Origin of the sequence: Hymenobacter puniceus (genome assembly GCF_014333525.1) — a bacterium.
GTDB lineage: Bacteria > Bacteroidota > Bacteroidia > Cytophagales > Hymenobacteraceae > Hymenobacter.
In genome coordinates, this window is the sequence record NZ_JACSCX010000001.1 from 921,242 (window position 1) to 978,912 (window position 57,671).

Below are 57,671 nucleotides of genomic sequence, written 5' to 3' on the forward strand. Positions count from 1 at the left end.
TACACATTCAGGTTATCGAGGGCGCCGAGCAGGCTGCTGCGGGTGAGCTGCACCTCATCGAATGCCCGGTTAGTGGGAAAACTCACCTGGTAGTTGCCGTCGGGCAAGACCGTTACCTGCAGCAAATCCAGGCCCGTAACGGTTTCCTGCGGCTCTCCATTCAGGAAGGTAGTAACCCGCAGGCTGCCCAGTGCCTGCAGGTCAGCCAAGCCCTGGCGGCCGACCACAAATCCGGCGTAGAAACCCCGGGGTGCGGCGTTTTCCAGCTTCACACGCAACGTATTGGGGCAGCTGACACTTGCCACGGTATTGAAAGTAGCAAAGTTAGCCAGGTCATTATCAGCGGCCCGCTCCGGGTTGGCTACGTTGGAATTGACGCACACCGTCACCCCATTGTCTACTACCTGGGTGCTGTAGGCGGTACCAGAGGCCGGATTGGGAAAGCGCGAAACTACGCCCCGAGCCGTTTCCACAACATTGGCATCTATGCCGTACGCATAATACACGTTCACCCTATAAGCCACGCCGAGCAATGCGCCCACTTCAATTTCCACCTGGTTGAACGGCTCCTTGGCAATAAATTCTATCCGGCCAGGCGTAGTGGTACCCAGAATGGCCCCAGCCAGCGACGTGACATCTTTCGACTCTTTAGGGGTAACTGTATTGCCCACTTTCAGATATGTCCGGATACGGATTGTGCCAACAGCCGAGACGCCGGTACTGCTCCCGATAACCAGGCCAGCCCGGTAGTTACGCGGCACTACGCCATTCAGACCCAACCGCAACGACACCGGAAACAGGCTGCCTGCCGCAGTTGGCGGCCGCATTGTGGCAAAATTGCCGTTCAGGTCGGTGTCAGCCGCCGACTCACTGTTATCTACGTCGCCGCTGCACACCGTAGCAACCGGAAATACGGTAATGCAGGTGCGTAACGCCTCAGCTTCCCCCGTGGTGGAATAATACGCCGGGCCGGCAGCCCAACCAACCGAAATGGTGGTTAGCCAGCCGATGGCTAATGCAATGACTCGAAAGTAGATATGGCGTGCCATGGTAGTAGGTCAGGTGCAGACAGAGCGAAATGCCCTGTCCAGTTTGCCTTGCTACAATCCAATTGCCACACTATACTGATACTTTATTATAACTGACAATCAGCAAGTTAAATAAATTAGTTTTTTTATATATTATCCCATTAATAGATTCCAATTCCCAATTAGGGAATAAATGGTAAAGCCCGTTTTTCCCTGCTATACTCGCACCTTACCTGCTCTTTTTCATCTCCGCCCTAGCTATCGAAAACACACAACCATTTCACAGAACTACATCTGGCCTACGCACTATGCTGCGCGAGCTAGTGTAAGCTGTGTCCTGATTGGCTTCGCTACAGTCGGTTAAGCATTTCTGCTATACATGCCTGCTTCCTCCACCATCCATATTTTCATTGTCGAAGACAACGCCTGGTACGGCGAACTGCTTGAATATAAACTGGGTCAAAACCCGGATTACCAGATTCAGCGCTTTGTTACGGCTCAGGCCTGCCTCGACCATCTGGGCGAAAAGCCAGATCTGATTACGCTCGACTACAACCTGCCCGACGGGAAAGGCGACGATGTGCTGCGCCAAATCAAGGAGCGACTGCCAGAGGTGGCCGTTATCATTATTTCCGGGCAGGAAGACGTTCGCACTGCCATCGGCCTGCTTCGGCAGGGAGCTTACGACTACTTGGTGAAAGACGAGGAAACAGCCGACCGGCTGTGGAATTCCGTTGGCAACGTACGCAAACAGATTCAGTTGCGCCGCGAAAACGAACGGCTGCGTGAGCAAATCGGCATTAAGTACGATCCGACCCGTGCCATATTGGGAAGCAGTCCTCAAATGCGCCAGTTGAATACGCTAATCGACAAAGCAGCCCGCACCAATATTACTGTTTCGGTAAGCGGTGAAACCGGCACTGGTAAAGAATTGGTAGCCAAGGCCATTCACTACCTATCGCCGCGGCGCGAGCATGCGTTTGTAGCCGTCAACCTAGCAGCTATTCCGCGCGAGTTATTGGAAAGTGAGTTGTTCGGGCATGAGAAAGGCGCCTTTACGGGGGCCGTCAGTCGCCGCATCGGCCGTTTCGAGGAAGCCAACCGTGGCACGTTGTTCCTGGACGAAATAGCAGAGATGCCGCTCGAACTACAAGCCAAGTTGCTGCGGGTGCTGCAGGAGCGCGAAGTATCCCGGGTGGGAGGTGGTGCGCCCATTGCGTTTGATGCCCGCCTGATGGTGGCCACCCACCGCGACCTGGCGACCGAAGTGCAGCAGGGCAACTTCCGCGAAGACCTCTATTACCGGCTGCTGGGGCTTCCCATTCTGCTGCCTCCCCTGCGCGAGCGGGGCCAGGACGTGCTGCTGCTGGCGGATTCTTTTCTGAATGAGTTTTGCCAGCAAAATAAAATGGCCTCCTGCCGGCTGTCGGAGGAAGCCCGCAACCTGCTGCTGCGCTACCCGTTTCCGGGCAACGTGCGCGAATTGAAGGCAGTGGTGGAACTGGCGGCCGTGCTGGCCGAGCACGAGGTGATTCAGCCTCAGGACCTGTCGTTGCGGGCCCAAAACGGAGCCAGCAGCGGCTTATCGTCGGCCAACGAATCATTGCGGACGCAGGTGGCCACCATTGTGCAGCGTTACCTGGATGCCCACCAAGGCAATATTCTGCAGGTGGCCGCCAAACTGCAAATCGGGAAGTCTACCATTTATCGTATGGCTCAAAACAACGAGGTGCGGTTGCGGTAGTACCTAGCCGAGCAAATGCGCTTGCACCCCGCTGTGCTTCATTTTGCAGGCGTGTACCATGACATCAGGTTCCATATCCATCCGCCAGTTGCAGCGTCGGCTGCAACTCACGCAACGCGCGCTGCAAACCCAGCAGCTGGAAATGCATCAGCTGCGCGAGGAACTGGCCAGGCAGAACACGGCCGCTGCCAACCAGGTAGCGGCCCTGCTTCAGACCATGAATACGGGCCTGCTGGTAGCCGACCGCAACCGCCGCATCACGCTGCTCAACCAGAACTACTGCGACTTACTGGAACTGCCACACCCGGCCACCCACTACCTGGGCTACTCAATGGAGGACCTGTGGACCGTGGCCGGGCAACGAGTGCTTAACGCCGGACCACTGGTAGCCGACACGATAGCCGCCATGCGCGGCCACGAGCGCAGCACCTTGCTGATGGAGCTGAAAAACGGCCGCATTCTACAGCAGGAATATCTGCCGGTAGTGAGTGCCGGCGCCACGCAGCTGTATTTGCTGAGCTACGAAGATGTGACGCAACAGCAGCAAGTGCAGAAGCGCGTGCGGGAACTGTCGCGCCTGGCCGAGCAAAGCCCCTCTCCCATCATCTGCTTCGGCCTGAATGGGGAGGCACTGTACGCTAACTCCGCCGCCGGCCACGTGTTGCTGGCGCTCAACCAGCCAGAGTGGCAGCAGGACCAAAGATTCCTGCAACACCAGATAACGGAGTCGCTGCAGGAAGGCACCACCCGCGTGATAGAGCGCCGTCTCGACAGCCGCTTCTATCACTGGACCATTGTGCCGCTGCCAGCCGAGCAGGCGGCCAATGTTTACCTGACGGACATCACTGCCCGCCGGCAGGCGGAGTCAGAATTGCGCCATAGCCAGCTGTTCACGGCCCGCATCAACGACACCATCCCGGCGATTGTGTATCTGTATGATATCCAGTCTCACAAAATAGTGTATCTCAACCGGCAGATAGAGCACATGCTGGGCTACACGGAGCAGGATATTCAGTCGTTTGGGCCCAATCTGCTACAGCAACTCTTCGATCAGCGAAGCCTGCAGAATGCCAGCCAAAAGAAAGGCACCATCACCAACCTAACCGACCAGCAACTCAGCACCGGCGAGTACCGCGTCCGGCACCGCGACGGTAGCTGGCGCTGGATCTGGATGCGCAGCCGGGTTTTTCTGCGCGACGCCCAAGGCCGCGTGCAACAAGTGCTGGGTAGTGCCGAAGATATTACCGAGCGCAAAACCACGGAACAGGCCCTGCACCAAAGCCAGCTGCTGATGGAGCGTGTAGCGTACACTGCCCCCAACCTGATTTACATCTACGACCTGCAGGAAAGCCGCAACATCTACTGCAACCGCGCAGCCGAGCATATTCTGGGCTACACCGGAGACGAAATTCAGGCGCTGGGCAGCCAGGTACTGCAGCATCTGATGCCCCCGTCGCAGCTGAAGCTGGTACAGGAGCACTACGCCCAAGTGGCACAGCTGGCCGATGGCCAGATGCTCACGCTGGAGTATTACCTCCACCACCGCAATGGCTCTATCCGCTGGATGCGCGTGACGGATACACCTTTTGAGCGCAACGCTGAAGGAAAAGTACTGCAGCTGGTGGGCATTGGGGAAGACATTACGCGCTGGAAAGTGGCCGACGAGCAGCGCCGTACCGCCAACCGCCGCCTGGCCGAGCAAAACCGGCTGTTTCGGCAGGTGATTGACACTGCCCCACACCTTATCTACCTCAAAGACCGGCTGGGCAACTATCTGCTGGCCAACCAGGCAGTGGCTGACCTCTACGGCATGACGCCGCAGCAGATTGTAGGCGCGCAGCCCGAAAATCTGCCCAATATGCCAGCCGACGGCCAGCGCTACCGCCAGCAGGACGAAGAGCTGTTGCGCACCGGCCAGGATATAGTGCTAGAGGAAAGCTTTACCAAGTCCGATGGGGAGGTGCTGTGGTTCTACAGCATCAAGCGCCCCTTCGTGCTGGCCGATGGCAGCATGCAGGTGTTGGGCATCGATACCAACATTACCGAGCTTAAGCGCACACAGCTGGATTTGCACGCTGCCAAAGAAGCCGCCGAGCAAAACGCACAAGCCAAGCAGGACTTTCTGGCCAACATGAGCCACGAAATCCGGACACCGCTGAACGGCATTCTGGGTATTGCCGGGCTGCTGGCCAAAACGCCCCTCGACGACCAGCAAAGCCAGTTTCTGCGCCACATCCGCTACTCGGCTGACCACTTGCTGGTCGTCATCAACGATGTGCTGGCCATGGCGGAACTGGGAGCCGGCAAGATCCGGCCCGAGAGAATTGCCTTTGACGTGCGCGACGTAATGACGACCAGCCAGGAGCTGCTACTGCCACGGGCCCAGGAAAAGGGCATCACGCTGGAACTGGCCCTGCCGCCGGCCTCAGTGCCTACCACCGTCCTCGGCGACCCTCACCGCCTGCGCCAAGTGCTGCTCAACCTGATTTCCAACGCCGTTAAGTTCACGGCGCACGGGCAGGTGCTGGTGTCGTGTCAGCCACTGAGCCTGACGCCGGAACAGACTACGCTGCAGTTTCAGGTAGCAGATACGGGCACAGGTATTCCGGCGCATCAGCTGCAGCAAATGTTCGAGCCCTTCATGCAGGCCTCGTCCAGCACGGCCCGCGAATACGGCGGCTCCGGGCTGGGACTGAGTATTTCGCGAGGCCTGGTAGAACTTATGGGCGGCACGCTCAGCGCCGAAAGCCGCTTGCACGAAGGCAGCACTTTTTCCTTTACGCTCACCTTTAGCTGCGCACCGGCAATAGCTAAAGGTAAGCCTCTGCCGGCTCCTAACTATCGGCGGCTGGGTGCCCGCCGGGTGTTGCTGGCCGAAGACAACGCCATCAATCAGTTTCTGGTGGAAGCCCTGCTGGGCGCCTGGGGCTGGACGGTAGATACGGCCGGCACCGGGCCCGAGGCACTCCTGCTTTTCAACCAGCACCGCTATGATGTAGTGCTGATGGATATTCAGATGCCGGGGATGGATGGCGTCGAGGCTACCCGGCGGCTCCGCCAGCATCCTGACCCTGAGCGCGCCGCCACGCCCATACTGGCGTTAACGGCCCATGCATTGCGGGGCGAGGCCGAGCGGTTTAAGCAGGCAGGCTTTTCCGGCTACCTGTCGAAGCCATTTCTGGAAGAGGAGCTATTCCAGGCCATTGCCGCAGTCTTGCGCCAGCGTCCGGCCGAGGTTGCTTCGCTGGCCGCAGCTGAGCCCGAGCCCAAACCTATTACCTCCCCTCTCTACAGCCTGAGCGGCATCCGACGGCTGGCCCACGGCAACGAAGAGTTTGTTCGACGGCTGGCCCAGCTTTTCATTCAGACCACGCCGCCCGCCGTGCGCGAACTAGAGCAGCACCTGGCCACTGCCGACTACGACCAGCTGGGGGCCGCCGCTCACCAACTCAAAAGCTCCCTCGATGGCCTTCAGATCCGGAGCCTGCATGGCCCTATCCGGCGCCTCGAAGCCTGCCGCAAAGAGCCTATCGATCCGCAGGAAGCCAAACAACTGGTAGACCTTGTATGCACGGTAACCGAACAGGTAATGGACAGCCTGCGCTTGGATTTTCCCGGCTTATGAGCCAGTAACCTTGGCTGCTTGCTGCGACCTGCGCAGCTGCTGGACAGTACATTTACTTGCTCTACTTACTGCTTTTGCTTCTGCATGACAACCATTACGCTTGATACGCTCATTATCGGGGCCGGCCAGGCGGGCCTGGCAGCCGCGTACTATCTGCAGCAGCACAACGTATCATTCGCGCTGCTCGAAGAGCGTGCTGCCGTTGGCAATATCTGGTCGACGCGCTTTGACAGACTGCGGCTGTTTTCACCGCAGTGGGCCAGTGGGCTGCCCGGGCGCCCCTGGCCGGGGCCAGCATTGCACTATCCGACCAAGGATGAGGCAGCTGCTTATCTGCACGACTATGCCGCTCACTTTGGCTTTACAGTGTACCTCGGCCAAAAAGCCACTTCCCTGACCCCCGCTCCGGCCGGAACCGGCTATGTGGTGCGCACGGCCACCGGGCAAACCTACCAGACGCAGCGTGTCATTGTGAGCACCGGGGCCTACTCTGCCCCGCGCATTCCAGCTTTTGCCGGGAAGCTGCCGGAAAGCGTGCAGCAGCTCCACAGCAGCCAGTACCACAATCCAACCCAGCTAACAAACCCAGGCCCCGTAGCGGTGGTAGGCAGCGGCAACTCCGCACTGCAGATTGCCGCCGACCTGGCGGGCAGCGGCCGGCCCGTTTATACCGCCTTCGACGACCAGACCCCGGCTTTTCCCAACAACCAGGCCACTTGGGCGCTGCTGAAAGGCACCGGCTTGCTGCGCGTATCGCGCTACAACTTCGCGGGCCGCGCCATGATGAGCCGCCCCGAGCCAGTGGTGCTGGGTGACCTGCAGCACCTGCGCCGTTTTCCGAATGCACAATTTATTGGCCGTGCCACCGAGGCCAGCACTGAGGGCACTCTGCAGGGCCGCCGCGCTACCACTCCCCCGCTGGCCGCTGTAGTGTGGGCCACCGGTTTCGGTCCTGATTTTGGCTGGATCAAGCTACCCATTTTTGAGGCCGACGGCACTCCCCGACACCATTATGGCCTTACATCGGCCCCAGGGGTGGCCTTTTTGGGTTTGCCCTGGCTGAACAGCCGCAGTTCGGCCCTGATGGGCGGCGCCGGCCCCGATGCCCGCCACGTGGTAGGGCGCCTGCTGGCTACCTTGCCGGAAGCGTAGCCAGTAGGGTGCCTAAAGGCTATTTTCCGGTGCCAGCCAGCCGAGTGCAATTCTTTTAGTGAATGCCCAAATTATACTGCAACTACTGAGGTGCTTTCCTAGTTGTATGGTCAGTTCCCGACGCCAACACAGGGTATCCTGCTGAACGCAAAGTGCCGGGTTTTCTTTCGCTGTTTCTAACGTACTGTAGCATGTCACTTCTGATTTTTCTAGGCGTATCGGTTGCCACGGCTCTGTTCGCCCTCGATACTTTCAACCAACTGAAGTCTTCGCTGAAGCCAATTCCCGTTCGCGCCCGAAACCGTCGTTAATCGACTCGTTTTTCGCTTAAACGAAAAGCCCCGTCTGAAACCAGATGGGGCTTTTCTTATGGGGTTATCAGTGGCGATACGCCAGCTGCAGTTCAGCGGATAACGAGCTTCCGCATTTCGCTGGCGTTGTCGCCTTCAAGCTTCACGTAGTAGAGGCCGTTGGCGAACTTGCTCAGATCGAGGGTTTTGGTGAACCGGTCGTTGAGTTCAGTGATGGTTTCGCGGTAGATAACTGACCCGATGACGTTGAGCACCCGCAATTCCAGCTTGCGGCCCTCAAAACCATTAATGGCAATGTGCACGATGCCGGTGCTGGGGTTCGGGTAAATCAGCAGGCTGCGCTCTTCCGCAGGCCGCGCAGGACGGGCCGAAGGGCGCCCGACGGCCTGACTCTGCAGAGAGCCACAGGCCAATAGGATGAATAATAGACAATAGCGTAGGCGTTGCATCATAGTGGGCTGTAAGACAGGAAGAAGAGCGCGGGCAGAATACCTGATGAAACGTTCGGCGCTTAATTAGGTTTGCAAAGATATTGCGCTATTTCCGAATAGATAGACAAAATATAATTTCTCTTCGACCAACTGCCCTTTTCACTGTTCTTTTTCAGCTCCTTATCAGACAAATCAAGTTGGACGTTCTCATTATCGGCGGCGGATTGGGTGGGTTGGTGGCAGCACTGGACCTGCGGGCGCGCGGCTACGCCGTAACGGTGGTGGAGCGGCAGCAGTATCCGTTTCATCGGGTGTGCGGCGAGTACATTTCCAACGAGGTGCTGCCGTATCTGCGGCGCCTGGATGCCGACCCGGCGGTGTTGCAGCCGGCCCAGCTCACGCACTTCGCGCTTAGTTCGCCGGCTGGCCGCACGTTGTCGGTGCCGCTGGACTTGGGCGGGTTTGGCGTGAGCCGCTACACGCTCGATCTGCACCTGTGCCAGCTGGCGGAAGCTCGCGGCGTGACAGTGCTGCAGAAAGCCACTGTGGCGGCCGTGGCTTTCCATCCGGCCACCGACAGCCATACGGTTACACTGGCCAATGGACAGGAGTTGGCTACGCGCGCAGTGCTGGGCGCTTTCGGCAAGCGCAGCACTTTCGACCGGCAGTTGCAGCGGCCGTTTTTCCGGCAACGCTCGCCCTACATCGGCGTCAAGCACCACCTGCGCCTGCCCCACTACCCCACCGACCTGATTGCGCTGCACAACTTTGCTGATGGCTACGCGGGCATTTCGGCAGTGGAAGACGGCCGGCTGTGCTTCTGCTACCTCACCACGCGCCAGAACCTGAAAACCCAAGGCACCATTGCGCAGCTGGAAGCCAACGTACTGGGACGCAACCCGCACCTGCGGCGCATTCTTACGGAGGCCGAGTACCTGTATGCGCAGCCTGAGGTCATCAACGAAATTTCCTTTGCGCCCAAATCCTGCGTGGAAGACCACATGCTGCTGTGCGGGGATGCCGCGGGCCTGATTACGCCGCTTTGTGGCAACGGCATGGCCATGGCCATGCACGGCGCGCAGCTGGCCAGCGCCCACCTCCACGACTTTCTGCAAGGCCATACCACCCGCGCCACCCTGGAAACCCGCTACCGCCACGACTGGCAGCGCCACTTTGGGCAGCGGCTGCAAGTGGGGCGGCTGGTGCAGGGCCTGTTCGGGCAGCCGGTGCTCAGCGAGGCCGTAGTGGGCAGCCTGCGCTACTTGCCGGCCGCCGTGCGCGCCCTGATGCGCCGCACCCACGGGCAGCCATTCTAAGTTGTTCTTTCTTTAATCCGTATTCGTTTTTGCCAGCGCCATAGCGCTGCGTATAGTATTTCCGCTTTCCGCTCCCTGCCGCTTCCACACGCTACCTAATTTCGTATACTGCAGTCAATGACCAGCTATTTGAGTGCCATCGGCACTGCCAATCCGCCCCACCGCCTCCTACAAGCCCAGATCGGGGATTTCATGGCTCGTGCCCTGCAGTTCGATGATGCTGAAACCCGCAAGCTCCGTGCCCTCTACCGGGTGTCAGGTATCGGCCACCGCTACACCGTACTGCCCGATTACGGCCGCGCCAACGGCGACTTCACCTTCTTCCCGAACACGCCCGACTTGGAGCCGTTTCCGTCGGTGGGGGCGCGCATGCAGGTATACCGGCAGGAGGCGCTGCCGCTGGCCGCCGCCGCCGCCGAAAACTGCCTGCAGCAGGCCCCCGAAATAGCCACCCACACCATCACGCACCTGATTTCGGTGAGTTGCACGGGCATGTACGCGCCGGGCCTGGATATTGAGTTGGTAAACCGGCTGGGGCTGCGGCCCGATATTCAGCGTACCTGCGTGAATTTCATGGGCTGCTACGCGGCCTTCAACGCCCTGAAGCTGGCCGACGCCATCTGCCGGGCCGACGCCGGGGCCCGCGTGCTGGTGGTGTGCACCGAGCTGTGCACCATTCATTTCCAGAAGCACCACGAGGAAGACCACCTGATTTCCAACGCCCTGTTCGGCGACGGCGCGGCGGCGGCGCTGGTAGTGGGCCAGCCCTCCGGCAACCGCCCGCATCTGGCGCTGGAGGCCTTCCACTGCGGCCTGGAGCCCAACGGCCACGCCGATATGGCCTGGCACGTCAACGACTTCGGGTTTGAAATGACGCTGTCGTCGTACGTGCCCAAGCTCATTCAGCGCGGCATCCGCAAGCTCACCGACGATTTGCTGCGCAACCTGCCCGTGCAGCTTACCGATATCCGCCACTTCGCCATACATCCGGGCGGGCGGCGCATCCTCGAAACGATTGAGCAGGAATTGGGCCTCAGCAAGGAAGATAACGCGCCGGCCTACCACGTACTGCGCGAGTACGGCAATATGTCGTCGGTGACGGTGCTGTTTGTGCTGCGCGAGCTGCTAAGTGGCTTCACTACCGCCGACAGCGGCGCGCCGGTTCTGAGCTTTGCCTTCGGGCCCGGCCTCACGCTGGAAGCCATGCTGCTGCGGGTGGTGTAGCTGTGGGCTGATATGTTGGCGGCGTGGTGGCAGGAACGTCATTCCGAGCCTGTGAGGAATCTCGCGTGCTGACGTTGCCAAGTTACCTGTCCTGCTGAGCTTGTCGAAGCATCTCTACCACAGTGGTAATCTCAACGAAGCGGGAGAAATGCTTCGACAAGCTCAGCAGGACAGGTAACTAACTCTATTTACCCGCTATTCCACTATCCCACCAAACTTCTATGCCTGACTTCTCGCGCCGCGCTACTGAGGAGGAGCTGATGGACGACCTATCGTTGGCTTCTGACGCATTGCGGCGCAACCTCGACGAGCTGGAAACCATCAACACCTGGCTGGGGGGCTACGCGCCGGTACTGCACGCGCTGGAGCAGCTACGCCCGCAGCTACCACCAGGCCGCCCGCTGCGCCTCGCCGACCTGGGCAGTGGCGGCGGCGACACCCTGCGCCACATTGCCCGCTGGGCCCGCCGCCGCCAGATTCCGATGGAGCTGGTAGGCATCGATGCCAACCCGTTTATGCTGCGCTACGCCGCCGACAAGGCGCAGGACTACCCGGAAATCAGCTTTCAGCAGCACGATATCTTCTCCGAGCAGTTCCGCCAGCAGCCCTTCGACGTGCTGACGTGCAGCTTGTTCTGCCACCACTTCCCTAATGAAACGCTAGCTGAAATGCTGGCGAGCTGGCAGCAGCAGGCCAGTCTGGCCGTTATCATCAACGACCTGCACCGCCACCCGCTGGCCTACTACAGCATCAAGTGGCTCACGCGCCTTTTTCGGGGGTCTTATCTAGTACAGAATGATGCGCCGCTATCCGTGGCCCGCGCCTTCACCCGCCCCGACTGGGAGCAGCTGTTGCAACAGGCCAGCATCCGGCAGTACCGGCTGCGCTGGCGCTGGGCTTTCCGCTGGCAGCTGGTTTTGCTGGGTTGAGTGTTGAGTGCCGATTGTTGATTGCTTGTTGTTGATGTGCGGATGGGAAATAATTTCCCTGTTCTAACCTATTGGCAGCCCCTAACTATCAACCCTTAGCAACCAGCATCCCCCCCTAACCCCACAAATCGGCGGCTACGCGGAAGGTGTTGGCGTGTGCCTCCACAATGTCGATGATGCTCGGGGAGTAGCCGCCGCCCATGCACACTACCACCGGTAGGCCGTGGCGGTGGCAAAGGCGTAGCACAAATTCGTCGCGGAGGCGGCAGCCGGGGCGGCTCAGAGCTAAGTGGCCCAGCTTGTCCGTTGCCAGCACATCTACACCACTCAGGTAGAACACGAAATCGGGTTGCTGCTCGTCGAGCAGGCGCGGCAGTGTGTCGTGCAGCAGCGCCAGATACGTAGCGTCGTCGGTGCCGTCGGGCAGAGGCAGATCCAAATCCGACTGCTCTTTGCGGTGCGGGTAGTTGCGGGCGCCGTGCATGCTGAAGGTGAACACGCGCGGCTCGTGCTGGAAGATGGCGGCCGTGCCGTTGCCTTGGTGTACATCAAGGTCTACAATCAGCACCTTGCGCACGTTAAATTCCGGGTTAGCTAGTAGATAATGCGCAGCTGTGGTCTGATCGTTAAGCAGGCAAAACCCCTCGCCCCGGTCCCGGAACGCGTGGTGAGTGCCGCCCGCAATGTTGAGCGCCACGCCGCTTTGCAGGGCCCGGCGCGCACATTCCAGCGTGCCGCCCAGAATGGTTACTTCGCGCTCAAACAGCTGCGGGCTCCACGGAAAGCCAGTGGCGCGCTCCTCGTGGCGCGTGAGCTGGCCGGCGCGCAGGCGCTGGTAGTACTCAGGGTCATGAGTGCGCAGGATGTCAATTTCCGGCGGCGGCTGGGGCGCGAAGAACGCACTTTCCGGCACCGTGCCTTCACGTAGCAGCTGTTCGGGCAGCAGCTCGTACTTGAGCATCGGGAAGCGGTGGTTTTCCGGCAGCGGATGTGCGTACAGCGGGGCCCAGGCAATGGAAAGCATAGAGCAGGGAAATAGAAGAACGTCATGCAGAGCGGAGCGAAGCATCTCGCGTGCTGACGTTGTGATAGTAACTCGACATCAGCACACGAGATGCTTCGCTCCGCTCTGCATGACGTTCTTTTCACCTCAACCCACAAACGAAAAAACCGCCTGCGGGGCGGTTATTTCGGATTCGGGGAAGGAATGCGTGGGGCGTACTGGGCTCGAACCAGTGACCCCTACCTTGTCGAGGTAATGCTCTGAACCAACTGAGCTAACGCCCCGCAGTCCTTCTGGCGGCGGCCGGAAAGCGCCAAAGATAGCAGCCGTTTGGGCACATGCTACTTCGCAGGGCATAAAAATTTATGGCTTTGGGGCAAGCGTTGCGTAACCTTCCCTGCTCCCGCAAGTATAGCGGCTGTAGAAAGTGCTGGCAGATGCCTGCTACCCATCCCTTGGATTTCATTTTTCTCTCCCTCATGAAGAAAATAACCGTACTCCTCGCACTGTGCTTCGCTTCGTTCACGGCAGTTCAGGCCCAGCAGACGCCCGGCGGCTCGCAGTCGTCTACCAACTACGCGCCCGGCACCAGCGACTCGCGCAACAACGGTTTTGGCGTGAAAGCCGGCTTCAACCTATCTGACCTGCGCGGTGGCGACAAAGGCGCCTACAAGCAGCTGGAAAGCCTTAAGTCGTACCATGCCGGGGTGTATGCCCAGTTTGGCCTCAACGACAAAGTGTCGATTCAGCCTGAGTTCCTGTTCACCCGCAAAGGATTTGATGCCGAGCAATTCGCTATTTCCGGTTCCAATGTAGGCCAGGCCAATGGCCAGGTGCGCGAAACCCGCCTCGACTACCTACAGGTGCCGGTGCTGTTTGTATATAATGTTCTCGACAACGTCAGCCTGCATGTGGGCCCACAGGCGTCGTTGCTGGTGCAAGCGAAGTATGCCGGCGAAGAGCGCCAGATTTCCAGCGTGGGCCTCAACAGCCTGGAGTACGGCGTGGTAGGCGGCGTTGAAGCCCGCGTAGGCCCGGCCCGCGTGGGTGCCCGCTACGACCTCGGCTTGTCGGATATCTACAACGACCCCAAAGACGCTGGCGCTGATGCATACGACAACGTGAAAAACGGCGTTTTCCAGGTGTACCTGGGCATCGGCATCAACAACTAAGCAACCGATTTTCGGTTCTACCCTTGAAAAGGAAGCCTCAGGCTTCCTTTTTTTGTGTTGACTTTGCTGCTACTGTATGGTTTCTAACAGCCTTTTAGTTACCCCCAGCACTCTGGATGCCCTCAACCACGCCCGCGAGCTACTGGCGGAGCGCGGTATGGGCGTGCTGGGCGCATGGGCACTGCTGAACCTGCTGGTGAGCGGCTACCATGTGCTGCACGCCGACCCGCGTACCGAAGCCCGCTATGTTCATCTGATGAACGTGGGCTGGGCTTTTGTGAATACGGCTCTGGCCGTGTGGGGCCTGCTCCGTGCTAACCCCAACCACATAGCCGGCCTGCCCCTCGCCGACAGCCTGGCGGCGCAGTTTACATTCGAGAAGATTCTGCTGTTCAATGCGGGCCTTGATGTGGCGTATATCTGCTGCGGCAGCTGGCTGCGCGCTCGTGCCGCCACCACCACTCCGCCTGAAAAGCTACTAGGCTATGGCCGCTCGTTGTGGCTGCAAGGAGGCTTCTTGTTGCTGTTCGACCTCGGATTCTACCTGATTTATCACCGCTACGCTGATGAGTTGCTGGCACTGGTTTCGTAGCCGGAAGGCTGGCAGCATAAAAAACGCCCCGCTGACCACTAAGGTCAGTGGGGCGTTTTTGCCAATAGCAGCGCAGAGCTGCCGAGGACTTATTGCTTGCCTGCTAAAGCTTCTTTGATCTTCTCATTGAAGTTGGGCAGATCCTGCGGGTTGCGGCTGGTGATGAGGTTGCCATCGACAACTACGGTTTCATCTACCCAGGTGGCACCGGCATTCTTGATGTCGGTTTTGAGGCTGGGCCAGCTGGTGAGCTTTTTGCCGCGCACCACGTCGGCCTCAATCAGCGTCCAGGGGCCGTGGCAGATAGCAGCTACGGGCTTGCCGGAGCGCACAAACTCGCCAATGAAGCTGATAACGGCCGGTTCGGTGCGCAGGACATCGGGGTTCATCTGGCCGCCGGGCAGCACCAGCGCGTCGTAGTCGGCCACTTTCACGTCGCCGATTACCTTATCGACGTTCACTTTGTCGCCCCAGTCTTTCTCGTCCCAGCCTTTGATCGAGCCACTTTTCAGCGAAATGACGTGCGTTTCGGCGCCTTCGTCTTCTAGGTATTTCTTCGGCTTCTCCAGTTCAGACTGCTCGAAACCGTCGGTAGCCACGATGGCAATGGTTTTTCCTTTCAGGCTGTCGCCGCCAAATATAGACATGGGTAGTAGTGTAAGTGGTTGAGGGAAGAGAACAGAAAAGGCCGGTTGCGCTGCGCAACCGGCCTTTTTATTAACGGCGGACAAGAGCCGGGGTTGGTATAAGATCCGGCCCTATTCTTCGCGGCGCAGCTGTTTGAACTGCTTGCGTACCGTCTTCACCCGCTCGTCAAATCCGTCGGGGTCGTAGTCCACGTGCTCCACATCCAGCTCTCCCAGCATATCCATTAGGGCCGCCGAGTGCTCGGAGCGGGTACCGGCCCGCGCCGACACAAAAGCCATTTCCGACCACAGCAGCGCCTTGAGGCGCTGGCCATCCTCACTGAGCATCTGCATTTCCACTACCAAATCGGAATTATCAAAATGGATGAGCTGCGTGCGGATGCGCACCACCTCGCCGTGGGTGGCGGGCCGCAGGTAGCTGATGTGGTGCTTGGTAATCACCCAGGCTGCATTCTGCTCCCGCGACAGTTCGCCCAGGTTCAGCGCGTAGTGCTGGATGGTGTGCTCCTCGCGGGCGTTCAGAAAGTAGTCGAGGTAGCGGGCATTGTTGAGGTGGCCCAGCATGTCGCAGTCCTGAAAATGAATACGGTGCGTGGTTTCGGGCGTTTGGACGAGGGGCATGAAAACGAAGACTGATTAGGAAGGCAACAGAAAGCTGTCGGCCACTACGTAGTGCGGCTGGGGCTTGCGGGCGTCGGTAGGGCTGTCGAACACAATCAGAATATGCTGATCGTCGAGCAGGGCCATACCTTCCGCCTTGTCTTGGCCGGAAGTTGGGCCAAAGCCGTGCGGAATGTCATAGAGCCGCTGCAGCTTGTCGGCCCCAATGAGGCTGTCCTGCTCTGTGCGTAGGGCATCAGGCCAGCAATATACTGCAATGGTACCGTCGAGGTCCATAGTGGGGCCAGCCAGCAGCAGCAGGTCGGAGCCACGCTGGCGCAGCTCGCGCAACCCCATGCCGCTCAAATCCAGGAAGTGCTTTTTGTAGTACTTCTCGGTGGCACCCGGCACAATATTTAGGCGCAATCGGCCGTGCTTGTCTTCGCGCGGCAGCACTTCCAGCACCACCGCCCAACCACGCAGCACGGGCCCGCGCAAGCCAATAAACAGCCGTCCGTCGGGCGCTACCGCCAGCCCTTCGATATCGAAGCCGTTGTCTTTGCCCGGAATATTCATGAAGGCCTTCAGGTGCACGTCCTGCGTCAGCAAATCCAGCAGGTCGTTGGACTCGTCGGTGCCACGGAGCTGGGCTGCCCGGAGCGTTTTGGTAGGATCAGTAGGGTGTGGGGCCTCTTTGTGCAGCTCGTAGTCGCCGGATTTGGGGTTGAGCAGCAGCGGTATACGGGCCAGCAGGTAACGGCTGGGCTCCTCTTCTACCTTCGCCAGCTTGGCAATCTGCTTGGCGGTGTCGGTGTCAGTGGGGTCAGGCTTCTTGCGTTTCAGGCTGTGCGAGCCAATAATCCAAAGGTAATGGTCGCACTCACCCAGGCCCTCAATATCTATTTCTACGTTGGCTTCCTCGTTGGTGAGGTCCAGCAGATCGGCCAGCTCGTAGCGGCAATGCTCCCCAAACTCGTGCGGGCCAGTCAGGCGCAGGCGCTCAATGCTGGTACGCTCGTCGCAGCTGAGCCAGAGGTTGTCGCCGGTGCGCAGTACGGTCGAGAGGCCATCGCGCACGTGTTTGCCGGCCTCGTTGAGGCTGATTTTCGGATTGAAGTGAAGCTGGTAGGGCTGGCGGCGCATAGCAAAGGCAGGTAAGTATGGAACCGTGCCAACGCGCCCGCCGCCGGAAGGTTTTGAGTTCGGCTACTAGTTGGCTTTGCGCGTCTGGCGCTGGGCCTGCATCTGGCGCTGCTTAGCCTTCAGCTGCTGGTACTGCGTGGGCGTAAGCACTTGCTGCAACTCCTTATCAGACGTAGTGATAATGCGCTTCTGCTCAGCCAGCAGGGCCGGGCGGTTGTTGGCAAACTGCTTTTGCGCGGCATTGGCCTGCTCGGCCACATCCGACAGAATAGCCCGCACCTTCTGGCGCTGATCTGGAGTCAGATTCAGCTCCTCGGTCATAATGTCGGTCATGTCGCGGGCAGCGCGGGGCGCTACTACGGGTGCCGCCGGCGGGGCCGCAGATACCGATTTGGCTTCAGGAATGGCGTTGTTGCGGCGCGCGCAGCTTACCGACAGCGTGGTCAGCAGCAATAGGGCGCAAGAGAGTTGGGAGAGGCGCATAAAGTAGAAGCAGAGAAAGGCGTGTGCCCCGCATACGCGAAAACCCGGATTCATGGTTAGGTCGGCGCCCCGCTACTGGCTCCGGCCAGCCGCTTACACCGCCGCCAGCCGCGGGGCGGCAGGCACGGCCGCCTTCATCTGCTGAGCCGTGTAGTGAGCCAGCGCCATTACGGTCAGCATCGGGTTGACGCCGCTGCAAGCCGGAAAAGCCGAGGCATCGGCCACAAACAGGTTTTTCACTTCGTACAACTCGCCGGTGGGGCTGGTGGGGTGCGTGGCCGGGTCACCGCCCATGCGGCAGGTGCTCATCTGGTGGGCGCTGTAGAGTCCAAATTGATTGGGCTTCCAGCTTAGGTGCGTGAGCTGTTCCAGCACTTCGGGGTTTTGCAGCTGGCCGTTTTTCACTTGCAGCGTAGGCAGCGTGCCGTGCGGCAGCAGCACCGTGTGGGCGCCGGCCGCAGCATGAATCTCGGCGGCGGCTCGCACGCCGGTCAGCATGTTGGCGCGGTCGTGCTCCGAGAGAGTGTAGTCGATGAGCGCCTGCCCGTGCTTGTCGATGCTGACGCGGCCGCCGTCCCGGTCGCGGGTGAGCACAATGAATGAGCCCAGATGGCTAGCCTGCTGCATGAGTTGCTTGTGCTGGCGGCCGTTCAGCCAGGGCAGCACCATGCTCATCAAGCCCACGTGGGCGGGCGGCGTTTCCAGCTTGGCGCCGTAGTTGGTGCCGTTGAGCATCGTGAAGCAGTCATTCACCACCGACATACTGGGCCCGAACCACGGCTGCATCGGCTTGTCATACAGCCCCGACACCACCACCGTGGGATGCAGATTGAGGTGGCGCCCGATGTGCGGATGCTGCAGGCCACTGCGCAGCAGCAGCGCCGGCGTCTGGATGGCGCCGCCTGCCACCACCACCCGCCGGGCCCGCACCGTCACGCGCACCGGGCGGCCGTCGGCGGTGGTGTGTACGGCCTCAGCCCCGGTGGCGCGGCCCTCGGTTATCGTCACGCGCTCCACCCGCGTGTCGGCCAGCAGGCGCGCGCCGTGCTCGAAAGCCTGCAGCAGATAGGTGTTGAGTGTGCCCTGCTTGACGCCGTGCGCATCACCGAGCGTGGTGTAGCCCAGGGCCTGAAAATGCGCGTCGGAATCGGTAAGGCCTTTTTCGTTGCGCGGAATCAGCTTCACCTCCTGCCCCAGCTTAGTAGAGCCGTCCCAGAGGGCTTGGTTTTGGCCGTTGTGGCGCGTGTAGTCGATGTTTACACTCAGGGCACGGCTTATAGCATCCAGGCTTTTCTTGAACTCCAACGAAGCTACGTGCGGCAGCTGATGCTCGCGCGCCCACTCCTGCAGCACGTAGTCGGGGGTGCGGAACGAGCCGGCCCAGTTGACGGTGGTGCCGCCGCCCAGGCAGGAGCCGGCCAGAATACCAATGCTACCATCCTGGGTGCTGAGCGCGCCTTTAGCATCATAGAGCTTGCCCAGCATGTCCACTTCGCGCTGCGTGAAGTCGCAGCCGTGGCAGTAGGGGCCTTTGTCGAGTACCAGCACATCGTGGCCGGCGGCAGCCAGCTCGCCGGCTACCACGCCGCCACCCGCGCCGCTGCCAATCACCAGCACGTCGCAGTCGTAGGTTACGTCCTGGGTCGGCTGCAGCGTCCGGATGGGCTTGGTGGTTTCCACAGGCAGGTCGGCAGGCAGTGGGCCGGAGTAGCCGATACTGTCCCACACCGGGTTGCGGCCGCCGGCTTCGGCGCCGCCATAAAACAGAATCAGCAGCAGCTTGCGCAGCGCGTGGAAGCCTTTGCGCAGCTGCGGCACGTTGCTCTGGGCCCAGCTTTGCAGCATTTTTTCGCGCTGAGCGGGCTGCAGGTGCACAAACGGCCGCAGCGGCCCAAACCAGGTCAGCCCCAGCGTCGGAGAATCAAGCAAGCCCAGCAGCTTAAGAAACTCCTGGCGCGCGGCGGCGGGCTGCTCCTCTAGTATCTCCCCAATCTGGCTGACGTCGACGCCCTCGGAGCCGCTTCGCTGCCAGAACGCCGCATGTTCGGCGGGCCCATCAATGGCAGGAATGAATGTATCGGCAAGGGCGCGCAGGGTGGCACGCTGGGCTTCGGTGAACTGCATGGCACTGAGAACGTCAGGGTAGAAATCCGGCAGGCGGTAGGCGGCCCGCCGGGTTCCAAAAGTTCGCACTTTTTCCGCAGAACTACTCGGCTTGCATACGAAATTTACGCTGGGGTGATGAAGGAATGAGGTGATAGAGTGACGACGTAAAGCCGAACGTCATTCCGAGCCTGCGAGGAATCTCGTGTGCTGACGTTGCCATGCTTTTAGCCGTTGTTTCTTCAAGAACGACGTTGAACCGAATAGCATCATCATTGCTGACATTGTATGTTCGGCGCGGTTCTGGTCGTTCAACGACGAGACGCGAATATGCATCTCTACACCGTTCACATCATTGTGACATCAGCACGCGAGATTCCTCGCTCCGCTCGGAATGACGTTCATTATCATTCCATCATTCCATCACTTCATCATTCCATCACCCAAAAATCACAGCCAGCGCAGTAGCAAACCCACCATGCGCTTCACTTTGGGCGTGTAGGGCGGGTAGAACTGCTTGATGCCAGTGAGGCCAATACGCTGTTTGAGTACCGATTTTTCGTTGCTGAAGGCCAAGAAGCCAGCATGGCCGTGGGCGCGGCCCAGGCCGCTGTTGCCGGCGCCGCCAAACGGCAGCTCGGGGTGCGCTAGGTGCAGCACTGTTTCGTTGACAGCCGCGCCGCCGGCCGGGATGTTGCCCAGCAGGTAGCGCTGGTTTGCTCTGCTTTGGGTGAAGATGTACAGCGCCAACGGCCGGGGCCGGGAGTTCACCTCATCGGTGGCTTCGGCCAGAGTGCGGAACGTGCGCACGGGCAGCAGAGGCCCGAAAATTTCTTCCTGCATGATGCGGCTATCAGCGGCCACGTTCTGCAGCACGGTGGGCTCGATGAAGCGCTGTGCGGCATCTACGTGGCCGCCCAAGGCCAGCGTGGCGCCGTGCAACTGGGCATCTTCCAGCAAACCGGCCACCCGCTCGAAGTGGTGCTGGTTGACGATGCGGGCAAACGAGTCGGAGCCAACGACACCTTGGTCGGCAGCATCGTAGAAGCGGCGCACCACGGCCCCGATTTCCTGCAGCAGCGGCTGCTGCACGCTTTCGTGCACCAGTAGGTAGTCGGGCGCCACGCAGGTCTGGCCGGCGTTGATGCCTTTGCCCCACACAATTTTCTCGGCCGCGTCGCGCAGGTTGGCAGTTTCGTCCACGATGGCCGGGCTCTTGCCGCCCAGCTCCAGCGTCACGCTGGTGAGGTGCTCGGCGGCGGCGCGCATCACCACCTTGCCCACCTGCGGGCTGCCCGTGAAAAAGATATGGTCGAAAGGCAGGCCCAGCAGCTCGGTGGCTATGTTTTTGTCGCCTTCCACCACCGTCACCTCGGCCGGGTCGAACAGCTCGCGGGCCATACGGCTCAGCAGCGCCGCCACGGTAGGCGTCATCTCCGACGGCTTGATAATGACGCAGTTGCCAGCGGCCAGCGCCGAAATCAGCGGATCTATGGCCAGGTAAAACGGGTAGTTCCAGGGCGAAATAATGAGGCAGACACCTTTGGGCTCGATCTGCACCCAGCCGCGCGCGCCCAGCAGCGCCAGCGGGGTTTCGGCGGGGCGGGGCGCCATCCACTGCCGGAGGTGGCGCAGCGTGTGCTTGATTTCGGTTTGGGAAGGCCAGATTTCCGAGACGTCGGTTTCGGTGGTGGGCTTGCGGAAATCGGCGTAAAGCGCCTGCTGAATGGCGGCGCGGTTTTCGGTGATCCAATGGCCCAGCTTGCGCAGCCGAATGGTGCGCGCCGCGGCATCTTCGCGGCGTAAAGCGCCACTACGGATCTGCTGCTGCGCAAACAAATCACCGAGGGCAACGGGAGCAACAGATTCGGGGGCAGCGGGCATAATAGTGAAAAACGGAACTGATAGGACGTAGAACTGATACGCACAACTAAACGCTGCGACCAGCTGAATTGCCTTCGGGGCGGGCCAGCACCATCAGCCGAAGTGCCAATAAAAAATTATGGCAAGGTTTTCGGCGGGAGCAGTGAGTGTGTAAGCAAGCAACAAAAATCTATTTATCAAGTCATTATATATGAAAAAGCCTGACGATTAGCCGATTAGTTTGCCTTAATTTTGCCGATCCAATCTGCTACCTCTCTGAAAACATGCTTGATCTTCAACCGCTTGCTGCAGTGGTCACCACTCGCCGCCAGCGCAATGCGGCGGCAGCCCCCAGGCTATTAGATGCATTGCCTCCTCAGCGCCGCGGCCGTCGGCGGCGGGCAGAGCCCGCCATGGCCAGCGCCACCAGTGGCACCTTCCAGCCTCACATGACGCCGCTGGAGGAGCCTCTGAAGAAGCTGCAGCAGCTGTTGGAGTTGCTGAACACTCATTTCCTACGCTACGATGAGCTGGAGCTGAGTTGCCCTTTGCAACCCGGAGGCTGGTCGCGCCGGCAGCTACTGGGGCACCTGCTGGATTCAGCCATCAACAACCATCAGCGCTTCGTGCTTTGCCAGCTTGCGCCTGAGCCCAGCCGCATTATACCCTACCAGCAAGACGGCTGGGTGACCTGCGGAGCCTATCAGACTGCTCCTGCCGCTGAACTGCTGCAGCTCTGGACCTTGCATAATCGGCAGCTGGTGCGCATGCTCAGCCAGCTTACGCCTGCTGCCCTGGAGCACCGCTGCGAATATGAAAACGGCTACACTGTTACGCTGGGCTGGATAGTTGAGGATTATGTAGTGCATATGGAGCATCACATCCGGCAGATTATCGGCTAAGAACGAAGGGGTTTTGAAGGTGGGGGCACTATCCGGAGTGGTGTGCCGTTAGGGGAGCTTGTTCATTGCTTTTTCTGAATGTTAGTTCCGTTTTTGCGCCCGTGGCGCTACGTACGCCGGTTGGTTTTGCCAGCGGTTTTGACTTTGATTTTTGGTAATCAGGCGGCCGCTGGCCCACCGGCCCGGCCCCGGCCCGCCGCCTTGCACCTACAGGTGCGGCGCGTGGCGCCCAATGTGTTCGTGCACACGTCTTATCACCGCTACGCCGGTAAAACCGAGTTGGCGGCGTCCAATGGCCTGATCGTCAGCACCAAGAAAGGCGCACTGCTCATTGATACGGCCTGGGACCCGGAGCAGACACTGGAATTGCTGCAGTGGATATCCGACAGCCTGCACCAGCGCGTGCGGCTGGTGGTGGTGTCGCAGGCGCAAGGGGCGCGGCTGGCAGGGCTGGCGGTGCTGCGCGCCAACCATATTAAGGTGTACAGCACGCCGCTCACGGCCCGGCTGGCGGCCCGGCTGCCCTTCGGGGCACCGACGCCGGCCATTCAGCCCTATACCGTAATCCGGGCCGGGCGGACGCGGCTGGAGCTGTTCTTCCCTGGCCCCGGCTACAGCCCCGACAATCTGGTAGCGTGGCTGCCCAAGCAGCGCGTGCTGTTCGGTGGCGACCTGCTGCAGGAAGCTGCCGCGCAAAGCCTGAACAGTACCGCCGACACCAATCTGAAGCAGTGGACCACTACGCTGCGCAAGCTGCAAACCCGCTACCCACGCGCTGAAGTGCTGGTGCCCGGACAAGGCCAGTGGGGCAGCCCCGAACTGCTCAGCCACACCCTGAAATTGCTGCGCAACGCGCCCCGCAAGCCCCAAACGGCACTCAATGCCCGGTAGAACGGCACGGCCGGAACGATAAAATTGGCGGGCTGAAAACGAAAAAAGCTGAGACCGAACGGTCTCAGCTTTTTTAACGTCCGTCGACGAAATCGGCGAACGGGCCAGCGGCAAAATTCCCACCCAATGCCGCTGGATGCTGGTGGCAGACAGCGCCGGCGCACCATCTGCCTACTGACTTGCGCCAGCTGTTTTCTATCAGAAAGGGACTGGAAAGCTGCTTTTCAACCCTCCACTGTCCACTTTGTGTTGCTGGTGAAAGCAGGCCGTTGCTGGGTGAAAAAACCAATTGAAACCGGTGTTCGGCAGCAGGCCTGAATCGTGACACAATTTCGGCAGTTAATCAGGGGGTTACTACGTCGTAGTTAGCCGATGCAGGTGCTGTATTGACTTAATGTATTAATTTCGCCAGAAGTATCAGCCAGTAAAGCATTACTCCGTCATGAAGCTGCAGTTTGAGCCTATCCACCCGACCGCCGACAGCTCGTTTACGCTGCTGCACTACACCCAGGTGCAGAGTGCCGGCCTGCTCTGGCACTACCACCCCGAGTACGAGCTAGTGTACATTCCGGAAGGCAGCGGCCGGCGCCATATCGGGCAGCACATTTCGCGCTTCGAGGAAGGCGAGTTGGTACTCATCGGGCCCGACCTGCCGCACCTCACGTTCAGCTACGGACTGCCGGCCGGCACGCCGTTCGAGGAAATTGTGGTGCAGCTCCGCTCCGATTTCCTGGGGCCGGAGTTCTGGCAGCACCCCGAGCTGGCCGACATCCGGCATTTGCTGGCCCGCTCGCACGAAGGCCTTTCGTTTGGGGGTATGACCCGCGCGGCAGCCGGCGACCTGCTGCGCGAGTTGCTGCACGCGCCGCCTTTCGCGCGCCTGCTACTGCTGCTGCAGGTGCTGCAGCGCCTGGCCCAGGCCGCACCCGACGACTACACGCCGCTGCACGCCGGCGCTGGCAGCCAGGCGTTGAGCGGCAAGGAACAGCAGCGCCTGAGCCGGGTGTACCAATTTGTGGAGCAGCACTATTTCCGGGCCACGCTGTCGGTGCAGCAGGTGGCGGAGGTAGCGCATTTGTCGGTGCCGGCGTTTTGCCGCTACTTCAAGAAGATGACGCGCCTCACGCTCACCGAGTTTCTGCAGGAATACCGCGTCGGGCAGGCCTGCCGCAGCCTCATGGATGAGGAGCTGTCAGTGACGGAGGTGTGCTACGCCAGTGGCTTCAACAACCTGTCGCACTTCAACAAAACCTTCCGGCGCTACACCGGCTACAGTCCCACCGAATACCGCAAGCAGCGCGCAGCAGCGTAAGCGCGCACCGGAGCGAGGCGACGATCTGAAGAACGTCATTCCTCGCAAGCTCGGAATGACGTTCTTCTGGCTTCGTTCTGATGGTACTGTTCTACCAGCACTGTTCTAGTTAGCGCCGTTCTGCTGGCTGTGCCGGAACGTGCGCTGCCGGGCGGTTGTATGGCAAATGATGCCTGCTTTTTCTTTCCTGACTACGCCCCGTTTTTTACCGGCAATATGCTGGCTGCTGCCGCTGCTGGGTTTGCTGCTGGGCGCCGTTCCGGCTGGGGTTCCTAAGCCAATTCTGCTGCTGCCGGCACCGCTCGGTCTGGCGCCCACCACCTTCACCATTGCCGAGGTGCGCGACGACCGGGCCGACCGCCAGGCGGTGGCCTGGCTGCTGCCGGTGCCCACTGGCGCCGCCACCACAGCCGTTCCGGTCGCTACTGATTTGCAGGGCGGCGCTGCGGAGGCACTGCGTCAGTTTGCCTGGAAAAGCCTGCCGCGCACCGCCGGACTACGGCCCGTTGTTGTCCGGATAAAGGAGCTGCGGGTGCAGGAAACGGCCGCGCCGGGCGGGCAGGTGGAAGGCCGGATCAGTGTCCGGCTGGCGTTTGAGTGGCTGCGTCCCGACGGCCCACCTCTGCTGCTCACAGAGTACAGTGGTGGGGCCCGCTACGGCCGGACGCTGGCCAGCCAGGCCGTGGTGGAGCCTACGTTGCGCCAAACCCTGGCCGATGCGCTACGCTACTTCAATAGCTGGATGACCCAGGCCGCCGACCACGACGTGCGCCTTGCCACGGCCGTGCATCCCACTTTCCGCCAGGACGTGCGCCAGACCGAGCCCGACACGCTGTTCTACGACCCCGCCCGGCCCCTGCGCTGGGATGATTTCACGGGCCGGCCGCGGCCGGGCAACTACGCGGCCACCGTGTTTCCGGGGTTTGCGTATCGGGGGCAGCCACGAGTGGTGCGCGGGGTGGTGCAGTTGGGCATTACGCTGCAGGTGTTTGTGGTGCGCAGCAGTTCCTGGGTGGGGCCCGGCCAGAAGACGCCGTTCAACCTCAACCACGAGCAGCGCCACTTCGATATTGTGCGGCTGGTGGCCGAGCGGTTCCGGCGCAAAGCCACCACCGACAGCCTAACAGTAGAAGATTACAACAGCATATTGCAGCTGCAGTACCTGAAATCATTCACTGAAATGAACCGCCTGCAGGACCAGTATGACCTGGAAACCCACCACGGCCAGGACGCTGCCACTCAGGACCGCTGGAACCAGCGCATCGACGCAGAGCTGCGCAGCTACGGCATCATTCGTTGAGCTGGTGCATACAGTGGAAAGCCTTTAGCGTGTAGCACGCCAAAGGCTTTTCGGATAGGGCAGTAATATATCAATGTAGACACTGGAATACGGACACGATAATCGGCTATAGCGGCGTGGCAGCCGTATTTTGGCGCACAAACGGCGGCGCGTCGTAGGATCTGCTAAGCTGTGTGGCGCTGTAAGAATTATTACTGCCTACCGCCTGGCCCACCAGGCGCAGGGGGCGCTGCAGGTTCTGAGCCCCCTGCTGGCGGGTATTGAAATAGCACACCGGGCTGGGCCTTCAACTTGCTGTTCAAGCGCGGGTAGCCCTTAGCCTATTTCAACACAGAAGCCCCCGCACCAACCTGGTGCGGGGGCTTCTGTGTGTTAAGAAACGCTGAAAGCTAGTCTTTCACTTTCACCTTGCCATCGTCGGCGTCGCGCTTCACTTTTGTGCCATTGGAATACTCGGTTTTCCGGTCGCCATCCTTGTCCACCTTCACCGTGGTACCATTGGAGTACACGATTTTGGTTTCGCCGTTGGCTTTCTTATCGTATTTCACGATGCTGGGGCCGCTGCGGCGGGCCGGAGCTACGCGGGCCGGGGCAGCACTTTCGTTGGGCGTTTCGATGCTATACGGCGTACCGGCGTAGTACGTGTCGCGGTTCGACGAGTACGTGTTGTACTGGTTGGGGTCCGTGACGATGGTGCGCACCTCACGGTCCGTGTCGTCGTTCACCTGGCGGATGGCAGCGTAGCGGCCGGTGGTGTCGGCAGAATAGCTGGTTTCGATGTCGTTGAGGCGGCGGCCGCGGGTGTAGTAGGTTTTCTCGATGCGCGTCACGATTACCGTATCCGTCAGCTTGAGGTCGGCAGCAATTTGGTCGGCGAGACGGTCGGCATCAGTGCGGTAAGCGGTGGTGTCCGTGTTCGTGCCGGCACCTTCATTCACTACTACAGCCGTATCGGCTGAAGGCGTGGTAGCGGCATCAACGGCGGCAGGCTTGTCCTGGGAGCAGGAAGCGGCCAGCAACGTAGCCGCGGCCGATACAAAAAGCAGGGTCTTGTGCATAAAAGGAAAATCAATGGAAACAACATATAGCCCGCTGGCTATAATGGAGCCTGTTACGGCTGCGGTTGCGGCCAGGTTGCCACCAGCCGGTTCGACACCGGCACCACAAAAAAACCATCATGGCCAGGCAACGCCCGGCAACACTGCGGCATCTGGCTTCCTGCACGCTGTGGTTATCTTCCATTTCCCTCTTATTCTTTTTTGCTCATGCGCACTTCTTCCATTCTCCGTTCCGCGGCCGTAGTCGCCGTTTTCAGTGTTGTTTTTGTAGCGGGCGCCCAGGCCCAGCAAATGCGGTCCGTGGGCTCATTCAGCAAGCTACGGGCCAGTGGCGCCTGCGACGTGGTGCTGGTGCAGGGGGCTACCACGCAAGTGAAAGTGCAGACCGAAAGTGACTTGGAGAAATACATTGTGACGGAAGTACAGAACGGCACGCTACAGATCTACCGCGACAAAAACGCCCCCAGCCAGCTGTTCAACAGCAAGAAAGTAACGGTGTATGTGACTTGCCCGCGCCTGACCGGCATTGAAACCAGTGGCGCCTCCGATATCAAGAGCACTTCCACGTTCACGGCCGACAACTTCACTATCCAGGCCAGCGGCGCTTCCGACGTGACCTTGCGCCTCGACACCAAGACGCTGACTGTGCGCGCTTCCGGCGCCTCCGATATCAAGCTGGCCGGCCGCGCCGAGCGCCAGCAGGTGCAGGTAAGCGGCAGTAGCGACTACCACGCCGCCGAGCTGCAAAGCCGCACCGCCGACGTGCAGGCCTCCGGCGCTTCCGATGCCTACGTGTTCGTAGAGGAAAGCCTGACCTCGCGCGCTTCCGGCGCCAGCGACGTGCGCAACAAAGGCAAAGCCCGCGTGACGCGCTAAACCCGCTGCGTCGTTAGTGACTAGTCGTAACTGGCTAAAAGAACGTCATTCCGAGCTTGCCGAGGAATCTCGCGTGCTGACGTTGCAACGGTAATCAGACGTCAGCACGCGAGATTCCTCGGCAAGCTCGGAATGACGTTCTGATAGAAAGCAGAAGTCACGCCTATGCCCAGTCTGGCTTGCCTCAAACCCGATCCAACTATTGCTTATCGGTGGGCGCGGCCACCAGACTGTTGAGGTACACTTCCAGCATGGTGTAGCCGTTGGGGGCGGTTTTAGCGCGGTCGGCGGGGTTGGTGGCGCTGAGGCCGTGGGCTTTTTCCCAAGCGTCGGGCATGCCGTCGTGGTCGGTATCGGGCGGAGCAGGCGTACTGCGCAGCTCCGGCCACGCCCGCTCCGACACGCTGTAAGGCGTGCCATGCGGGTAGCCGCCCTGCACGTCAATCAGGCGGCCCGTGCGCGTCACCACGTCGCGGATGATGCGCGCATCGAGCGTGTCGCGGCGCGGGCGAATGGCGCCTACGCTCTGCAGCACGACCCGGTAGGCGTCCGGTGCCGCCTGCGTAGCTACTGGGCCCAGGTCGAAGGGCTGCGCGGCCTGGGCCAGCACGGTATCGGCGGCGGTACCGCCGTTCATCGTCACGCCTAGCCAGTTGTGGCGGGTCACGTCGGCGCTGGCATCCACGTAGTTGCCGCTGAGGTAGAATCTGCCGTAGGGCAGCGGGTTTTTGCCTTCCGTGATTTTGTAGGGGTTCAGCACCCGGGCCTTTACTTTGGGGTTGGTGGAGGGGCCGTATTTGTAGTAGTTGCCCACGATGTTGTAGTTGCCGCCCTCGCCGGCGTACACGTTGTTTTCGCCCCAGTTGTAGAGCACGTTGTTGCGGAAATCCACGTTTTCGTAGCCGGCCGGGTGCGTGTAGCGGCTGCCGTTGAAGCGCGGCGTGCGGTTGTTGCAGTGCGCAAACAGGTTGTGGTGCATGGTGGCGTGCTGCCCGCCCCAGATGCCCCCAAACCCGTGCCGCTCGAAGTCCTTGTCGCCGGTTTCGAAGTGGTAGGAGTAATTCAGCGGCTCACTGATCAGGTTCCATTGCAGCGTCGTGCTGTCGCCTTCGTACACCGACAGCACCTCGTCGGTGCTCCAGCTCATCGAGCAGTGGTCGACTATCAAACGGTTGTTGCGCAGCCCGCCGAAGGCATCGTCGCCGCCGCCGCCGTTTACCTGGCCCTGGTTCTGGTGCCGGTCGCCCATGCGGAAGCGCACAAACCGCACGATGACGTTATGGGCCTTCACGCTCACCGGGTAGTCGGCCAGACAGATTCCGTCGCCGGGCGCTGTCTGGCCCGCCGCGGTGGTGTTGGGCTGGCTGATGGTGAGCGGCGCCTGCAGATGAATGGTGCCCGACACCCGAAACACCACCGTCCGGGCCGGAGCCGGCTTGCTGAGGGCGTAGCGCAAACTGCCGGGCTGGTTGTCGTCGAGCAGGTTGGTGACTTCGAATACGGTGGTCGGTACGGCTGCCGTGCCCCGCCCGCCGCTAGTGAAGCGCCCGGCGCCTTCGGCCCCCGGAAACGCCAACTGCTGCGCCACGGCCGGCGTGGCAGCTAGACCTACAAGCAGCAGGGGCAGCAAGCCAGAGCGGCGGCGAGCAACAGGAACACAGTTGAAAGGTGGAAGGTGGGGCATCGGGTGGGGCAGAATAGAGGCTTCCCCCAACCTACCCCAAATGAAGCGGCAACATTGCACGCCCATAGGCATTTCTTTGCGCAAACGATGCCGGCAACGTTGCCACCGGACACCACCTCAGGCAGCCTTTGCTGCGAATATGCCGGCAGGGCCTTTCGTAGCTTCGTGCCGCCGATGCTCCGGGCTGCTGCCTGCCTGGTTAGCGTATGCCGGCCAGCCTGGTCTCAGCTGGCTGCTTCCTGTTTTTGCTGTTGCATGAATCACCGCCATTTCCTGTTGCATAAGCCGTTCGGCTACCTTAGTCAGTTTCGTAGCGAAGACGCCCGCGAGGCCCGCAAAAAGAAATTTCTGGGGGCGCTGCACGACTTTCCCGAAGGCACCATGTCTATCGGCCGCCTCGACGAGCACAGCGAAGGCCTGTTGTTGCTCACTACCGACGGCCGCGTAAGTGAGCGGGTGCGCCGCAAAGACGTAGAGAAGGAATACTACGCCCAGGTGGATGGCCTCATCACCGACGAAGCCGTGGCGCTATTGCAGCAGGGCGTAGAAATCAGTATTCCCGAAGGCAACTACCTGACGCTGCCCTGCGCCGCCTTCCGCCTGGAGCACGCCCCCGACCTGCCGCCCCGCATCCGCAAAATCCGCGACGACCGGCACGGCCCCACCAGTTGGGTCAGCATCACCGTGACGGAAGGCAAAAACCGCCAGGTGCGCAAAATGACGGCCGCCGTCGGCTTCCCCACGCTACGGCTGGTGCGGGTGCGCATCGGCAGCATTGTGCTGGGCAGCCTGCAGCCCGGCGAAGTGCAGGAAGTGCCTGAGTTGCTGTAGTAATCCGGTTTCACTCGTGTCTTTGGATACTAGGCATTCACCACACGCCCCCCGTTGGGGTGCAGCGTCTGGCCCGAAAAGTAGGAACCGTCTTCAGATGCCAGAAACACATAGGCTGGCGCCACTTCCGATGGCTGCCCGGCGCGGCCCATAGGCGTGTCGCGGCCGAACACGGCTACTTTGAGCGCGCCCGCCGACGAAGGAATGAACGGCGTCCAGATGGGGCCCGGCGCTACGGAGTTTACGCGGATGCCTTTAGAAGCCAGCTGCAGCGCCAGCGCCCTGGTAAAGGACGTAATGGCCCCTTTCGTGGACGTGTAGTCGATCAGTTGCTCATTGCCGGCAAAGGCATTCACCGACGAGGTGTTGATGATGGAGTCGCCTTCTTTGAGGTGCTCCAGCGCGGCCCGCGTGATGCGGAAAAACGACTTAATGTTCAGCTCGAAGATAGAGTCCAGCTCTTCATCCTTGATTTCGGTGAGCGAGTCGTGCCAGTTCTGCTCGGCGGCGTTGTTGACCAGAATGTTGAGGCCACCCAGCTCCTGCACGGTGCGGCGCACCACTTCCTCGCAGAAGGCAGGCTGCTTCAGGTCGCCGGAGAGCAGCACGCAGCGGCGGCCTTCAGCTTCCACCAAGCGCAGCACTTCCTCGGCGTCTTCCTGCTCGCGGGGCGTGTATACGATGGCGACGTGGGCACCTTCGCGGGCAAAGTGCACGGCCACCGCCCGCCCGATACCAGAGTCGCCGCCCGTAATCAGGGCTACTTTGTCGCGCAGCTTGTTGGCACCCTGGTATCCTTCGCGGATGTATTCGGGCTGGGGCGTCATTTTGGATTCCAGGCCCGGTTGCTCGCTTTGGTGCTGGGGCGGAAAGAGGGATGGTTTATCGGACATCAGAATGGCTTTTTCACATGAATAATGAGCTTATCCTAACGGCTGCAAAGAAGCGCAGTTGCACCTGATGCCAGGTTGCGGAAACCGGTGGCCGCTTTAGGGCAGATTAGCTTGGTGAGCCGCACCGTATAATTTCCCGCAGCAGGCCGTAACCGAAGCTGCCTTGCCCTCCGTATCTTTGTGAATTCGCGGCCCCGGCTGCGTGCAGTTATGCAATTATTTTTATACCTTAACTGATGCTCCCCGGGCAGGTTTATCTCCTTCTCCTGACCGTGAGCCTATCTTGTGAACCATACGGGCTGAATATCGGTTTTTACCTATAATACAGCTATCGTAAGAGGGCTTTCAACATCTCCACACACGCCATTCGGCAATCATACCACTACATACCACGCATGGGCAAATCGCAGGCAACCTTCGGCAAGAAGGAAAATGAGAAAAAGCGGCTGAAGAAGCGCAACGAAAAAGCAGAGAAGAAAGAAGAGCGCCAGGCCAACGCCAAGAAAGGTCAGCCCCTGGACGAAATGCTCGCCTACGTAGACGAGAACGGCAACATCACGTCTACGCCGCCGGACCCAACCAAGAAGAAAAAGGAAATCAAGGTAGAGGACATCCGCCTGGGTGCCATGCGCCAGGAAGACATGGAGCAGGAAGATCCGATCCGCAAGGGCCAGGTGACCTTCTTCAACGACTCTAAAGGGTACGGCTTCATCAAGGACTCTGTAACGCAGCAGAGCATCTTCGTGCACGCCAACGGTCTGTCGAGCGGTACTACCATCAAGGAGAACGACAAAGTGAGCTTCGAGGTGGAAATGGGCCCTAAGGGTCCGAGTGCCTTCAACGTGAAAGTAGGCGGCGGCGAGTAGGCCCCGATTTTACTACAATGCGCAAGCGGCCGCAGCTCCGGAGAGCTGCGGCCGCTTGGCATTTCAGCTAGCCTGAGCGGAGCATACTGGTATGGCTGGTGGGCATGAAAGTGCCAGCGCACAAACCCGATAGAGCAATAGGCAGGGCCTGCTTGCAACAGGCCGCCCAGCGGGAATAATGCCAGTCTCAGAGTAGATTAGGAATGTAGCAGCTAGTGTTTTCTTCGGGCAGAGCACTTGGCACGATTGTGGAATTGCATGGTGTAGTGGCCACCGAAACTTGCTGTCCTGCAGATAACATTGCCCCGATGCACAGACCTGATTTTCCCGCACGCGTTCCGCGGAGCTGCCTGAGCTCTATACCTGCAGAGGTGTAAAGCCTCCCCTTCATTGGTGCCGAACCGCCTGTATACAATAGTTCGCGCAACGCAGTGGTTGGCAGGCAATATGCAATGTGCTAGCACCGGTTTTGGATGCGGGCCCGCAGAATGATTTTCGACTTTGCCGACACAATACGCCTTTTTCAATATTTTTAGCTTCCAAACTCACTTCTCACCTCTTTTTTCAATTCCCCCATGATCAAACGTTTTCTTAGCTTCCTGCTGTTGGTAGGCTTGCTGCTAGCCACTGTCGCTACTCAGGCGGCCCCCAACCCCGATGCCGTTATTGGAGTCTGGAAAAACGGCGAGGGTACTGGCATGGTCCAGATTTACAAGAAAGGCGACAAATACTTCGGCCGTATTGTGTGGCTGAAAGTGCCCAACAACCCTGACGGCACGCCTCGCACCGACGTCAATAATCCCGACGAAACCAAGCGCAAAACGCCGCTGAAGGGCCTGGAGAACATGCGCAACTTCGCCTACACGGGCGAAAACAAGTGGGAAAACGGCAGCATCTACGACCCCAAGAATGGCAGCGACTACAGCTGCGAAATGACTCTGACCGATGCCAATACCTTGGAAGTAAGGGGCTTCATCGGCGTTTCCCTGTTCGGCCGGACCGACGTGTGGAAGCGGCAGGTAAAGAAGTAAATACCAGCGCGGTTTCTCACCGGCTTCGGTTACTGCTCCGGCAGGCAACCGAAGCCGGCTTTTTTGGTTGCTTCCATCTTCTTCCTGCCCTATGATCCATCGTTACGCCCCACTTCTGGCTTTGCTACTGGCTTCGGCCCCGGCGCTGGCCCAGGTTACGGATACTACCACCACGGCCGCTCCTCCAGCCCTTGAAAACTTCGAGGAGTTTGGCGACGCCACCGAAGGCGGCACCAATTACGCCACTCAGAAGGTGTTATACCTCTCGCCTACCAAGCTGATTTCGGTGGGTTATGAGGCCCAGCTGCCCTACACGCTCACTTCCACGGGCCGGCACACGCTTAGCACTACCGGTGAGCCGACCACGGCTGAAACCAAAATCAACTCGGCCCGTGGCTTGCGGCTGGGCTTTAATGCGCCGGTGATTTCGCGCAACAACGTCATCGTGAACCTGGGCTTGACCTACTGGAACACTGGCCTGGACATTGCCAACCCCGAGCGCTCGGTGTACTTCCGGCAGCTGGAAGACGGCCTGCGCACCACTGGCATCAACGCCACCGTGTTCAAGCCCTTCGATATCAAGCACTTTGCGTTGGTGCAGTTGAACGCCGACGCCAGCGGCAACTACCGCAGGCCCGGCGACATCAGCTCTAAGCACCTGACGTACAGCGCCACAGCCATCTACGGCTGGAAACCCAACGACAACCTGCAATGGGGCCTGGGCGTGAGCCGGACTTACCGCGCCGGTCAGCTGCTTTACATTCCGGTGGTACTCTACAACCGCACATTTACGCCTCAGTGGGGCTGCGAAGTGGTGTTTCCGGCCCGCGCTGAAATCCGGCGCAATTTCGGTACCACGGCGCTGCTGAAATTCGGCTACGAGCTGGAAGGCAACGTGTACTACCTCGGCGACGCCGGGCTGGGCGACGTGTACCTGCGCCGGGGTGAACTGAAGCCGCGCCTGACCTACGAGCAGAAGCTGACGGGTTTCGTGTGGGTGTCGGCGCAGGCCGGCCTGCGCTACAACTACCGCAACGACGCCTTCCGCGACCAAAACCCTACCGGCGAGCGGGAAAGCCTGCTGGGCTCCGAGCCTTCGCTCTATCAGAACGAGCTAACCAATCCGCTGTACTTCAACCTCAGCCTGAACCTGGTTAGCCCATAAAACGCACTCAACACCTTGTGTTTTTCAAGCAAAAAGCGGTGGCAGCTCTCAGGAGCTGCCACCGCTTTTTGGTATCTGGCCAGACTGGTACGTTTGCCGCAGCGGCTTCAGGAGCGGGGCGGTAGCTGGTAGCTGATGGAGGCCTGCACCATCTGGCTGCGCTGCCGGCCATCGTATCTGGCGGTGTTGCGCTGCGCTGGTGTGAGGGAAAGAAGGCCGGTGCTGGCGCGCAGCCCCAGGGCCAGGCCAGCCGGCAGCTGCACACCCAGCCCGGCGCATATTCCCACGTCGAATCGGCGGTAGCTGTCGGTGGCAGGCCGGTCGAAGGATTGGGTGTAGCTGCCGGAGAAGGTGCCGATTTTCTCGGTGCCGGTTTCGCGGGCAGCCACTTGCAGGCTGGCCTGAGGCCCTAATTCGGCGTAAAAATGGCCGAAACGCCCGCGTAGCACCACGGGCACGTGCAGGTAGCTGAACTGCAGACGATAAGCGGCATCGTAGCCGCCATCATCCACCGACTGGTCGTTGATTAACAAGTTGGTGCGCTGGCGGCTGAACTGCAGCTCTGGTACTACGGAGAATTGGCGGCTCAGCTTGTACTCGTAAAACACGCCTAGCTAGTAGCCCGACTTAGCATCGGCGCTGGCATACTGCGCGTCGCGGACGGCTTTGGTGGCAATGGTGTAGGTATTGACACCGGCGCGTAGCCCTATCTGTGCATGGCAGGTGCCGGCCAGCAACAGCAGCCCGCCGAGGATGGGTAATTTGAGACGCATGATGGCGTAAAGAAAGGTGGGAATGGCGTGCTTCTACTACCAGAGCCGCGGGGGCTGCCTGCTGGTTGCAACGCCTGCGCAAAATGCAGCAGTAAGCTCAACAGGCGCAAAAAAACTGAAGCTCAGACAATAACACCGGCTCAGATTCAGCCGTAGGCAAGCGTTGGTCTTGCGCCACTTAGCTCCTGAATCTATGCTCTCCAACCATTCGACACGCGCCACTTCTCCGGCCCTGCAAGCTGTAGTGCCCGGCCTAACGGGCTGGCGCAACGTGTTCGTGAACCTCTATTACGTGTGGCCCCAGGAGCAACCTGCCGAGGGCGCGCCATGGGTGCTGGTGGATGCCGGCCTACCAGCCTCCGCCGACCACATCTGGCAGCACGCCGCCGAGCTGTTCGGGGCCGACTCGCCGCCCCAGGCCATTATCCTCACCCACGGCCACTTCGACCATGTGCTGGCCTTGCCGGAGTTGCTGGAGGCCTGGCCCGACGTGGTAGTGTATGCGCATCCGCTGGAGCTTCCCTACCTCACGGGCCGATCGTCGTATCCGCCACCGGACCCTACGGTGGGAGGCGGCGGCATGGCAGCTATGTCGTTTCTCTACCCTAAGAAGCCGCTGGATTTGGGTGGGCGTGTGCAGTCGTTGCCCGAGGATGGCTCGGTGCCGCACCTGCCGGGCTGGCGCTGGGTGCACACGCCAGGCCACACCGCCGGCCACGTTTCGTTTTTCCGCGACGCCGACCGGACGCTGCTGGCCGGCGACGCCTTCGTGACGGTGCAGGCCGAATCCGTGCTAAACACCTGGAGCCAGAAGCAGGAAGTGCACGGCCCGCCCGCGTACTTCACGCCAGACTGGGAGCAAGCCCGCGCCTCCGTAGAGCTACTGGCTAACCTGAACCCCGAGGTGGCGGCTACCGGCCACGGAATTCCGATGCACGGCCAGCTGCTACGCCAGCAGTTGCAAGACCTAGCCGCTAACTTCCGGCAAAAGGCGGTGCCCACCCACGGCCGCTATGTACGCCAGCCTGCCGTAGCGGATGCTTCCGGGGTGCGCTCGGTGCCACCGCCCGTCGTTGGTCCGTGGGCTACGGCGGCGCTGGTGGCCGGAGTGGTGGGTGTGGCCGTGCTGCTACTCAACCGCCAGCAAAACCGCCGCCCCCACCCCAACATCAAAACCACCTACCCTCCGAAGTAGCAGGTGGCCTACGCTTCGGCAAGCAGATGCCAGATCAAGCAGGACCGTTTTGGAGTTTTTAGCCACAGCTTAGCTGAAATTCAGCGGTGAGCAGGAGCTTGCAGTAGCTGTAGCGCTTTTTCCAAGCCCGTATCGGCAGCTGCCTGTGTGTCCGGCGTCACCAGAACGGCCGGCATAAACTTCTCCCGTGGCAGCCCAGCCACACTGTACAGCCGCTCGGTGGGAATATTGAAGTTAAACCCAGAGTTAGGCAATCGAAATGAGGTGATGGCCCCATTGAGGCGGGCCATTTCAGTGCCCATAATGGTAGCGCGGCCCATGGCGTCAAAGCCAATAGTGATGCCCTCCCCCATGCTACTCGTCCAGTGGCCTACCAGCACCACCAAGGGCCGCGTGTATGGCTGGAGGCGAGGCGACACGATTTCCAGCGTGCTCCGCTTGATGCCATACTGCCGCTCCTCCGCCGGAAACTCGTGGCGCTGGTAGGGCTGCTCCCGCGTGATAAAGCGGCCCATGATGGCGCGGGCCACAGTGGTATTGCCGCCGCTGGGTGTATCGCGCAAATCCAGGATCAGGCCAGTCATACCGGCCAGTGCGTTGAGCGTACTGTCGAAGGCAGTTATCAGCTGGTTATTGCCCAAGCTGTTATTGAGTTTGATGTAGCCGATAGAACCCAACTGGCGGCTCTCCAGCAGCTGCCTGGAAGCTCTGCGCTCCAGCTGGTTTACAGGGGCATCGGGGTACAGATCCTGCCGGCGGCCCTGCAGGCGCACCGTGAGCTTGCGCGGAGTATTGTGGGTGCCAGCCAGCACGAGGTTCAGGGCCAGGGTGCGGGCAGCATCGTCTACGGTTTTCAAACTCTGGCCCAGTAGTGGCAGCAGGGCCTGCGCAATCGGCACGTCGTTGAGGGCCACTACTTCCATGCCGGGCCGCAACCCTACCTGCTCGGCGCCATAGCCGGGGCGCACGGCCACCACCACCGGTTTGCCTTGCTGGAACTCCGCCCATGCATCGGTACCCGTCGGGACCAGGCGCCGGGAGTCGGGTAGGTTGGTGGAGAGGCTGGCGTGGTTGTCGTAGAGCTCGTTGAGGGCATTTTCCAGCAGCCGCACAAACTGCGCCCGGGTGCTCACGCCGACCACCTGCGCACCGTAGAGCTGTCGCACCTGGGCCCAGTCGGTTTGCTTCTTGTCGAAGTAGCAGTAGTTATCGTTGATGGTGGTCCAGAAGTAGTCGAAATCCTGCTGATACTGCGCGGATGTAAGCGTTGGCTGGGCCTGGAGAGAACTGGGCAGCAGCAAAATCAATAGGCACAGCAGACGCTGGAAAGAATACAGCACGACGGGTTGGTTCAGAATAAAGTTGTGGTGGCTAGTTACTAAAAGCAGCTAACTTCTTGGCTGCTTTGGTGCTCCCCCAATTTCTGCCACAAAAGAACTCTGCCTGCTAACCGGCAAACTCCTATTTTGCACTTGCTTGTGCTTTCTATCCTATTCTATGTTCTCTGTACCGTTACGGGCGTTTCTCTGTGGTATTATTCTCCTGCTGGTCTCTGCTGCTTCCAACGCCCAAACTGCTCCCCCAGAAACAGCCCTAACAGACTTCTACGACCAGCTCAACGCTTACCGCACCGCGCGCTACCAGCCCCTGCCCGATCTGGAGGCGCTGCAGCTGCCCTCCACCTTTTCGGGCGCCGACCTGAAAGCCCTGCGCCTGCAAAACCGCCACATCGTGCGCGTTGACCTGGTATACACTGCTTTCAAGCTCAACCCCACGTTCAATCAGCGCCAGCTCAACCTGAGCCGCATCCGCAACTTGGCGGCCGGCGTGCCGGGCTTGCTGCAGGATGAATCGGTGGCGTGGACGCTGGTGGAGCAGACCGGCTGCAACAGCCCCACCGAGTGCCAGCCGTTTTTTCATGGATTTGTGGTGTATGTGGCCCGACACGCCACCGCCGCCACCAGCCGCGCCGACCTCGACAGCCTCACCCGCAAGCTGCGCCTGCTGGAAAAGAAGCGCCTCAAAGTCAGCAAGAAATCGAAAGGCAAAGCCGTAGCCTGCAACCTACCCGGCTCCCGCTTTACCAACCGCCAGATGGCCCGCAGCCTACGCCGCCTCTACAAGTGCCCCCAACGGGAGGCTCAGCTGGTGAAATTTCAGCTGACCGTAGATGCCCGGGGCGCTATTCAGGCAGTGAAAGTGCTGCCCACTGCCCGGCCCGTATGCGTGGCGGAGCTGGAAGAGGCCATTCGGAAAAGCGTGGCCTTCGCCTCCGGCTTTCCCATCGACCGGAAGGTGTTCCCCTTTATTGCCAAAGGAGCCATCCGGCTGCCCATTGGGCCGCTGCAGCTGTTGGGTGAGGCCGATATGGGCTTCACCAGCTTTGCGCTGCCCGACTCGGCGGCCCGCCTCTATAGAGTGCAGCTGAAAAAGAAGAACAAGCAGCACAAAAACGACTACTGCGAGGCGCGCATCACCAAGAAAGGCGAGCTGCTGGCCGCCGCCGATACCGCCGCCATCGAGGAAATGCCCCTGCCCGCCGATGCCAACGTGGTCAGCCGCGTGATGCAGCGCCACCCCGAGTGGAGCAAGGAAGTGGTGGTGACCGACGTGACGGGCAGCATGTTCCCCTACACCTACGACCTGCTGGCCTGGCTGCAGCTCAGCGCCCTCGAAGACGAGAAAACCTTCGTGTTCTTCAACGACGGCAATGACCAGCCCGACAAGGACAAGCGCACGGGCAAAACCGGCGGCCTCTACCACGTGAAAACCGACAGCTACGAGGCCATCAAAAACAAGCTCATCGAAACCATGAAGGCCGGCGGCGGCGGCGACGCGCCCGAAAACGACGCCGAAGCCCTGCTCTACGCCCAGCAGCTGGCCGCCGTCCCCGACTCGGCCGAGCTCATCCTACTGGCCGACAACTACACCTTCCCCCGCGACGCCAAGCTGCTCAAAAACACCACCGCCCACGTGCGCATCATCCTCTGCGGCGTCCGCGACTATATCAACCCCAAGTACCTCGCCCTGGCCCGCAAGCACGGCTTCAGCCTCCACACCATCGAGGGTGACATCGAGAACCTGAGCAAGTTACTGGAAGGCGAAACCATCACCATCCAGGGCCAGCAGTACCAAGTGACCAAGGACGGGTTTAAATTGGTGCAGAAGACGTGATTTAACTAAACCTCAAAACACACAATATGACGACTAAGGAAGCCGTACTTTTAACCCTTAATGAAATTCAAAATCCAGCTACCCACAACGAAGTATGCAACCATATAATCACAAGGGAATATTATGATTTTTCAAACACAAAATCTCCTTCTTCAACAGTATCAGCCGTACTTGGTGGCTTTATAAGAGATGGAGACACTAGAATAAAGAGAGTGAGCACGGGCAAAGGAAATTATTCTTATTACTTAACTAAGAACGAAGACTCAATAGATATCACTAGCAAATCCATAGATTTAATAAAACCTGAAGCAATAGCAAATAAGTCAAAAATAAGCAAATACCACGAAAGAGATTTACACAAACTACTAAGTAGTTACCTTAAAAACGTAAATACCTTTTCCAAAACTATATTTCACGAACAATCTCTTAATAGCAAAGATAATAATCAAAAATGGGCACATCCTGATATGGTGGGAATAAAATTTCTTACATTGCAAAAAAAGTCAAGCCAAGCTTTTTTAAGATTAGTTAGCAGGGTTGAGTCTTTCAAGATAACATCTTATGAGATTAAAAAAGAAATTAATTCTGATTACGATTTAAAGCAATCTTTCTTTCAGGCAGTATCAAACTCAAGCTGGGCCAATTTTGGATATTTAGTTGCTTTAGAGATAAGCGAAAGCCTAAATGACGAAATGGAGAGACTTAATCAATCATTTGGAATTGGCATCATACAGTTAAAACCAAATCCCTATGAGAGCAAAATTATTTTCCCCGCTAAGTTTAGAGAACTTGATTTTAAAACAATTGATAAATTATGCAACATCAACAACGATTTTGAAAAATTCATTGAGCAAACTGAAGCATTGCTTACGGCTAATGACAAATACTCTAAAGCAATAGAAAAGGAATTAGCGGATTTCTGCGACACTTATTTTCTAACGGACACCGAATTTGAACAGTACTGCAAAGATAAAAACATACCCGCTTAACAGAAAGAGGCTGCAACTCCTAGGAGTTGCAGCCTCTTCTAATTTTTACCACAAGCGCAGGAGTTACATGTGAATCGCGCGGTTCTCGGTGGCGGCTAAACACGCTTCCTTCATGGCTTCGGCGTAGGTGGGATGGGCGTGGCTCATGCGGGCTACGTCCTCGGCGGAGGCGCGGAACTCCATGGCCGTTACGGCTTCGGCAATGAGGTCGGCAATGCGGGGGCCAATCATGTGCACACCCAGGATTTCGTCGGTTTCCTTGTCGGCCAGCACTTTCACGAAGCCGTCGAGGTCCATGGAGGCACGGGCGCGGCCAGAGGCGCGGAACGGGAACGAGCCGGTTTTGTAGGCTTTGCCCTGCTCCTTCAGCTGCTCCTCGGTGTAGCCCACTCCCGCCACTTCCGGCCAGGTGTACACCACACCGGGGATGAGCAGGTAGTTGATGTGGGGCTTCTGGCCGGCAATGGTTTCGGCCACAAACACACCTTCTTCCTCGGCCTTATGGGCCAGCATCGCCCCGCGCACCACGTCGCCGATGGCGTAGATGCCGGGCACGGAGGTTTGCAGATGCTCATCGACCTTGATGCGGCCACGCTCTTCCATTTGCACACCGGCAGCTTCCAAGTTCAGCCCCGCGGTGTAGGGCACGCGGCCCACGGACACTAGGCAGTAGTCGCCCTCAAACTTTACTTCCTCGCCCTTAGGGTTGGTAGCGGTTACCGTCACGGCATCACCCTCACGGGTAGCGCCGGTTACCTTGTGGCTCAGGAAAAACTCGATGCCAATTTTGCCCAGGATGCGCTTGAGCTCTTTGCCCAGGCCGCGGTCCATGGTCGGGATGAGCGAGTCCATGAACTCCACCACCGACACTTTCGCGCCGAGGCGGGCGTACACGGAGGCCATTTCCAGCCCGATTACGCCACCGCCAATTACAATCATGTGCTTGGGCACCTCGCGGATATTCAGGGCCTCGGTGCTGGTGATGATGCGCTGCTTGTCTTGGGCAATGAACGGCAGCACAGTGGGCTTGGAGCCGGTAGCAATGATGACGTTCTTCGTCTCAATCTGCTGGGTTTCGCCGCCGGCCGTGGGCGCAATGCTGATGTGGTTCTTATCGACAAACGAACCAACGCCGTGCAGCACGTCGATTTTGTTCTTTTTCATCAGGAACTGAATCCCGTCGGTATTGGCCTTCACCACCCCGTTTTTCCGGTCGATGAGCTGGTTCATATTGATCTGCAGGTCGCTCAGCTCAATGCCATGCTCCTTAAAGGTATGCGCGGCGTTGTGGTAGTGCTCCGTGCTGTCGAGCAGGGCCTTGCTGGGGATGCAACCCACGTTAAGGCAGGTGCCGCCCAAAGTGTCGTATTTCTCGATGAGGGCGGTTTTGAGGCCCAACTGGGAGCAGCGGATAGCCGCCACATAGCCGCCGGGCCCGGAGCCGATGACGGTAACGTCGTATTGATTCATAAGGAGTTGAATTCGGTGGAAATCAGCGTGCGGCAAAGGTAGTGGATTGGTGGGTTGGTGGCGTGGTGAATTATCGGTCATCCGGAGCGGACTATACATCCTGCGCCTCTCGCGCATCAGTCGGCAACGAAGGACCCTATCCTGTTTGACCTAAGCGCTGCAACGGCTTTTCGCCGCACAGAAACGCCGCAGCCTGTCATAGAGCAGCTGTTCTGATGTGGCAAGATCCTTCGCAAGCTCCGGACAACCGATAATTCACCACGCCACCAAGCCATCATCCGCCGTAGCTTTGCCGCATGACGACCCCTCTCCGCCCCTTGGTCTTAGTCGCGCTGCTGGCGCTGTACCTGATTTGGGGCTCCACGTACCTGGCTACCAAAGTGGCGCTGGGGGCCTGGCCACCCTTCCTGCTGTCGGCGTCGCGCTTTCTGCTGGCAGGGTCGCTGCAATACGGCGCCGTGCGCCTGAGCGGGGCCGCTGCTCCCAGCCGCCAGGAATGGGGCCGGGCCGCCGTGGTTGGCTTTTGCCTGCCGCTGTTCGGAAACGGTGCTACGGTGTTTGCCCAGCAATACATTCCGTCGGGCACGGCGGCGCTGCTGGTAGCCACGGTGCCCATGTTTATGGTGCTGCTGAGCTGGGCGTCGGGGCTAGCACCTCGGCCTGGCAGCAAAGTGCTGCTGGGGCTGGCACTGGGGCTTGGCGGGCTGGGGCTATTGATGAGCCAACGCAGCGCAACGCCGGTGCTGCTACCAGGCCACCCCGGCATTGGGGTGGCGGCCGTGCTGCTGGCTGCCTTTATGTGGTCGGTGGGCTCGTTGTATTCCAAGCAAAAGCCCATTGCCGGCTCGCCCTTTCTGGGGGTGGGCATGCAGATGCTGTGCGGCGGCGGGTTTCTGCTGGTAGCGGGCTTATTGCACGGCGAAGCGGCAGCGTATAATCTGGAGGCTATTTCGCTCGAAGCCTGGGGTGCATTTGCGTATCTGGTGGTGTTCGGCTCGTTTGTGGCGTTTTCGGCTTACATCTGGCTGCTGCGGGTGGTGGAGCCGGCACTGGCAGGCACCTACGCCTTCGTGAATCCGGTGGTGGCGGTGCTGCTGGGCTGGGCATTTGCGGGCGAGGCGCTAAACGTGGGCATGATAGGCGGGGCCGCTCTGATTGTGCTGGCTGTGGCGCTGGTGGTGCTGGGCGGCCGGACCACCCGGCCGCCGGTGCAAGAGTAGTCCACTAAATGGCGCAGTAAAAACCAGTTGAACGATGCGGAGACGCGAATACGCGTCTCCGCATCGTGCTGATGTTGTTGCACCTGCATACACCGCAATACCGACCGTTCAACGGCCAGGCACGAATACGCGTCTTTGCATTGTTCGGCTGGTCTTCCCATCAACTCGGTCCGTCATCAGAAAAGACATCTACCGTTACCTTACGCCATGTCCCGACTCTCCTACTCTACCGGCTTGCTGCTAAGCCTTGGTTTCCTTGCTGCCTGCCAGATGGCCAAACCCACTTCCCCAACTACCGCCAGCCAACCAGCCGCCGCACCGCCAGCTCCCGTGTGGCAATCAGCAGCCTACACTGTCTTTCGTGATTCGCTGGTGCAGGGGCCGCACACGGCGCGGGCCCTGTCCCGCCAGGAGCTGACCTCTGACTACCAAAGCCCCGCCAATGCGTTCCAAAGCCCGCAGGTGAGCTTCAAATTCAGTGTCAACGGCAAAGACAACGAAATGCCCCCCGGCCAGGACCACCTGTTTCTGGCGCTGCCGGCCGCCGGGGGTGCAACCCTCGAAACGCCGGTTATCGTGTTCGGGCAGCAGTCGGTGGACAAGCGCCCGGTGCCGGCCAACCAGTACTTGGCGCCCAACACGCCGCTCACCATCCGGCTGGATCTGCGGCCGATGCTGGCGGCGTTTCAGAAGCAGGGTTACTACACGCTTCACAACGGGCAGAAACTCTATAAGGCCGATTTCAAGCACGTATTCGTGGCTGGCAACACTGCGCCGCTCAGCTGGGACTTCGACAACCTCATCAACAAGCCGCCGCTGGAGTTGAAAGACCCCGACGGCAACGGCATCTACGAAACCACGGTGGTGCTCAACGCCCACTCCGACCAAAAAAGCACCGCTGCCCGCTGGCAGGCTACGCTCGATGTGTCGGCGTTTCCGCAGCTCACTTCTGATTTTCCGCTGCTCGATGCGCTGTACAATATGGCGCTGGAAGAAGCCAAGCGCGCCGTGGAGCCCGACGGCACGTTCCGCACCGGCCAAGAGTGGGCCGGCGTCTGGACTCGCGACATCAGCTACAGCATCATTCTGAGCCAGGCGCTGCTGCAGCCGGAAGCAGCCAAAACCAGCCTGATGCGCAAGGTCACGCCCGAAGGCCGCATCATCCAGGACACCGGCACCGGCGGCGCCTACCCCGTTTCCACCGACCGGATTATCTGGGCCACGGCCGCCTGGGAAATCTACCTCACCACCGGCGACGAAGGCTGGCTGCGGCAGGTGTACCCCATCATCAAGCGCACTATTGAAGACGACGAGCAGGTAGCGTATGATGCGCAAACCGGACTCGTGCGCGGCGAATCATCGTTTCTGGACTGGCGCGAGCAAACCTACCCCAAGTGGATGCAGCCCGTGGACATCTACCAGAGCGAAAACCTGGGCACCAACGCCGCGCACTACCAGGGCAATATCGTGCTGGGGCTGATGGCCGAAAAGCTGGGCGAAACCGCCGTGGCCCGTGCCGCGCAAACCCGTGCGGCCCGCATCGGCAAGGGCATCAACGAACACCTGTGGCTGGAAGACAAAGGCTACTACGGACAGTTCCGCTACGGCCGCGTGCATCAGCAGGTGTCGCCCAAGTCGGAGGCACTGGGTGAGGCGCTGGCAGTGCTGTTCGGCGTGGCCGAGGGCAGCCGGCCGCAAACCATCGTGGCCCGCACCCCCGTCATGGACTACGGTGTGCCGTGCATCTACCCCCAGATTTCCGGCATCCCGCCCTACCACAATAACGCCGTGTGGCCCTTCGTGCAGAGCTATTGGGGACTGGCAGCGGCGAAAGTCGGCAACGAAACCGCCTTTATGGAAAGTTTGATGGCCGTGGCCCGGCCCGCGGCGCTGTTCCTGACCAACAAGGAAAACTTTGTGGCCAGCAACGGCGACTTCGCCGGCACCCAAATCAACAGCAGCAACATGCTCTGGAGCCTTTCGGGCGCACTGGGGCTGGTATACAAGGGATTGTTTGGCATGAACTTCCAAGCCAACCAGCTTACGTTCCAGCCGTTTGTGCCGCAGGCGCTGGCGGGTACGCGCAAGCTCACCAACTTTCGGTACCGGGGCGCCGTGCTCAACATCGAAATGGTCGGCTTCGGCCAGGGCATCCGCCAGATTACGCTGGATGGTAAGCCGCTGCCCGACGCCACCATCCCGGCCACACTTACCGGCCCGCATAACATCCGGATTGAGCTGCCCAACATGTCGTTGGCGGCCTCATCGCAGAACAAAGTAGCGCACCACGTAGCGCCCCCGACGCCTGCCGTGCGCTATACGACTGGTGCTCTGGTGTGGCCTGCCGTGGAGGGTGCCCGCGCTTACCAGGTGCTGCGCAACAGCCAGTTTGCGGCCCGTACCACTGAAACCACCTACGCTGTGCCCGTCGGCCAATCATTCAGCGAATACCAGGTGGTGGCCATCGACGCGCAGGGCTTCGAGGGGTTCGCCAGTGAGCCGGTGGTGCCGGAGGCCGCCCGCCACACACAGCTTGTGGAAGTGGAAGCGGTGGCCTTGAAAGTGGAAAGGGTTCACAAGGATCATCTCGGCGAAGGCTACACCGGTAAAGGCTTCGTTATTATCAGCAAAGACCTAAACCGCCGCCTCGCGGTACCAATATCAGTGTCAGCGGCGGGTATGTACGCCCTCGATTTTCGCTACGCTAACGGCAACGGTCCCATCAACACCAGCAACAAGTGCGCAATCCGCACGCTCCGCCTTGGGGCGACACAAGTAGGCACGGTAGTACTGCCACAGCGCGGCGTGGACGAGTGGTCCGATTGGGGCTACTCCAACCCAATTGTGGTGCAACTGCCAAAAGGCCGCACGGTCCTTACTCTTACACTGGAAGCAGCCAATGAGAATATGAACGGCGCCGTGAATGAGGCTATTTTAGATCAACTGCGCATCACCAAGGTAAACTGACCACCATTCAATTCTCCTTAAAAAGGATATTTGTCAGAAAATATAAAAACTTTATCATTTAGTAGCGAATGATTCGCAACCTGCGTAAATTCGCTACGTATTGGTAGCCCACCCCATAATCATTCTGGCTTATGCACCCTTCCTCTGTTACTCGCCACGACATTCAGACTGAAGGCGACATCAAAACGCTTGTGGACACGCTCTGCCATAAGGCTACGCAGGACACGCTACTTGGTGCCAGCTTTGGAGCAGCAGCCCGCATCCACTGGCCTCACTACCTCACGTCGCAGTACCGTTATTGGAGCAGCACACTGTTAGGCCAGGGCACGATTGAAGGCGAGCCCCTGCCCGAGCAAGTGGCCCTGCCGCGTAGCGGTGCCCACGTCGAGCATTGGCTGAATCTGTTTTCTTCGACGGTGGAAGAGCACTTCACCGGCTCCCGCGCCGAACAAGCCAAGCAAGTAGCGCAACAAATGGCCACGCGCCTTAGCGCCACCCGCACCCGCGAGCTGCCGGTCGACTAATTTTTTATTACCGTTCCCCCTCTTTAAAAAGGCCCCTCGGATTCTGATTCGAGGGGCCTTTTTCTTGCTGACGCAAGTAGCAGCTTGCTACTTGAGTCTCTTCTGCAAGAAGTGAGCTTGCATATATTCTACCAGCTTATCGAAACCCCTATATTCCAAACTTTGCAGGTATACACGGTCACCGTACTTAAAGTCAAAGTGTAGGCCTCGTCCCATACTCCCTTCCCCTGGAATAGTAACTACCCACCACCCGAGCAAAGTATTCATCGACTGTCGGCTCAGGACTTTTGCTGGCAGTTGCTCCAACAGAAATTCCTGGCTAGTGACCGTAACTCTATATCGTTTGAGGGCAGACACATAGTACCATGGCGGCACTACGCCAACGAGCAGCACAAGCAGTATCCAACCCCAGGTTTGGCTGTTTTTCTGCCCAGCCTCTGCATTAACCAAAATAAAGAAACAGATGATCAGGCTTACCGCCATACATAGGTAGCAACTCAGCTTAGTAATCGTATTGTCGGACTCAAGCTGAATAGACTGTTGCTTCATAGTTGGCAAAATAAAAGCCGTGCCTCCACATTAGAGGCACGGCTTTCAAAAGTATTATTCCTGACGATTACACGCCCAGCAGCAGGCGGGTCGGGTCTTCGAGCAGCTCCTTCACGCGCACCAGGAACGACACCGACTCGCGGCCGTCAATGATGCGGTGGTCGTAGCTCAGGGCGAGGTACATCATGGGGCGAATCACCACCTGGCCGTTTTCGGCAATCGGACGCTGCACGATGTTGTGCATGCCGAGGATAGCCGACTGCGGGGCGTTGATAATCGGGGTGCTCATCATGGAGCCGAACACGCCGCCGTTGGTGATGGTGAACGTGCCGCCGGTCATCTGCTCGATGGTGAGCTTGTTGTCGCGGGCCAGGCCAGCAAGGCGCACGATTTCCTTCTCGATACCATCAAACGACAGCTCCTCAGCGTTGCGGATCACCGGCACCACGAGGCCTTTGGGGGCCGATACGGCAATGCTGATGTCGCAGAAGTCGTTGTACACGATGTCGGTGCCATCAATCTGGGCATTCACGGCGGGCCACTCTTTCAGGGCCACGCACACGGCCTTGGTGAAGAACGACATGAAGCCGAGGCCTACCGAGTGCTTCTCCTTGAACTTGTCCTTGAACTTATTGCGCAGGTCCATGATGGGCTGCATGTTCACCTCGTTGAAGGTGGTGAGCATGGCCGTTTCATTTTTCACCGATACCAGACGGCGGGCGACAGTCTTGCGCAGGTTGCTCATCCGCTCACGGCGCACGTTGCGGTTGCCGCTGGCAGCCGGAGCCGTCTGGGGTGCCGCAGCCGGTTTGGCGGCAGCGGGAGCAGCGGCCGGAGCCGGCGCAGCAGGCTTGGATTGGGCGTTCTGGGCATCTTCTTTCGTGATGCGGCCGTCGCGGCCCGAGCCCTGCACGTCGGCGGGGCTGATGCCTTTCTCACCGAGGATTTTGCCGGCCGCCGGCGAAGGCGTGCCGGTAGCGTAGCTGGTGGTTGCCGAAGCCGCCGGAGCAGCGGCGGCCGGAGCAGCCTGGGCAGCAGCCGGAGCAGCGGCGGGAGCAGCGGCGGGAGCAGCGGCGAGAGCAGAAGCCGGAGCAGAAGCCGGAGCAGCAGCACCGCTGCCGCCTTCGATGCGGGCAATGGTAGCACCGATGCCGATGGTTTCGCCTTCCTTGGCGGCGTGGCGCAGGATGCCGGTGCCTTCGGCGGGCAGCTCAAACGTGGCCTTGTCCGATTCCAGCTCGGCAATGATTTCGTCGCGCTGTACCTGGGCGCCGTCTTCCTTCAGCCACTTGGCCACCGTCACTTCCGTGATGGATTCGCCCACGGCCGGAATCGTCATTTCCACGGTAGCACCGCCGCCGTTGCTAGCGGGGGCAGCAGCCGGAGCGGCGGCACCGCCTTCGGGCTGGCCGCCGTAGCCGGCCTGGTCGCTGGCTTTGGGGTTTTCCTCGCCCTTACTCACGGGGTCAGCAGCAGGAGCAGCCGGGGCGCTGGCGGTCGGAGCAGCAGCGGCTGGCGCAGCAGCAGCACCGTCGCCGTCAATTTCAGCAATGGTGGTGCCGATGCCGATGGTTTCGCCCTCGGCAACGCGGATTTTCAGCACGCCGTCGGCCTCGGCGGGCAGCTCGAACGTGGCTTTGTCGGATTCCAGCTCGGCCAGAATCTCGTCGCGCTTCACGGTGTCACCGTCGGCTTTCAGCCACTTGGCAATGGTTACTTCGGTGATAGACTCGCCGACGGCGGGGATTTTAATTTCCAGACCCATAAGTGGGAGTTTTGAAGGGTTTCGGTGGGTGTAGCGCGAATTTTGCAGTTCGCGGCTCCTGAACTATCGGTGAAAGAACGTCGAGATACGCGAACTACAAAGTTCGCGCTACGGCTAGTCCTGCTTCTTGGCTACTTCGGCGGTGGCTTTGATGTTGTCGTCGGCCACGGCTTCCTTGGGCTTGTCGAAGGCGCGGGCCACGAGGTCCTTCTGCTCCTTCACGTGCACCTTGTTGTAGCCGGTAGCCGGCGAGGCCGAAGGCTTGCGCGAAATCACGTCTTCCAGCTCGCGGCGCATGAAGCGCAGCAGGTAGTTCCAGTAGCCCATGTTCTCGGGCTCTTCCTGCACCCAGTACAGCTTGGCTTTGGGGTACTTGGCCAGCTCGGCATCAAGCTGCTTTTTTGGGAAGGGGTGCAGCTGCTCCAAACGCACAATGGCCACGTCGGTGCGGCCCGACTGCTGCTGCTCGTCCAGCAGGTCGAAGTACACTTTGCCCGAGCACAGCAGCACGCGCTTCACCTTCTTGGCGTCGGCGTACACGTCGCCGAGCACCTCGCGGAAGTGGCCGGAGGTGAACTCCTCCACCGGCGACACGCACAGTGGGTGGCGCAGCATCGACTTCGGCGACATCACCACCAGCGGCTTGCGGAACTCCCAGGTCAGCTGGCGGCGCAGCGCGTGGAAGAAGTTGGCCGGCGTGGTCATGTTGGCCACGATGATATTGTTTTCGGCGGCCAGCTGCAGGAACCGCTCGGGGCGGGCGTTGGAGTGCTCGGGGCCCTGGCCTTCGTAGCCGTGGGGCAGCTGCAGCACCACGCCGTTCATGCGCTGCCACTTGCTTTCCGACGACACGATGAACTGGTCAATCATGGTCTGGGCACCATTGGCGAAGTCGCCGAACTGGGCTTCCCAGATCACCAGGGCCGTGGGGTTGGCCATGGCGTAGCCGAATTCAAAGCCCAGCACCGCGTACTCGCTCAGCAGCGAGTTGTAGATGCTCAGCTTCTCCTGGCCTTCGCCAATGTAGTTGAGCGAGTTGTACGGGGCCGAGGTTTCGGCGTCGTGCAACACGGCGTGGCGGTGCGAGAACGTGCCGCGCTGCACGTCCTGGCCGCTTACGCGCACAATGTGCTTCTCGTCGAGCAGGGAGCCGTAGGCCAGCAGCTCGCCGGCAGCCCAGTTCAGCACCCGCGTCTCGAAGAACATCTTCTTGCGCTCCTCCATCAGCTTTTCAATCTGCTTCAGGGGGCGGAAGCCTTCGGGCAGCGTGGTCAGGGCCTTGCCTACTTTGGCCACCACTTCCTCGCTGATACCGGTTTCCGGTGACTTCTCGAAGTCCTCGGGCTTGCTGCGGCGCAGGCTGCGCCACTCGTTTTCGAGGGCCTGGTAGTTGTAGGGCAGCGGCTTCTGCTTCACCATGTCCAGGCGGGCCTGCAGGGTGTCGCGGAACTCCTTGTCCATCTGCTGGGCCAGCTGCGCGTCCACGTCGCCGCGCTGCACCAGCATGGCGTTGTACACCTCGCGGGGGTTCTGGTGCTTGCTGATGAGGTTGTAGAGCGTGGGCTGGGTGAACTTGGGCTCGTCCGACTCGTTGTGGCCGTGGCGGCGGTAGCACACCATATCAATGAAGATATCGGCGTGGAACTGCTGGCGGTACTCGGTGGCGAGGCGCACGGCAAACACCACGGCCTCGGGGTCGTCGCCGTTCACGTGCAACACCGGCGCGTCGATGATCTTGGCGAGGTCGGTGCTGTAAATCGAAGATCGGGCGTCCTCGAAATCAGTAGTAAAACCCACTTGGTTATTAATCACGAAGTGCAGCGTGCCGCCGGTGCGGTAGCCTTCCAGCAACGACATCTGGGTCAGCTCGTAGCCGATACCCTGGCCAGCCAGCGCCGCGTCGCCGTGAATCAGAATGGGCAGAATCTGGTGGTAGTCGCCGCCGTACTGGTGCTCGATTTTGGCACGCACAAAGCCTTCCACCACCGGGTTTACCGCCTCCAGGTGGGAGGGGTTGGGCGCCAGCTTCAGGTTGACTTTCTGGCCGCCTTCAGTTTCCACCTCCGACGAATAGCCCATGTGGTACTTCACGTCGCCGTCGCCCATGGTCAGATCCGGCACGGCCGTTCCCTCGAATTCCGAGAAGATCTGCTCGTAGGTTTTGCCCATGATGTTGGCCAGTACGTTCAGGCGGCCGCGGTGAGCCATGCCAATCATCACCTCCTGTACGCCCAGTTCCGAAGCCTTATTAATAATAGCGTCGAGGGCTGGGATGGTGGTTTCACCGCCTTCCAGCGAGAACCGCTTCTGGCCCAGAAACTTCGTGTGCAGGAAGTTCTCGAATACCACCGCCTCGTTCAGCTTCTTGAGGATGCGCTTTTTATACTCCACGCCGGGGTTGAAGCTCAGCGAGTCCTTCTCCACTTTCTCGCGGAACCAGTCGAGCACCTGCGGGTCGCGGATGTACATGTACTCGAAGCCGATGGTGCGGGTGTACACCTTCTGCAGGGCGGCCACAATCTCGCGCAGCGTGGCTTCCGAGCCCAGGCCCAGCACTTCGCCATTCTTGAATTTGGTGTCGAGGTCGGCGTCGCTCAGGCCGAAATCGGCAATGTTGAGGCGGGCCTTCCGGTCCTTCCGCTCACGCACCGGGTTGGTTTTAGCCACCAGGTGGCCGCGGCTGCGGTAGGCGTGAATGAGGTTGCGCACCTGCGTTTCCTTGTCGGCCGCTACCGTGTCCACGGCCCGGACGGCGCCGGCCTGGTTGGTGCTGGCCGAGGTGGTCAGTACGCCTTCGCCATCGGCCTGCGGCATCCCGTCCTCGGGGTACTGCTGGGCGAAGTCGAAGCCTTCAAAGAATTTCTGCCAGCTCGCATCCACCGACTGCGGGTCGGCCTTGTAAGACTGGTACAGGTTGTCGAGGTAGTCGCCGTGGGCGTTGGCGATATAAGAGTTGGCGTCCATGCGGTGGGAGCTGGTGGTGTCAGGGGGTAAAGGTAAACAGGCTGATCAGGAAGTAAAAACTGATATGCGCATGTACAAATAAACCTGTTAATCAATCACATAATTTCACCTGAGTTTCTTGCACAGGTACCGATGTCCAATCTATCAAATAAATACAAAAGCCGCTCCCGTCACGCAGGAACGGCTTTCAGTGAAGCAGTAGCGCGAACTTTGCAGTTCGCGCCCCCGAACGACTACCGTTGCTACGGCGCGGGGACGCGAACTACAAAGTTCGCGCTACTGCTTGCGGTGCTACTTCAATGCCATCTTGAAGATGTAGTAGGGTTGGTCCTGCTTGCCGATGCCCTTATTCCAAGTGGGAGTTTTGTGGATGGATGATGTAGTAACGTATAGCGTTTTGCCGTCGCCGGAGAAGGCAAACGTATCGGGCCACTCCAGGCGCGGGTCTTGCACCACCGTTTCGATGTTGCCGGCCGGCGTGCGGCGCTTAATCGAATGATCCTCGAAGGCACTCAGGTACAGATTGTTCTGAGCATCGATTTCCATACCGTCGGAGGCAGGCACTTTGCCTAGGTCCTCAATTTGGGTGGCCAGTTGGGCATCGGTGAGGGCGGGGTTGCGCAGGGCTTCCGTTTTGATGCGGAACAGGGTGTAGCTGGTCAGCGGCTTCCAGTAGAGGTACTGCATATCTTGGCTCAGCGCAATGCCGTCGGCGTTGAACTGGGCGCGCTTGCCGGTAGCATCAATCAGCTCCTTGCCGTCGGCCTTGATGTTGAGCGTGGTGTCGCCCATCATGGTGGAATGGCCCGCCAGCAGCTTGCGCGCCTTCCCCGACTTCAGATCCACCACCACCAAGCTGCCCACCCCCGACTCGGTGATGTAGGCGTACTGGTTCTGGGTGTCGATGCGCACGTCGTTGAGGTAGGATTTACGCGAAGCCACGCTTTCCGGGATGCTGATGTTCTGCACCACCTTGTCGGTTTTGGGGTCAATTTTGACCAGCTTGGGGCCGCCGGGCACCGTGCCCTTGATGCCAGGCGAGGCCGGGTCGAGCACCCACAGCATACCGGTTTTGTCGGCGTGGACGCTCTGGGGGCAGATCCAGTGCTTCTGGGGCTCGTTTTTCACGGTTTCGTTCCAAGCGCACCAGTCGGCGTCGGGGTAGCCTTTTACCGAGCCGTCGGGCATCACCTCCGCAATGGGGTTCACGGGGTTGTTGTCCCAGCGGGGGAAGTCGGCAAACACGCGGCCGTCGGGTAGCACTGCCACACCCACCATCTGCGGCTCCCGGAATTGGGCTACTATCTGCAGTGGCGAATTAGCAGGTGCTACCGGACCAGCCGTTTGAGTTGAATCCGTGGCGGCAGCTGTGCCGCCGGCATCGGTGGCGGGAGTAGAGGGCGAGGAGCAGGCAGGCAGCAGTGCCAGAGCGAGTAGCTTGGTTGCCAGTAGAACCTTTTTGTTTGACAGGGGACCAGATGAATACATATGCAGTGGTTAAGTAAGGAGCATCAATCAACGACAGTGAAGAAGTACGGTCCTGATTCCATACGCGGGCATGATTGAAGAGTTCTTACTCCACTTATAACCCAATCGTTTCTCTGCGCGTATGGGGCGGACTTAAACAATCATTTTCGATACAGGTTCTACTAACGCCATTAGCACATACTGAAAAAGCCAGTTTAGAAAAAAGTGTTACCTTTGACCCCTCCAAAAAGACAATATTTTACAAGTGCAATCAATTATTATTTTTATCTATATTTATACCACAAATCACCTTTCACTTGCTTGTTTACGGCTTTTCAAGCCGCTGAATATACCTTACCCTGTGCTTTCAGCCTGCTAACGCAGATGGCGCACTTCCCATTAGCCGAGTCGGGCCGGCTGTCCATTCTCTCCGGACAAAGAGCGAGAGTCCACGAACCCAAACGTCATGTCCCTTGCCTTATTCCTATTAACCTTACTCTTTCCACCCCGCACCCTCACAGACTCGGCTCTTGCGCTGCCATCCACTGTTGCCAGCATTAGCCCCCGTCCGGTACAGCTTGTAGTACCGGTGACGCCCATGCAACGGCCCACTGCTCCTCCTCAATCTCTGTCGTACCGCGTTACGGCAACCACGTACTGGCCTGAAGTGGGCCAAACCGACGATGCTCCGATGGAAACTGCTGATGGCTCCATCATTCCGGCTCGTCATTCCAGCAAAACCCGCTGGCTTGCCGTATCCCGCGACCTACTTAATAAATGGGGCGGGCCATTCAAATACGGTGATAAAGTGCGCGTCAGTGGTATTTCTGACGCTTTGGATGGTGTTTACATCATTCACGATACCATGAACCGCCGCCACCACCATTGCGTGGATGTGCTGGTGAACGAGCGGGAATGCAAATCTGGGCTTGAAGGCCGCTGGCCGAATATCAGGCTTAGCAAGTTTGTATTCGAGCCATCCTGGCAGGCCAGCTAACCGAACCGGCACCTGCCTTCAGTATCCCCCTACCTGTGCTAATCCTGCTGGCCCTGAAAGTGCTGCAGCTGCTGAGGCTGCCCTTCGGTATCGTATAGCAGGCTGAGTGGCTGGGTTGGGTCGTGCATAATTTGTGAGAGCGGAATCTGCCAGGGCTTCCACATCTCCAGCAACGACTGGGCATATCCGCTGTTCTCCCAGGGGTTGAATACAGCGCCCGTTACATCGTCAATCAATGTGTCCATTACCAACGTAGTGTCGCCGGGGTGCACGGTGCGCGGGTAGTAATCGGGCACTACATTAAGCAAGTAGGCGGCGTAATATACTCGGGCCTTAAATTCAGCTACTTGCACCGGATGCAGGGGTCGCTGTGCATCGTCGTAGACGCGGCGCATAGCCTGCCGAATGATGCCATTATCTACGAGGCAAGCCACAAGCACAGCCTCATCCAGCTTGATGCTGAACGTGAGGGTACTCAAATCATCATCGTAAGAGAATGGCAGCGTGTCCTCCTGCTGATCAACTTCCAGCAGGAAGATGGAACCCGGCACGAAATCATCGTACTGCATGGGTATACGCAACGCCTGAAATGGCTGGAAGAAAGCCTGGAAACGGCGAAACAGCTGCGCGTTTTCGGCCAGCGGGTACTGTGGGCGCGCCAGCGGCATCAGTTCATTGAGCAGTTCCGTGACCAGAACGCCATAGAACATCTTGCCTAGCCACAAAAACAAGGTCTGCTCGTCCAGCTGACGCAGGCCAGCTAATCCTTGCTCGGCAGCTTGCTGCACACGCCCTTCCAGTGGCTCTACGTGCTGGGCACGGCACTGCGGGCAGCACGCAATCTGCAGGTCCTGGTAGCGCACGATGCTCATGTCCAGCAGCTTAATCTGGCGTTCGTGCAGATTATAGCGGGTCATCAGCCACTCGGCAAACACAGGCACCACGTCTTGCCCGGGCACAGTGAATGTGCCACACAAAAAACAATGCTTCTGGCTGAACTGCATCCCCGTAAACGGGTCGTAGAGAGCCAAGGGCGGAAGAGACGGAAGTACTGAACCAGATTCCATAGGTAGGTAAGCTGCTAAGAGCCGCAAAAGTACGTTGCAGATACCGGCCTACCGCTTTACTTGTATCCAAGCGGCCTATCAACAGCACAGCCCTTACCTGAAACACGCCAATTGCCAGAAGCAAGGCGTATTTTCAGATAAGGGCTGTGCTGTTGATAGGCGCTAGTAGTACTAGGCCGAAAAAACTAGCGTGAAAGCGAAGAGCCCATCTTTATAAGCACTTTTCCTAAGTGCAAAAGCGGGCCCGAATAGTCACCATTAGACTCTTCGGCAACCTTTGAGGTTTCGGCGCCAAGCGTAGCCAGCGTTTCGGCTAAGTCGTGCGACTGGGTGTCGGGGGCGGTGAGCTGCTCACGAAGCGTAGCCAGTTCCTGAATTATTTTTGCCAGACCGGGACGCTCCGAAGCTTTCAGCACCTGCTCCCACCGTTCTATTTCAGTTAGCCCCTGCTGGTCGGGCTTATCGGGAAGGCCAGCGTTGAGCAGCGTGAGGGTATCCTCCAACAGGGCAGTGTTTTGCTGATCAGTGACTGTAAGGGGCACTGTGGGAACAGGCGTGTTTTGGGGAGTGGAGGCCGTGGAATCCATGGGGAAAAATCTAACGGATGTAAGGAAGGTGGTTGTCTATACTTGCCCGCCGCCGGAAAAGTTGAGTTACCCTATGCCCATTAGCTGCGTAGAAAGCTGCCGGCCATTTTGCGTTGCGGCCGGACCGCTGCTTTTTCTATGCTCCACACCTACCTTCCGGTTCCTTTCTCAGACGCCACCCGTCAGCAACAGTTCGACGATTTACGCGGGGCGTTGCTGGCTGAAACCGGCGCGCCCGTTACCCTGCTGCTTGGCAATATAGCAATAGACGGCCCCAACGAAGAGGTGCTCGATGCTGTGCTTATCCGGCCGCACAGCATCGTGCTGCTGCTATTGCTGCCAGGCGGCGGCACGCTTCATATTCCCGACTTTGGCTACAGCGCCTGGCGCCTGGCCGGACGGCCACTCACCGGCTCGGCCGGGGCCGACAATCCTTTTCAGCAATTCAGCCGGCAAAAAGAAGCTCTGGCAGCCTGGCTTCGGCCTCAGCTTCCGCCGGAGGCAGTGAACCTCAACTTTATTGCGGGCCTAGCGCTGTTTGAACAGCCACTCATATTTGGGCCCGAAATTGAGGAGCGAATGAGCAGCGTGCCCGCCAGCAGCAGCTTTCATCTGCTGCCTAACCCTGCTAACTGCACCCGGCGCCTGCGGCAGTTGGCTACCCCGGAAATCGACCTAACGCCTGCTGACATCACGCAGTTGGCAGAAGAGCTATTGCAGCAGGAACCGGAATCCCAGCCAGCTATTTTCGCCACCTTAGTCGACGCTGAGGGCAACCCGGTCAGGACGTCGGCACAACCTGTAAGCAGTTCAGAAGAAACTCAAACCCTGGCTGACCGACCGGAAACGGCCAACCCGGCCTCGCCTGAAGCAACTCAGCTTAAGAGGGCGGCGAACTGGCTGTGGCGCTGGCTGGGGGCAGAGGACGTGTCGGACCCCGACGCGGATCAGCTTGCCGACGACACCTACACTACTGCCGCTCCGCAGGCTCAGAAAGATGAGCTGGAGCGGCTGCGCGCCAGCATGCAGGCCGAGCTGGGTGCACAGCTTCAGGCGCTGGAAACCCGCGAAAAAGAGCGGGAGCAAAGCATTGCGCAGTTGCGCCAGCAGCTAACGGCAGCTCCGCCCGTGACGGCCGAAGCCCAGGCACTCCAAGCCCGGCTTGCTTTAGAAAACCAGGAAAAAGAACGCCTGGAGGCCGCCATGCGTGCTTCCCGCACCGACCTGGAGGAGCGCAACCGGGCGCTGGACAGCCGTATCCAACAGCTGGAAAGCCTGATGCAGCAGCTCCGCCAGACGCCCTCCACGTTAAATGGTGCACCAGCTGCTACGCCCAGTGCCACAGCCACCCAGCCAGTTCAGCGGCCGAACTGGCGGCAGGCCAAGCAGCGCCTCCGGCAATGGCGACGCTACAAAAAGCAGGCAACACTTGCTGGCGCCGGCTTGCTGGGCGTAGGGCTGTTGTGGTGGGGCGTGCGCACCGCCACAGCCGGGCCGCCGGTTCCGTTTCAGGAAGGCGGGCGCTGGGGCTACCTCACGGCGCACGCCGATACGCTGGTGCCGGCCCGGTACACGTCGGCGGGGGCTTTTGAGGCGGAGGACCGGGCAATAGTGGAACTGGATGGCGCGTTTGGGTTCCTTGGTAAAGACGGCAAAGAGGTGGTACCGCCGGCCTACGATGCGCTGCAGCCCTATTCCGACGGCTATGCCCGTGCCCGCATCGGCAAGCTTTACACGTTCCTGGACTTGCAGGGCCAGGAGTTCAACACCTATTACTATGCGGCCTTG

Annotated in this window: 47 protein-coding genes and 1 tRNA gene (2 of these 48 running past the window's edge); 25 read left to right on the forward strand and 23 right to left on the reverse strand. The window is 59.6% G+C overall.

Features of this window, described 5'->3' with window-relative positions:
- Window positions 1-1,049: the beginning of a T9SS type A sorting domain-containing protein gene (locus H8B14_RS03930; RefSeq protein ID WP_187314272.1), read on the reverse strand. It extends 1,132 nt beyond the left edge of the window; the window shows 1,049 of its 2,181 coding nt (coding positions 1-1,049); it begins with the start codon at window positions 1,047-1,049; its stop codon lies off the left edge, out of view.
- Between the two features lie 358 nt (window positions 1,050-1,407).
- Between H8B14_RS03930 and H8B14_RS03935 the strand changes: the two genes are divergently transcribed.
- The 3 genes from H8B14_RS03935 to H8B14_RS03945 all read left to right on the forward strand — a co-directional run bounded on the left by H8B14_RS03935 (window position 1,408) and on the right by H8B14_RS03945 (window position 7,549).
- The gene (locus H8B14_RS03935) at window positions 1,408-2,772 is read left to right on the forward strand and encodes a sigma-54-dependent transcriptional regulator (protein ID WP_187314273.1); all 1,365 of its coding nucleotides are present in this window, start codon (window positions 1,408-1,410) and stop codon (window positions 2,770-2,772) included.
- A gap of 58 nt (window positions 2,773-2,830) precedes the next feature.
- Window positions 2,831-6,397, forward strand: coding sequence for a PAS domain S-box protein (locus H8B14_RS03940; protein WP_187314274.1), 3,567 nt, complete (start codon window positions 2,831-2,833; stop codon window positions 6,395-6,397).
- 84 nt (window positions 6,398-6,481) lie between these two features.
- Complete coding sequence (locus H8B14_RS03945) at window positions 6,482-7,549, forward strand: flavin-containing monooxygenase (RefSeq protein ID WP_187314275.1); 1,068 nt, start codon at window positions 6,482-6,484, stop codon at window positions 7,547-7,549.
- 403 nt (window positions 7,550-7,952) lie between these two features.
- Here H8B14_RS03945 and H8B14_RS03950 read toward each other — a convergent pair whose 3' ends face one another.
- Window positions 7,953-8,312, reverse strand: a complete 360-nt coding sequence (locus H8B14_RS03950; protein ID WP_187314276.1) for a T9SS type A sorting domain-containing protein — start codon at window positions 8,310-8,312, stop codon at window positions 7,953-7,955.
- A 176-nt stretch (window positions 8,313-8,488) separates the two neighbouring features.
- On the opposite strand from H8B14_RS03950, the gene H8B14_RS03955 reads away from it, so the two are divergent.
- The 3 genes from H8B14_RS03955 (at window position 8,489) to H8B14_RS03965 (ending at window position 11,760) form a co-directional block, all read left to right on the forward strand.
- Window positions 8,489-9,607 carry an NAD(P)/FAD-dependent oxidoreductase gene (locus tag H8B14_RS03955; protein ID WP_187314277.1) on the forward strand — a complete coding sequence of 373 codons (1,119 nt, stop codon included), beginning with the start codon at window positions 8,489-8,491 and terminating at the stop codon, window positions 9,605-9,607.
- A 117-nt stretch (window positions 9,608-9,724) separates the two neighbouring features.
- Window positions 9,725-10,831: a type III polyketide synthase gene (locus H8B14_RS03960; RefSeq protein ID WP_187314278.1), complete on the forward strand. Its 1,107-nt coding sequence runs from the start codon at window positions 9,725-9,727 to the stop codon at window positions 10,829-10,831.
- A 221-nt stretch (window positions 10,832-11,052) separates the two neighbouring features.
- Complete coding sequence (locus H8B14_RS03965; protein WP_261989863.1) at window positions 11,053-11,760, forward strand: methyltransferase domain-containing protein; 708 nt, start codon at window positions 11,053-11,055, stop codon at window positions 11,758-11,760.
- Window positions 11,761-11,875: 115 nt separating this feature from the next.
- Here the strand turns inward: H8B14_RS03965 and H8B14_RS03970 are convergent, their stop codons facing one another.
- Both H8B14_RS03970 and H8B14_RS03975 read right to left on the reverse strand, forming a co-directional pair.
- The gene (locus H8B14_RS03970; RefSeq protein ID WP_187314279.1) at window positions 11,876-12,784 is read right to left on the reverse strand and encodes a histone deacetylase family protein; all 909 of its coding nucleotides are present in this window, start codon (window positions 12,782-12,784) and stop codon (window positions 11,876-11,878) included.
- Between the two features lie 188 nt (window positions 12,785-12,972).
- Window positions 12,973-13,047, reverse strand: a tRNA-Val gene (locus H8B14_RS03975).
- 195 nt (window positions 13,048-13,242) lie between these two features.
- On the opposite strand from H8B14_RS03975, the gene H8B14_RS03980 reads away from it, so the two are divergent.
- Together H8B14_RS03980 and H8B14_RS03985 are read left to right on the forward strand one after the other, a co-directional pair.
- On the forward strand, window positions 13,243-13,935 hold the full coding sequence (locus tag H8B14_RS03980; protein ID WP_187314280.1) for a porin family protein: 693 nt from the start codon (window positions 13,243-13,245) through the stop codon (window positions 13,933-13,935).
- A 76-nt stretch (window positions 13,936-14,011) separates the two neighbouring features.
- Window positions 14,012-14,527, forward strand: coding sequence for a DUF6992 family protein (locus H8B14_RS03985; protein WP_187314281.1), 516 nt, complete (start codon window positions 14,012-14,014; stop codon window positions 14,525-14,527).
- A gap of 89 nt (window positions 14,528-14,616) precedes the next feature.
- Here the strand turns inward: H8B14_RS03985 and H8B14_RS03990 are convergent, their stop codons facing one another.
- From H8B14_RS03990 to H8B14_RS04015, 6 genes are all read right to left on the reverse strand, one after another.
- Window positions 14,617-15,174 (reverse strand): type 1 glutamine amidotransferase domain-containing protein, encoded by a 558-nt coding sequence (locus tag H8B14_RS03990; protein WP_187314282.1) that lies wholly within the window; start codon window positions 15,172-15,174, stop codon window positions 14,617-14,619.
- 111 nt (window positions 15,175-15,285) lie between these two features.
- Window positions 15,286-15,795, reverse strand: coding sequence for an acyl-CoA thioesterase (locus tag H8B14_RS03995; RefSeq protein WP_187314283.1), 510 nt, complete (start codon window positions 15,793-15,795; stop codon window positions 15,286-15,288).
- A 15-nt stretch (window positions 15,796-15,810) separates the two neighbouring features.
- Window positions 15,811-16,917 carry a DUF3616 domain-containing protein gene (locus H8B14_RS04000; RefSeq protein WP_187314284.1) on the reverse strand — a complete coding sequence of 369 codons (1,107 nt, stop codon included), beginning with the start codon at window positions 16,915-16,917 and terminating at the stop codon, window positions 15,811-15,813.
- A 66-nt stretch (window positions 16,918-16,983) separates the two neighbouring features.
- Complete coding sequence (locus H8B14_RS04005) at window positions 16,984-17,400, reverse strand: hypothetical protein (protein WP_187314285.1); 417 nt, start codon at window positions 17,398-17,400, stop codon at window positions 16,984-16,986.
- Window positions 17,401-17,493: 93 nt separating this feature from the next.
- The gene (locus H8B14_RS04010) at window positions 17,494-19,593 is read right to left on the reverse strand and encodes a GMC family oxidoreductase N-terminal domain-containing protein (protein ID WP_187314286.1); all 2,100 of its coding nucleotides are present in this window, start codon (window positions 19,591-19,593) and stop codon (window positions 17,494-17,496) included.
- A 360-nt stretch (window positions 19,594-19,953) separates the two neighbouring features.
- Window positions 19,954-21,387 (reverse strand): aldehyde dehydrogenase family protein, encoded by a 1,434-nt coding sequence (locus H8B14_RS04015; protein WP_187314287.1) that lies wholly within the window; start codon window positions 21,385-21,387, stop codon window positions 19,954-19,956.
- A gap of 263 nt (window positions 21,388-21,650) precedes the next feature.
- Here H8B14_RS04015 and H8B14_RS04020 point away from each other — a divergent pair, with 263 nt between their 5' ends.
- From H8B14_RS04020 to H8B14_RS04035, 4 genes are all read left to right on the forward strand, one after another.
- A complete protein-coding gene (locus H8B14_RS04020; protein WP_222840532.1) occupies window positions 21,651-22,268 on the forward strand; it encodes a DinB family protein in 618 nt (205 codons plus the stop codon).
- Between the two features lie 138 nt (window positions 22,269-22,406).
- Window positions 22,407-23,159: a subclass B1 metallo-beta-lactamase gene (gene bla, locus H8B14_RS04025; protein WP_187314288.1), complete on the forward strand. Its 753-nt coding sequence runs from the start codon at window positions 22,407-22,409 to the stop codon at window positions 23,157-23,159.
- A 442-nt stretch (window positions 23,160-23,601) separates the two neighbouring features.
- Complete coding sequence (locus H8B14_RS04030; protein WP_187314289.1) at window positions 23,602-24,471, forward strand: AraC family transcriptional regulator; 870 nt, start codon at window positions 23,602-23,604, stop codon at window positions 24,469-24,471.
- Between the two features lie 169 nt (window positions 24,472-24,640).
- Window positions 24,641-25,771 carry a hypothetical protein gene (locus H8B14_RS04035; RefSeq protein WP_187314290.1) on the forward strand — a complete coding sequence of 377 codons (1,131 nt, stop codon included), beginning with the start codon at window positions 24,641-24,643 and terminating at the stop codon, window positions 25,769-25,771.
- A 389-nt stretch (window positions 25,772-26,160) separates the two neighbouring features.
- Here the strand turns inward: H8B14_RS04035 and H8B14_RS04040 are convergent, their stop codons facing one another.
- The gene (locus H8B14_RS04040; RefSeq protein WP_187314291.1) at window positions 26,161-26,829 is read right to left on the reverse strand and encodes a T-complex 10 C-terminal domain-containing protein; all 669 of its coding nucleotides are present in this window, start codon (window positions 26,827-26,829) and stop codon (window positions 26,161-26,163) included.
- Between the two features lie 207 nt (window positions 26,830-27,036).
- On the opposite strand from H8B14_RS04040, the gene H8B14_RS04045 reads away from it, so the two are divergent.
- Window positions 27,037-27,705, forward strand: coding sequence for a head GIN domain-containing protein (locus H8B14_RS04045; RefSeq protein WP_187314292.1), 669 nt, complete (start codon window positions 27,037-27,039; stop codon window positions 27,703-27,705).
- Between the two features lie 199 nt (window positions 27,706-27,904).
- Here H8B14_RS04045 and H8B14_RS04050 read toward each other — a convergent pair whose 3' ends face one another.
- Window positions 27,905-29,389, reverse strand: a complete 1,485-nt coding sequence (locus tag H8B14_RS04050) for a pectate lyase family protein (RefSeq protein ID WP_187314293.1) — start codon at window positions 29,387-29,389, stop codon at window positions 27,905-27,907.
- Window positions 29,390-29,644: 255 nt separating this feature from the next.
- On the opposite strand from H8B14_RS04050, the gene H8B14_RS04055 reads away from it, so the two are divergent.
- Window positions 29,645-30,220, forward strand: a complete 576-nt coding sequence (locus H8B14_RS04055) for a pseudouridine synthase (protein ID WP_187314294.1) — start codon at window positions 29,645-29,647, stop codon at window positions 30,218-30,220.
- A gap of 29 nt (window positions 30,221-30,249) precedes the next feature.
- Here H8B14_RS04055 and H8B14_RS04060 read toward each other — a convergent pair whose 3' ends face one another.
- The gene (locus H8B14_RS04060) at window positions 30,250-31,113 is read right to left on the reverse strand and encodes an SDR family oxidoreductase (protein ID WP_187314295.1); all 864 of its coding nucleotides are present in this window, start codon (window positions 31,111-31,113) and stop codon (window positions 30,250-30,252) included.
- 395 nt (window positions 31,114-31,508) lie between these two features.
- On the opposite strand from H8B14_RS04060, the gene H8B14_RS04065 reads away from it, so the two are divergent.
- The 3 genes from H8B14_RS04065 (at window position 31,509) to H8B14_RS04075 (ending at window position 34,175) form a co-directional block, all read left to right on the forward strand.
- The gene (locus H8B14_RS04065; protein WP_187314296.1) at window positions 31,509-31,979 is read left to right on the forward strand and encodes a cold-shock protein; all 471 of its coding nucleotides are present in this window, start codon (window positions 31,509-31,511) and stop codon (window positions 31,977-31,979) included.
- A 575-nt stretch (window positions 31,980-32,554) separates the two neighbouring features.
- Entirely contained in the window at window positions 32,555-33,010 is a 456-nt protein-coding gene (locus H8B14_RS04070; protein ID WP_187314297.1) for a DUF2147 domain-containing protein, read from the forward strand.
- A gap of 91 nt (window positions 33,011-33,101) precedes the next feature.
- Window positions 33,102-34,175, forward strand: a complete 1,074-nt coding sequence (locus tag H8B14_RS04075) for a DUF6268 family outer membrane beta-barrel protein (protein WP_187314298.1) — start codon at window positions 33,102-33,104, stop codon at window positions 34,173-34,175.
- Window positions 34,176-34,282: 107 nt separating this feature from the next.
- Here the strand turns inward: H8B14_RS04075 and H8B14_RS04080 are convergent, their stop codons facing one another.
- Entirely contained in the window at window positions 34,283-34,783 is a 501-nt protein-coding gene (locus tag H8B14_RS04080) for a porin family protein (RefSeq protein ID WP_187314299.1), read from the reverse strand.
- A 6-nt stretch (window positions 34,784-34,789) separates the two neighbouring features.
- On the reverse strand, window positions 34,790-34,948 hold the full coding sequence (locus H8B14_RS04085) for a hypothetical protein (RefSeq protein ID WP_187314300.1): 159 nt from the start codon (window positions 34,946-34,948) through the stop codon (window positions 34,790-34,792).
- Between the two features lie 193 nt (window positions 34,949-35,141).
- On the opposite strand from H8B14_RS04085, the gene H8B14_RS04090 reads away from it, so the two are divergent.
- Complete coding sequence (locus tag H8B14_RS04090) at window positions 35,142-36,143, forward strand: MBL fold metallo-hydrolase (protein ID WP_187314301.1); 1,002 nt, start codon at window positions 35,142-35,144, stop codon at window positions 36,141-36,143.
- A gap of 80 nt (window positions 36,144-36,223) precedes the next feature.
- On the opposite strand, the gene H8B14_RS04095 is transcribed toward H8B14_RS04090, so the two are convergent.
- Complete coding sequence (locus tag H8B14_RS04095; protein WP_187314302.1) at window positions 36,224-37,483, reverse strand: S41 family peptidase; 1,260 nt, start codon at window positions 37,481-37,483, stop codon at window positions 36,224-36,226.
- 157 nt (window positions 37,484-37,640) lie between these two features.
- Between H8B14_RS04095 and H8B14_RS04100 the strand changes: the two genes are divergently transcribed.
- Both H8B14_RS04100 and H8B14_RS04105 read left to right on the forward strand, forming a co-directional pair.
- Entirely contained in the window at window positions 37,641-39,317 is a 1,677-nt protein-coding gene (locus H8B14_RS04100; protein WP_187314303.1) for a hypothetical protein, read from the forward strand.
- A gap of 26 nt (window positions 39,318-39,343) precedes the next feature.
- On the forward strand, window positions 39,344-40,306 hold the full coding sequence (locus tag H8B14_RS04105; RefSeq protein WP_187314304.1) for a hypothetical protein: 963 nt from the start codon (window positions 39,344-39,346) through the stop codon (window positions 40,304-40,306).
- 63 nt (window positions 40,307-40,369) lie between these two features.
- Here H8B14_RS04105 and lpdA read toward each other — a convergent pair whose 3' ends face one another.
- Complete coding sequence (lpdA, locus tag H8B14_RS04110) at window positions 40,370-41,776, reverse strand: dihydrolipoyl dehydrogenase (protein ID WP_187314305.1); 1,407 nt, start codon at window positions 41,774-41,776, stop codon at window positions 40,370-40,372.
- A gap of 296 nt (window positions 41,777-42,072) precedes the next feature.
- Here lpdA and H8B14_RS04115 point away from each other — a divergent pair, with 296 nt between their 5' ends.
- From H8B14_RS04115 to H8B14_RS04125, 3 genes are all read left to right on the forward strand, one after another.
- Window positions 42,073-42,996: an EamA family transporter gene (locus tag H8B14_RS04115; protein WP_187314306.1), complete on the forward strand. Its 924-nt coding sequence runs from the start codon at window positions 42,073-42,075 to the stop codon at window positions 42,994-42,996.
- A gap of 207 nt (window positions 42,997-43,203) precedes the next feature.
- Window positions 43,204-45,963: an alpha-L-rhamnosidase-related protein gene (locus tag H8B14_RS04120; RefSeq protein ID WP_187314307.1), complete on the forward strand. Its 2,760-nt coding sequence runs from the start codon at window positions 43,204-43,206 to the stop codon at window positions 45,961-45,963.
- Window positions 45,964-46,094: 131 nt separating this feature from the next.
- Complete coding sequence (locus tag H8B14_RS04125) at window positions 46,095-46,487, forward strand: group III truncated hemoglobin (RefSeq protein WP_187314308.1); 393 nt, start codon at window positions 46,095-46,097, stop codon at window positions 46,485-46,487.
- A gap of 87 nt (window positions 46,488-46,574) precedes the next feature.
- Here H8B14_RS04125 and H8B14_RS04130 read toward each other — a convergent pair whose 3' ends face one another.
- The 4 genes from H8B14_RS04130 to H8B14_RS04145 form a co-directional block, all read right to left on the reverse strand.
- Window positions 46,575-47,036, reverse strand: a complete 462-nt coding sequence (locus H8B14_RS04130) for a hypothetical protein (protein WP_187314309.1) — start codon at window positions 47,034-47,036, stop codon at window positions 46,575-46,577.
- Between the two features lie 67 nt (window positions 47,037-47,103).
- On the reverse strand, window positions 47,104-48,801 hold the full coding sequence (odhB, locus tag H8B14_RS04135; protein WP_187314310.1) for a 2-oxoglutarate dehydrogenase complex dihydrolipoyllysine-residue succinyltransferase: 1,698 nt from the start codon (window positions 48,799-48,801) through the stop codon (window positions 47,104-47,106).
- Window positions 48,802-48,915: 114 nt separating this feature from the next.
- Complete coding sequence (locus H8B14_RS04140) at window positions 48,916-51,765, reverse strand: 2-oxoglutarate dehydrogenase E1 component (protein WP_187314311.1); 2,850 nt, start codon at window positions 51,763-51,765, stop codon at window positions 48,916-48,918.
- A 291-nt stretch (window positions 51,766-52,056) separates the two neighbouring features.
- Window positions 52,057-53,253, reverse strand: coding sequence for an SMP-30/gluconolactonase/LRE family protein (locus tag H8B14_RS04145; RefSeq protein WP_187314312.1), 1,197 nt, complete (start codon window positions 53,251-53,253; stop codon window positions 52,057-52,059).
- Window positions 53,254-53,698: 445 nt separating this feature from the next.
- Here H8B14_RS04145 and H8B14_RS04150 point away from each other — a divergent pair, with 445 nt between their 5' ends.
- A complete protein-coding gene (locus H8B14_RS04150; RefSeq protein ID WP_187314313.1) occupies window positions 53,699-54,229 on the forward strand; it encodes an RlpA-like double-psi beta-barrel domain-containing protein in 531 nt (176 codons plus the stop codon).
- A gap of 38 nt (window positions 54,230-54,267) precedes the next feature.
- Here H8B14_RS04150 and H8B14_RS04155 read toward each other — a convergent pair whose 3' ends face one another.
- Complete coding sequence (locus H8B14_RS04155) at window positions 54,268-55,188, reverse strand: hypothetical protein (protein WP_315984800.1); 921 nt, start codon at window positions 55,186-55,188, stop codon at window positions 54,268-54,270.
- Between the two features lie 293 nt (window positions 55,189-55,481).
- A complete protein-coding gene (locus tag H8B14_RS04160; protein ID WP_187314314.1) occupies window positions 55,482-55,883 on the reverse strand; it encodes a hypothetical protein in 402 nt (133 codons plus the stop codon).
- 138 nt (window positions 55,884-56,021) lie between these two features.
- On the opposite strand from H8B14_RS04160, the gene H8B14_RS04165 reads away from it, so the two are divergent.
- Window positions 56,022-57,671, forward strand: the 5' portion of a protein-coding gene (locus H8B14_RS04165) for a WG repeat-containing protein (protein ID WP_187314315.1). The gene runs 306 nt beyond the window's last position; only the first 1,650 of its 1,956 coding nucleotides appear in the window; it begins with the start codon at window positions 56,022-56,024; its stop codon lies off the right edge, out of view.

What these genes read in the sequence shown, in the direction of transcription:
- H8B14_RS03965 (WP_261989863.1), top strand. Translation starts at nt 11,053, where the DNA reads ATGCCTGACTTCTCGCGCCGCGCTACTGAGGAGGAGCTGATGGACGAC.
- H8B14_RS04040 (WP_187314291.1), bottom strand. Translation starts at nt 26,829, where the DNA reads ATGCACAAGACCCTGCTTTTTGTATCGGCCGCGGCTACGTTGCTGGCC.
- H8B14_RS03960 (WP_187314278.1), top strand. Translation starts at nt 9,725, where the DNA reads ATGACCAGCTATTTGAGTGCCATCGGCACTGCCAATCCGCCCCACCGC.
- H8B14_RS04145 (WP_187314312.1), bottom strand. Translation starts at nt 53,253, where the DNA reads ATGTATTCATCTGGTCCCCTGTCAAACAAAAAGGTTCTACTGGCAACC.
- H8B14_RS04055 (WP_187314294.1), top strand. Translation starts at nt 29,645, where the DNA reads ATGAATCACCGCCATTTCCTGTTGCATAAGCCGTTCGGCTACCTTAGT.
- H8B14_RS04075 (WP_187314298.1), top strand. Translation starts at nt 33,102, where the DNA reads ATGATCCATCGTTACGCCCCACTTCTGGCTTTGCTACTGGCTTCGGCC.
- H8B14_RS03950 (WP_187314276.1), bottom strand. Translation starts at nt 8,312, where the DNA reads ATGATGCAACGCCTACGCTATTGTCTATTATTCATCCTATTGGCCTGT.
- H8B14_RS04130 (WP_187314309.1), bottom strand. Translation starts at nt 47,036, where the DNA reads ATGAAGCAACAGTCTATTCAGCTTGAGTCCGACAATACGATTACTAAG.
- H8B14_RS04015 (WP_187314287.1), bottom strand. Translation starts at nt 21,387, where the DNA reads ATGCCCGCTGCCCCCGAATCTGTTGCTCCCGTTGCCCTCGGTGATTTG.
- H8B14_RS04120 (WP_187314307.1), top strand. Translation starts at nt 43,204, where the DNA reads ATGTCCCGACTCTCCTACTCTACCGGCTTGCTGCTAAGCCTTGGTTTC.
- H8B14_RS04000 (WP_187314284.1), bottom strand. Translation starts at nt 16,917, where the DNA reads ATGCGCCGCCAGCCCTACCAGCTTCACTTCAATCCGAAAATCAGCCTC.
- H8B14_RS04005 (WP_187314285.1), bottom strand. Translation starts at nt 17,400, where the DNA reads ATGCGCCTCTCCCAACTCTCTTGCGCCCTATTGCTGCTGACCACGCTG.
- H8B14_RS03995 (WP_187314283.1), bottom strand. Translation starts at nt 15,795, where the DNA reads ATGCCCCTCGTCCAAACGCCCGAAACCACGCACCGTATTCATTTTCAG.
- H8B14_RS03945 (WP_187314275.1), top strand. Translation starts at nt 6,482, where the DNA reads ATGACAACCATTACGCTTGATACGCTCATTATCGGGGCCGGCCAGGCG.
- H8B14_RS04045 (WP_187314292.1), top strand. Translation starts at nt 27,037, where the DNA reads ATGCGCACTTCTTCCATTCTCCGTTCCGCGGCCGTAGTCGCCGTTTTC.
- H8B14_RS04140 (WP_187314311.1), bottom strand. Translation starts at nt 51,765, where the DNA reads ATGGACGCCAACTCTTATATCGCCAACGCCCACGGCGACTACCTCGAC.
- odhB (WP_187314310.1), bottom strand. Translation starts at nt 48,801, where the DNA reads ATGGGTCTGGAAATTAAAATCCCCGCCGTCGGCGAGTCTATCACCGAA.
- H8B14_RS04105 (WP_187314304.1), top strand. Translation starts at nt 39,344, where the DNA reads ATGACGACTAAGGAAGCCGTACTTTTAACCCTTAATGAAATTCAAAAT.
- H8B14_RS04090 (WP_187314301.1), top strand. Translation starts at nt 35,142, where the DNA reads ATGCTCTCCAACCATTCGACACGCGCCACTTCTCCGGCCCTGCAAGCT.
- H8B14_RS04070 (WP_187314297.1), top strand. Translation starts at nt 32,555, where the DNA reads ATGATCAAACGTTTTCTTAGCTTCCTGCTGTTGGTAGGCTTGCTGCTA.
- H8B14_RS04100 (WP_187314303.1), top strand. Translation starts at nt 37,641, where the DNA reads ATGTTCTCTGTACCGTTACGGGCGTTTCTCTGTGGTATTATTCTCCTG.
- H8B14_RS04030 (WP_187314289.1), top strand. Translation starts at nt 23,602, where the DNA reads ATGAAGCTGCAGTTTGAGCCTATCCACCCGACCGCCGACAGCTCGTTT.
- H8B14_RS04050 (WP_187314293.1), bottom strand. Translation starts at nt 29,389, where the DNA reads ATGCCCCACCTTCCACCTTTCAACTGTGTTCCTGTTGCTCGCCGCCGC.
- H8B14_RS04020 (WP_222840532.1), top strand. Translation starts at nt 21,651, where the DNA reads ATGCTTGATCTTCAACCGCTTGCTGCAGTGGTCACCACTCGCCGCCAG.
- H8B14_RS03935 (WP_187314273.1), top strand. Translation starts at nt 1,408, where the DNA reads ATGCCTGCTTCCTCCACCATCCATATTTTCATTGTCGAAGACAACGCC.
- H8B14_RS04085 (WP_187314300.1), bottom strand. Translation starts at nt 34,948, where the DNA reads ATGCGTCTCAAATTACCCATCCTCGGCGGGCTGCTGTTGCTGGCCGGC.
- H8B14_RS03980 (WP_187314280.1), top strand. Translation starts at nt 13,243, where the DNA reads ATGAAGAAAATAACCGTACTCCTCGCACTGTGCTTCGCTTCGTTCACG.
- H8B14_RS03970 (WP_187314279.1), bottom strand. Translation starts at nt 12,784, where the DNA reads ATGCTTTCCATTGCCTGGGCCCCGCTGTACGCACATCCGCTGCCGGAA.
- H8B14_RS04150 (WP_187314313.1), top strand. Translation starts at nt 53,699, where the DNA reads ATGTCCCTTGCCTTATTCCTATTAACCTTACTCTTTCCACCCCGCACC.
- H8B14_RS04065 (WP_187314296.1), top strand. Translation starts at nt 31,509, where the DNA reads ATGGGCAAATCGCAGGCAACCTTCGGCAAGAAGGAAAATGAGAAAAAG.
- H8B14_RS03985 (WP_187314281.1), top strand. Translation starts at nt 14,012, where the DNA reads ATGGTTTCTAACAGCCTTTTAGTTACCCCCAGCACTCTGGATGCCCTC.
- H8B14_RS04160 (WP_187314314.1), bottom strand. Translation starts at nt 55,883, where the DNA reads ATGGATTCCACGGCCTCCACTCCCCAAAACACGCCTGTTCCCACAGTG.
- lpdA (WP_187314305.1), bottom strand. Translation starts at nt 41,776, where the DNA reads ATGAATCAATACGACGTTACCGTCATCGGCTCCGGGCCCGGCGGCTAT.
- H8B14_RS04060 (WP_187314295.1), bottom strand. Translation starts at nt 31,113, where the DNA reads ATGTCCGATAAACCATCCCTCTTTCCGCCCCAGCACCAAAGCGAGCAA.
- H8B14_RS03940 (WP_187314274.1), top strand. Translation starts at nt 2,831, where the DNA reads ATGACATCAGGTTCCATATCCATCCGCCAGTTGCAGCGTCGGCTGCAA.
- H8B14_RS03990 (WP_187314282.1), bottom strand. Translation starts at nt 15,174, where the DNA reads ATGTCTATATTTGGCGGCGACAGCCTGAAAGGAAAAACCATTGCCATC.
- H8B14_RS04115 (WP_187314306.1), top strand. Translation starts at nt 42,073, where the DNA reads ATGACGACCCCTCTCCGCCCCTTGGTCTTAGTCGCGCTGCTGGCGCTG.
- H8B14_RS04035 (WP_187314290.1), top strand. Translation starts at nt 24,641, where the DNA reads ATGCCTGCTTTTTCTTTCCTGACTACGCCCCGTTTTTTACCGGCAATA.
- H8B14_RS04125 (WP_187314308.1), top strand. Translation starts at nt 46,095, where the DNA reads ATGCACCCTTCCTCTGTTACTCGCCACGACATTCAGACTGAAGGCGAC.